The 51,828-nt window shown below is 53.5% G+C and carries 43 protein-coding genes and 2 pseudogenes; 21 read left to right on the top strand and 24 right to left on the bottom strand.

What is annotated here, in order from left to right; translation table 11 throughout:
- The 7 genes from B7G66_RS04535 to B7G66_RS04505 form a co-directional block, all read left to right on the top strand.
- Positions 1–2,137: autotransporter outer membrane beta-barrel domain-containing protein (locus B7G66_RS04535; protein ID WP_048858869.1), on the top strand; the 2,137-nt coding region annotated here is incomplete at its 5' end.
- Between the two features lie 68 nt (positions 2,138–2,205).
- Positions 2,206–2,874, top strand: a complete 669-nt coding sequence (locus B7G66_RS04530) for an invasion associated locus B family protein (protein ID WP_003619652.1) — start codon at positions 2,206–2,208, stop codon at positions 2,872–2,874.
- An 848-nt stretch (positions 2,875–3,722) separates the two neighbouring features.
- Positions 3,723–4,394 carry a Plug domain-containing protein gene (locus B7G66_RS04525; RefSeq protein ID WP_050772111.1) on the top strand — a complete coding sequence of 224 codons (672 nt, stop codon included), beginning with the start codon at positions 3,723–3,725 and terminating at the stop codon, positions 4,392–4,394.
- On the top strand, positions 4,367–6,133 hold the full coding sequence (locus B7G66_RS04520; RefSeq protein WP_050772112.1) for a TonB-dependent receptor: 1,767 nt from the start codon (positions 4,367–4,369) through the stop codon (positions 6,131–6,133). Before B7G66_RS04525 ends, B7G66_RS04520 begins: the two co-directional genes overlap by 28 nt.
- Before the next feature lie 262 nt (positions 6,134–6,395).
- Positions 6,396–7,343 carry an N-carbamoyl-D-amino-acid hydrolase gene (locus B7G66_RS04515; RefSeq protein ID WP_003619655.1) on the top strand — a complete coding sequence of 316 codons (948 nt, stop codon included), beginning with the start codon at positions 6,396–6,398 and terminating at the stop codon, positions 7,341–7,343.
- 164 nt (positions 7,344–7,507) lie between these two features.
- Positions 7,508–8,815 carry a dihydroorotase gene (locus B7G66_RS04510; RefSeq protein ID WP_003619657.1) on the top strand — a complete coding sequence of 436 codons (1,308 nt, stop codon included), beginning with the start codon at positions 7,508–7,510 and terminating at the stop codon, positions 8,813–8,815.
- 82 nt (positions 8,816–8,897) lie between these two features.
- Positions 8,898–9,599: an aspartate/glutamate racemase family protein gene (locus tag B7G66_RS04505; RefSeq protein WP_003619659.1), complete on the top strand. Its 702-nt coding sequence runs from the start codon at positions 8,898–8,900 to the stop codon at positions 9,597–9,599.
- On the opposite strand, the gene B7G66_RS04500 is transcribed toward B7G66_RS04505, so the two are convergent.
- The 6 genes from B7G66_RS04500 to B7G66_RS04475 form a co-directional block, all read right to left on the bottom strand.
- A complete protein-coding gene (locus B7G66_RS04500; protein ID WP_003619661.1) occupies positions 9,587–10,468 on the bottom strand; it encodes a LysR family transcriptional regulator in 882 nt (293 codons plus the stop codon). The two genes, B7G66_RS04505 and B7G66_RS04500, sit on opposite strands and share 13 nt — an antisense overlap.
- A 186-nt stretch (positions 10,469–10,654) precedes the next feature.
- Complete coding sequence (locus tag B7G66_RS04495; RefSeq protein ID WP_237700335.1) at positions 10,655–11,335, bottom strand: class II aldolase/adducin family protein; 681 nt, start codon at positions 11,333–11,335, stop codon at positions 10,655–10,657.
- A 302-nt stretch (positions 11,336–11,637) separates the two neighbouring features.
- Positions 11,638–12,417, bottom strand: a complete 780-nt coding sequence (locus B7G66_RS04490) for an SDR family oxidoreductase (RefSeq protein ID WP_003619669.1) — start codon at positions 12,415–12,417, stop codon at positions 11,638–11,640.
- A gap of 56 nt (positions 12,418–12,473) precedes the next feature.
- Positions 12,474–13,751 (bottom strand): Zn-dependent hydrolase, encoded by a 1,278-nt coding sequence (locus tag B7G66_RS04485; protein WP_003619671.1) that lies wholly within the window; start codon positions 13,749–13,751, stop codon positions 12,474–12,476.
- Between the two features lie 43 nt (positions 13,752–13,794).
- Positions 13,795–14,730, bottom strand: coding sequence for a dihydroorotate dehydrogenase (locus B7G66_RS04480; RefSeq protein WP_003619673.1), 936 nt, complete (start codon positions 14,728–14,730; stop codon positions 13,795–13,797).
- Positions 14,727–15,611, bottom strand: a complete 885-nt coding sequence (locus B7G66_RS04475) for a dihydroorotate dehydrogenase electron transfer subunit (protein WP_003619675.1) — start codon at positions 15,609–15,611, stop codon at positions 14,727–14,729. The genes B7G66_RS04480 and B7G66_RS04475 overlap by 4 nt, the downstream gene beginning before the upstream one ends.
- Positions 15,612–15,837: 226 nt before the next feature.
- On the opposite strand from B7G66_RS04475, the gene B7G66_RS04470 reads away from it, so the two are divergent.
- The gene (locus tag B7G66_RS04470; RefSeq protein ID WP_040511904.1) at positions 15,838–16,785 is read left to right on the top strand and encodes a LysR family transcriptional regulator; all 948 of its coding nucleotides are present in this window, start codon (positions 15,838–15,840) and stop codon (positions 16,783–16,785) included.
- A gap of 19 nt (positions 16,786–16,804) precedes the next feature.
- On the opposite strand, the gene B7G66_RS04465 is transcribed toward B7G66_RS04470, so the two are convergent.
- Complete coding sequence (locus B7G66_RS04465; protein ID WP_003619679.1) at positions 16,805–18,001, bottom strand: MFS transporter; 1,197 nt, start codon at positions 17,999–18,001, stop codon at positions 16,805–16,807.
- Between the two features lie 679 nt (positions 18,002–18,680).
- Here B7G66_RS04465 and B7G66_RS04455 point away from each other — a divergent pair.
- Positions 18,681–20,051, top strand: coding sequence for an NAD-dependent succinate-semialdehyde dehydrogenase (locus B7G66_RS04455; RefSeq protein ID WP_003619683.1), 1,371 nt, complete (start codon positions 18,681–18,683; stop codon positions 20,049–20,051).
- A gap of 188 nt (positions 20,052–20,239) precedes the next feature.
- Here the strand turns inward: B7G66_RS04455 and B7G66_RS04450 are convergent, their stop codons facing one another.
- From B7G66_RS04450 to B7G66_RS04435, 4 genes are all read right to left on the bottom strand, one after another.
- On the bottom strand, positions 20,240–21,631 hold the full coding sequence (locus B7G66_RS04450; protein WP_003619685.1) for an NAD-dependent succinate-semialdehyde dehydrogenase: 1,392 nt from the start codon (positions 21,629–21,631) through the stop codon (positions 20,240–20,242).
- A gap of 78 nt (positions 21,632–21,709) precedes the next feature.
- Positions 21,710–22,867 carry an iron-containing alcohol dehydrogenase gene (locus B7G66_RS04445; protein WP_003619686.1) on the bottom strand — a complete coding sequence of 386 codons (1,158 nt, stop codon included), beginning with the start codon at positions 22,865–22,867 and terminating at the stop codon, positions 21,710–21,712.
- A gap of 85 nt (positions 22,868–22,952) precedes the next feature.
- Positions 22,953–23,546 (bottom strand): TetR/AcrR family transcriptional regulator, encoded by a 594-nt coding sequence (locus tag B7G66_RS04440; protein ID WP_003619687.1) that lies wholly within the window; start codon positions 23,544–23,546, stop codon positions 22,953–22,955.
- Between the two features lie 72 nt (positions 23,547–23,618).
- Positions 23,619–24,524, bottom strand: a complete 906-nt coding sequence (locus tag B7G66_RS04435; protein ID WP_003619689.1) for a LysR family transcriptional regulator — start codon at positions 24,522–24,524, stop codon at positions 23,619–23,621.
- A 182-nt stretch (positions 24,525–24,706) separates the two neighbouring features.
- On the opposite strand from B7G66_RS04435, the gene B7G66_RS04430 reads away from it, so the two are divergent.
- Together B7G66_RS04430 and B7G66_RS04425 are read left to right on the top strand one after the other, a co-directional pair.
- Entirely contained in the window at positions 24,707–25,711 is a 1,005-nt protein-coding gene (locus tag B7G66_RS04430; RefSeq protein ID WP_048858871.1) for an aromatic ring-hydroxylating dioxygenase subunit alpha, read from the top strand.
- Between the two features lie 14 nt (positions 25,712–25,725).
- Entirely contained in the window at positions 25,726–26,673 is a 948-nt protein-coding gene (locus B7G66_RS04425) for a PDR/VanB family oxidoreductase (protein WP_003619694.1), read from the top strand.
- A 142-nt stretch (positions 26,674–26,815) separates the two neighbouring features.
- Here B7G66_RS04425 and B7G66_RS04420 read toward each other — a convergent pair whose 3' ends face one another.
- From B7G66_RS04420 to B7G66_RS04400, 5 genes are all read right to left on the bottom strand, one after another.
- Positions 26,816–29,002, bottom strand: a complete 2,187-nt coding sequence (locus tag B7G66_RS04420; RefSeq protein WP_003619696.1) for a pyrroloquinoline quinone-dependent dehydrogenase — start codon at positions 29,000–29,002, stop codon at positions 26,816–26,818.
- Positions 29,003–29,016: 14 nt separating this feature from the next.
- A complete protein-coding gene (locus B7G66_RS04415; protein WP_003619698.1) occupies positions 29,017–29,403 on the bottom strand; it encodes a hypothetical protein in 387 nt (128 codons plus the stop codon).
- A gap of 1,045 nt (positions 29,404–30,448) precedes the next feature.
- Entirely contained in the window at positions 30,449–31,045 is a 597-nt protein-coding gene (gene wrbA, locus B7G66_RS04410; protein ID WP_003619700.1) for an NAD(P)H:quinone oxidoreductase, read from the bottom strand.
- A gap of 63 nt (positions 31,046–31,108) precedes the next feature.
- The gene (locus B7G66_RS17150) at positions 31,109–31,462 is read right to left on the bottom strand and encodes a hypothetical protein (RefSeq protein ID WP_141312702.1); all 354 of its coding nucleotides are present in this window, start codon (positions 31,460–31,462) and stop codon (positions 31,109–31,111) included.
- Positions 31,463–31,561: 99 nt separating this feature from the next.
- A complete protein-coding gene (locus B7G66_RS04400; RefSeq protein WP_003619702.1) occupies positions 31,562–31,792 on the bottom strand; it encodes a hypothetical protein in 231 nt (76 codons plus the stop codon).
- 216 nt (positions 31,793–32,008) lie between these two features.
- On the opposite strand from B7G66_RS04400, the gene B7G66_RS04395 reads away from it, so the two are divergent.
- Complete coding sequence (locus B7G66_RS04395; RefSeq protein ID WP_003619706.1) at positions 32,009–32,779, top strand: SDR family oxidoreductase; 771 nt, start codon at positions 32,009–32,011, stop codon at positions 32,777–32,779.
- 412 nt (positions 32,780–33,191) lie between these two features.
- On the opposite strand, the gene B7G66_RS04390 is transcribed toward B7G66_RS04395, so the two are convergent.
- From B7G66_RS04390 to B7G66_RS17145, 3 genes are all read right to left on the bottom strand, one after another.
- On the bottom strand, positions 33,192–34,259 hold the full coding sequence (locus B7G66_RS04390) for an L-idonate 5-dehydrogenase (RefSeq protein ID WP_048858870.1): 1,068 nt from the start codon (positions 34,257–34,259) through the stop codon (positions 33,192–33,194).
- Positions 34,260–34,390: 131 nt separating this feature from the next.
- Entirely contained in the window at positions 34,391–35,839 is a 1,449-nt protein-coding gene (locus B7G66_RS04385) for a helix-turn-helix domain-containing protein (protein WP_003619710.1), read from the bottom strand.
- Entirely contained in the window at positions 35,836–36,093 is a 258-nt protein-coding gene (locus tag B7G66_RS17145; RefSeq protein ID WP_141312704.1) for a hypothetical protein, read from the bottom strand. Before B7G66_RS17145 ends, B7G66_RS04385 begins: the two co-directional genes overlap by 4 nt.
- Positions 36,094–36,215: 122 nt before the next feature.
- Between B7G66_RS17145 and B7G66_RS04380 the strand changes: the two genes are divergently transcribed.
- The 6 genes from B7G66_RS04380 to B7G66_RS04355 all read left to right on the top strand — a co-directional run bounded on the left by B7G66_RS04380 (position 36,216) and on the right by B7G66_RS04355 (position 43,377).
- A complete protein-coding gene (locus tag B7G66_RS04380; RefSeq protein ID WP_003619712.1) occupies positions 36,216–37,145 on the top strand; it encodes an AMP-binding protein in 930 nt (309 codons plus the stop codon).
- 282 nt (positions 37,146–37,427) lie between these two features.
- Complete coding sequence (locus tag B7G66_RS04375; RefSeq protein ID WP_003619715.1) at positions 37,428–38,435, top strand: Gfo/Idh/MocA family protein; 1,008 nt, start codon at positions 37,428–37,430, stop codon at positions 38,433–38,435.
- Positions 38,432–39,832: an MFS transporter gene (locus B7G66_RS04370; protein WP_048858867.1), complete on the top strand. Its 1,401-nt coding sequence runs from the start codon at positions 38,432–38,434 to the stop codon at positions 39,830–39,832. Before B7G66_RS04375 ends, B7G66_RS04370 begins: the two co-directional genes overlap by 4 nt.
- 27 nt (positions 39,833–39,859) lie before the next feature.
- Positions 39,860–40,621, top strand: coding sequence for a 2-keto-4-pentenoate hydratase (locus B7G66_RS04365; protein ID WP_003619719.1), 762 nt, complete (start codon positions 39,860–39,862; stop codon positions 40,619–40,621).
- A gap of 18 nt (positions 40,622–40,639) precedes the next feature.
- Entirely contained in the window at positions 40,640–41,569 is a 930-nt protein-coding gene (locus B7G66_RS04360; RefSeq protein WP_003619721.1) for a 2-hydroxyacid dehydrogenase, read from the top strand.
- 317 nt (positions 41,570–41,886) lie between these two features.
- Entirely contained in the window at positions 41,887–43,377 is a 1,491-nt protein-coding gene (locus tag B7G66_RS04355; RefSeq protein WP_048858866.1) for a carbohydrate porin, read from the top strand.
- Between the two features lie 101 nt (positions 43,378–43,478).
- Here B7G66_RS04355 and B7G66_RS04350 read toward each other — a convergent pair.
- Positions 43,479–43,989: pseudogene (locus tag B7G66_RS04350) on the bottom strand (transposase).
- Between the two features lie 551 nt (positions 43,990–44,540).
- Here B7G66_RS04350 and B7G66_RS04340 point away from each other — a divergent pair.
- The 3 genes and pseudogenes from B7G66_RS04340 (at position 44,541) to B7G66_RS04330 (ending at position 48,543) form a co-directional block, all read left to right on the top strand.
- Entirely contained in the window at positions 44,541–46,286 is a 1,746-nt protein-coding gene (locus B7G66_RS04340; protein WP_003619727.1) for an oleate hydratase, read from the top strand.
- A 196-nt stretch (positions 46,287–46,482) separates the two neighbouring features.
- Positions 46,483–47,379 carry a fructose bisphosphate aldolase gene (locus B7G66_RS04335; RefSeq protein ID WP_003619729.1) on the top strand — a complete coding sequence of 299 codons (897 nt, stop codon included), beginning with the start codon at positions 46,483–46,485 and terminating at the stop codon, positions 47,377–47,379.
- Positions 47,380–47,587: 208 nt separating this feature from the next.
- A pseudogene (locus B7G66_RS04330) lies at positions 47,588–48,543 on the top strand (alpha/beta hydrolase).
- A gap of 242 nt (positions 48,544–48,785) precedes the next feature.
- On the opposite strand, the gene B7G66_RS04325 reads toward B7G66_RS04330, so the two are convergent.
- The 4 genes from B7G66_RS04325 to B7G66_RS17785 all read right to left on the bottom strand — a co-directional run.
- The gene (locus tag B7G66_RS04325; protein ID WP_003619731.1) at positions 48,786–49,115 is read right to left on the bottom strand and encodes a hypothetical protein; all 330 of its coding nucleotides are present in this window, start codon (positions 49,113–49,115) and stop codon (positions 48,786–48,788) included.
- Between the two features lie 87 nt (positions 49,116–49,202).
- Positions 49,203–50,036 (bottom strand): family 1 encapsulin nanocompartment shell protein, encoded by an 834-nt coding sequence (locus tag B7G66_RS04320; protein WP_003619733.1) that lies wholly within the window; start codon positions 50,034–50,036, stop codon positions 49,203–49,205.
- A 12-nt stretch (positions 50,037–50,048) separates the two neighbouring features.
- Positions 50,049–51,062 carry a Dyp-type peroxidase gene (locus B7G66_RS04315; RefSeq protein WP_003619735.1) on the bottom strand — a complete coding sequence of 338 codons (1,014 nt, stop codon included), beginning with the start codon at positions 51,060–51,062 and terminating at the stop codon, positions 50,049–50,051.
- Between the two features lie 564 nt (positions 51,063–51,626).
- A partial coding sequence (locus B7G66_RS17785) for a hypothetical protein (protein ID WP_048858865.1) occupies positions 51,627–51,828 on the bottom strand: 202 nt, incomplete at its 5' end.

Below are 51,828 nucleotides of genomic sequence, written 5' to 3'. Positions count from 1 at the left end.
GGGCACCATTGCCGGGACGGGGGGCGTGACGCTGCTTGATGGGCATGAAACGCTGACGGGCAACAATAGCTATACCGGCGGAACCACGATTACCGGCGGTACGCTGACGGGTACGACGGGAAGTTTCGGCACAGGCGAAATTGTCGATAATGGCACCCTGGAACTCCGTCAATCAGCGGACGGTGCGTTGACGAATATGGTTTCGGGCACTGGTGCGCTGGTTATTGACAGCACGGGCAACATGACGTTGTCGGGTGTGAACAGCTACACCGGGGGCACGACGCTTGCTGGGGGGGCACTGACGGTTGCCAGCGCATCAGCCCTCAGCACGGGTGCGCTGAACATGGCACAGGGCACGACCCTCAATTTCGGTGCGGATGGGCTGGTGCTGTCAAATGCGCTGGTCCTGAACGGTGATCCCACCGTCAATGTGGCCAGTGGCCAGGGTACGCTATCTGGTACGCTTTCGGATGGCACATCGCCGGGCGATCTGGTCAAGGTCGGGGCAGGCACACTGATCCTTTCAGGGGACAGTACCTATAGTGGCGGCACCGAAATCGCTGACGGCACACTTGAAGTCGATGGCAGCATCGTCAGTCCAGTTGTCGCGGATGCAGGCACCACCCTGGCGGGCACTGGTACGGTCGGCACCACGACCATTTCTTCGGGAGGGACGCTCTCGCCCGGGAATGATGGTGATCCGATGGGAACCCTGACCGTCCAAGGGAACCTGACGATGGCCGCAGGTTCAAATTACGTGGTCAACCTGTCCGAAGATGGTGGCCATGACCTGGTTTCAGTGCAGGGTAAGGCCACACTGGAAGGTGGTACTGTCCGCAGTATCACGGCAGATGGAAGCTGGAACACGAATGTCCGGTATACGATCCTCAGTGCCACGGATGGCGTGTCGGGGAAATTCGCATCCGTGACGTCGAACCTTGCTTTTCTGAACCCGATCCTGACCTATAGCGCGGATGACGTCTATCTGCTTCTGGGGCGCAATACAGTCAGTTTCGCGTCGGTGGGGGATACACGCAACGAACGTGCCGTTGGTGGCGCAATGGATAGCATTAGCAGCGGATCGTTGTTCAATGCGTTGGTCCAGACGGATGCCAGCACTGCACGTCATGCCCTAAACGGCCTGTCGGGCGAACTGCATGCATCTGCCCGTACCGCGCTGATTCAGGACAGCTATTACATTCGCGATGCGGCAATAGAGCGTCTGCGTGGCGCGGATTGCGAGCGCGGTGCAGCCAGCGGCATGAAAACGGCATCTGCGAATGGACAGCGGACCGACGGGGCCTGCAGGTCTGAACATGCAGCATTGTGGATGCAGGCCTATGGATCGTTCGGGCATAATGCGGGCGACGGGAATGCGTCAGGCATGGGGCATTCTGTTGGTGGGTTCGTGCTGGGGGCGGATGCGCCGGTGTTGGGCTGGCATGTCGGTGGGCTGGTTGGATATGGACATTCCACTTTCGACAGTTCCGGGGTCTCGTCCTATGGGCACAGCAGCAATGTCAGCCTTGGTGGATATGCCGGGACGCATTGGGGACGTCTGGCGCTGCGGATGGGGGCGACCTATACGTGGGATATGCTGTCCATGACCCGTAATGCGCGCTTTACCGGCTTTTCCGATCGGTTGAGCAGCCGTTATAACGGCGGCACAGCGCAGGCGTTTGGGGATATTGGCTATCACCTTGACGCGGGGCCGGTTGGGATCGAACCTTTTGCCGATATCGCCTATGTTAACCTGCATACGGACCGTTTTTCCGAACATGGCGGTGCCGCTGCGCTTGCGGGACGTGCGCTTGATACCGGGGTGACTTATTCCACTTTCGGGGCGCGTTTCTCTTCCAGCTTCAATGCCGGTGGTGTTGTGTTGATGCCCAATGCAATGCTGGGATATCGTCATGCGTTCGGCCTGACCATGCCGACTGCGCGTGAAGCCTTCATGTCCGGCGGTGACACATTCGAGGTTGCCGGTGTGCCGTTGGCCCAGGATACCGCAGTCGTCAAGCTTGGCCTGCGTGCGAAGCTGAGCCGGGTTCTCGATATCGGTCTGTCCTATATCGGTCAGTATGGTCGTCGTTCGGTGGATAGCGGGCTGACGGGGAATATCCGGGTGAAATTCTGATCTTTCCCGGTCCATGGGCACCTTGTGACCCACAGGCAGGATAGGTTGGAGAGGATTAGGGGATAATTATGAAAAAAACGACCTCACTGGTCGTTGTCCTTGCCATGGGTCTTCTTGGCTGGGGTGTGGCGCATGCTGATCGGGCGCGTTCGGGTTCTGCGAAAGGTGCCGGGGCCAGTAGCGTGGCAGCAACGCCGTCTGCATCCCCGACGGCAGTAGGCGCGAAACCCGCGCCGACCGCACCCGCCATGGAAACCCTGTCACAGACATCTGGCCCATGGCTTGCCCGTTGCATGTATCCACATGGGGGTACCAATGGTCCGGCATTATGTACGATACAGCAGCGACTGGTTGTGCAGAATGCACGGAAACAGCCGATTGTGATGGGGGCAGTGACATTCACCCGAGAACGTGTGATGGGGGCCCCTACGCTCGGTCCGTATACGTTGATGGTGGAATTGCCGCAGGGGCTGGCACTGAGCAAACCTGCGACAATTGCAGTGGATGGGGGTGCGGCGATCCCGCTGTCATGGATGACCTGCATGGGGACGGAGTGTATTGCGAACCACCCCATGCTTTCCGATGCGATGTTGGCTGAATTTGCGCATGGAAAAACTGCACATCTGCGGTTCACCGGACTGCGCGGCAGGGATATTACTCTTGATGTGACGCTTAAGGATTTGGATACAGCCATGACGGCGCTTGCTGGATGGGCGGTCAGGAAAAGCACGATGTAGGGTGATTTTCATTTTCATCAATGACAATGGAAGTTTTATAAATGCCACTCTTTAAAGGGTGGCATTTTTTTGAAAGATTTTCTGGCCCCTATCCATATCCCTCTTTGATCAAAGTTCTTTTGTCGTCCCAGCGGCATACAATAAGAGACAAGGGGGAATATAAAGCATCCAAAGACCATTGTTGCGTCCTGATATGAACAGTTGCGTTGCCAGTGTCTGTGAGCGGGATTTATCCCCGACCGTTCGAGGGCGGGGAAGGTATAGCCTGATGGGAAGAGTATGCTTATATTTCCAGATCAGTACGAAATGTCATATGGGAATGATGGCAGCAACAAGAATACAGCATAAGATAAAAGAATATTTACAATAAAATTCGATGTTTATTATAATTAAAAACATTCATGTTCTGTATGTTTTCATAAATAAAATTCATTTATAGTTCATATCGTAAATAACTTATAAATATTTATATATTTTAATTTTTAACACAATATTTTAAATAAAACAAATAAGTTCAATAAATATATGTGTAATATGATTTTTTTGTACATACGACATATGTTTTGTCGCTGCTGTGCATCCATTTTACAAGAGGTGCGAACAGGCATCCTTCAGCTATCATAAAAACATATGGATCATAAAGATCGTTTATATGTATCTGTTGGATATTGGCAGTAAATGACTGTTTATCATGTCATTTTATGCTTCTTTTCTCTCGTCGCGAGTAGTCGTTTTGACTTCATGATTTGTTGGAAATCTGTTCAGCACATCGTTATCGTAAAGGAACAATATGAGGCTTTGAAACCATTCATTGGCCTTCTTTCATTCTGGTGGCGAGGTAAGAAATAATGACCAAGAATACGTATTTTCTTTATACAGCGCTTGTGTCTTTTATCTTGCTCCCGCATATCAGCGAAGCGCAGGCTGCCGGGCAGCTTACACGCGTGAGGGGGGGCGATACACAACACTCATCTACGGCCCGAGCCGCCGCGGCAAAGCAGCCGACAGGGATCACAGCGCAGAAAACGCCCGAAACCATTAATGTCAGCCGCAACCGGCAACCCGCATTGGCCAGTGGGCAGATGTCCTATCATACGGACCCGCGGGCAATCAGCACGGTCTCGCGTTCTTATATTGAAAAGCAGGCAGGCGCACAGAGCGTCATGCAGATGATCCAGAATGCGCCAGGCGTGAATTTCGGGGCATCAGACCCGTTTGGCGTCACAAATCATTCTCTGCTGACAATGCGTGGCCTGAACCAGCAGGAAATTGCCTTTACAGTTGATGGCACACCACAAAATGACATCAATTCCGGGCAGGTTTTTGCATCACAGTTGCTGGACACCGAGAATCTGGCAGAAGCCCATGTATCGCAGGGGTCCTCTGCCATTGATACCCCTGTCTTTTCTGACCTGGGCGGAGAGGTGGCATATAAGTCCATAGATCCCACCGACAAGATGGGGGGTATGCCGAGGCCATGTTTGGCACATGGATGTCTCGTAAGCAGTTTATCCGCCTGAATACCGGGTATATTGGCAATACTGGCATCAAGGGATGGGTATCGTTTTCGAACTTCCACGATCAGCACTGGACGGGACCAGGAACTGATAACCGCAAGCATATTGATCTTAAGTTTACGAAGGAATGGGGCGATGGTAATCGTGTTGCCGCCGTGTTCTCGTGGGCGGATCAGGAACTGTCTCAATATTACGAACCGACATTGGCGCAATGGAATGCCAAGGGGACATCTAATTATTATAACCCGACTTTTGTAAAGGGGGCCTCGGCATCATATAATAAAAACTACTGGCAGTTAAACCATAATCCATGGGACGATATCAATGTTGGCCTCCCTATATCGTTAAAGCTGAACAAGCAGTGGCATTTCAATGCGGAACCCTATCTGTGGCATGGGTGGGGTGGCACGATTGCGGGTCAGACATTGCCATCTGGATATGCCTATTACGGATCTGAAAAGGTCACGGGCATGAGCGCCCTTCCCAATACTGTCGATGGATCGGCAGTGGTGGGCGAGCGCAGCACAGATACGCCGTGGCGCGTCGGATTCAATACCAAATGGACTTACAAGACCGGGATCAATGAACTGATCTTTGGTAACTGGTATGAATATGGTGATTTCAGTTATTGGTCTGATTTTACAGCTGTTGGTTCAAATGGGTTGGCTGCGGCGACATGGGGCAACGAATATGCCATCCGTATGTCCAATGGTAAACCATTGCGTGCAATGGATTATAATGTGGTGGAACAGACCAATGGCCTTTACCTTGCTGATACTGTTTCCCTTCTTAATGACAAGTTGAAAATTTCGGCTGGCCTGAAGGCAATGATGGTTGATCGGCGTGGGACGGACAAGATGCCGAACACGCAGTATGTCGTCAGTGGCAACAGTTTTCAGCCACTTCCGCGTGTTTCCATTCATTATCAGATCAATTCCCATCACCAGATTTATGTAAACGGCACAACCGGGTTCCGGCCACCGTTGAGCATGAGCTTCTTTGACATCTACAACCCCAACACGGGTGCGGCAACGCAGCTTGGCGGTGGCAAGACGAAGGATGAATATTCCATCGAGGAGGAACTTGGCTACCGGTATCGGGACAAGACATTTACGGCATCTGTCGTGTTCTTCAACTATAACTTTACCAATCGGCAGATCGCATCACAGACTTATATCGGGTCGTCACCGGTTTCGACCTTCATCAATGTTGGCGGACAGACATCGCGTGGTGTCGATGTGGAATTTGGTACACGCCCATTCTATCACTTCAGCCCATATGTCTCGTTTGAATATCTGTATACGAGATTGGGCGATAACTTCAAGGTTGGGGATAACTACCTGCCGACCAAGGGCAAGGAAGCTGTGGCCTCCCCACGGTTTCAGGGTTCCGTGGGTATTTCCTACGATGACTCCCACTTCTTCGGGAATTTCGCGCTTAAATATATCGGAACACAATATTCGACCTTCATGAATGATCAGCAGATGCCCTCGCAGGTACATGCCGACATGTCCATTGGCTATCGTTTTCCGTCTTATGGACGACTGCAGAAGCCGACACTGCAGGTAAACTTCATTAATCTGGGTGATAATCATTACCTGTCTGGGATCGGTGGTGTCATGGCATCGGCCAAAAGCCATGAAAATGTCGGTAATACAGCCGTTGTTGGGGCGACTGGCACCCCAACTTACTTCATGGGGGCCGGATTTACGGTTGCGGTACAGATGGGGATCCATTGCTGATTGTATGTCACGCCTATGCCCTATTGTGCCAGCCGATGGGGCAGGGAATATCAATCGGCATATAGTATGAATGGATACGGCGCTTTCCGGTCATAGGGGGAAAGGGAACGTATTCATAAAAGAAAGGGTAGCAATAAGATGCATGAATACGATGGATCTTTTCCTGATTGGCGGCATTCTGGATTCTCTGCTACCCGATGAACTCTGGTTTGTTTCGACACAATGTTGGAATTACATTGTTTTTTGAAGACAGGAGAACGGCATGAGCCGTGTTATACGTGTCGCGGCCGCGCAGATGGGCGGAAACCAGAGCACCGATAGCCGTCAGTCCATTCTGGGCCGCATGATCGGGTTGCTGGAGAAGGCCGCACAGCAGGGAGCGACACTTGTCGTATTTCCTGAACTTGCATTTACGACATTTTTCCCGCGGATGCTGCTTGATGGTAGTGTATTGGCGGAATATTTTGAAGCACATATCCCCTCGGATACAACAGAACGTCTTTTTAAGCGTGCCCGTGAACTGGGGGTTGGCTTTTACGTGGGCTATGCCGAACAGACGCCAGAGGGGCAGCGTTTCAATACGTCCATCCTTGTCGCGCCAACAGGGGAGATCATCGGGAAATACAGAAAAATCCATCTGCCCGGTTCGGTTGAACCCAGGCCAAATTCACGTTTTCAGCAGCTTGAAAAACGCTATTTTGAATATGGTGACACGGGATTTCCCGTCTTTCAGGGACCACAGGCTTGGGAAGATGCCCGTATAGGCATGCTGATCTGTAACGATCGTCGTTGGCCGGAAGCATGGCGTTGCCTTGCGTTGCAGGGAATGGAATTGTTGTGTGTAGGTTATAACTCCGCTGCCTATGACCCTAATGGTGGCAATAGTGAAAGCCCGGAACTGCGCACGTTTCATGCCTTGCTTGCCGTACAGGGTAATGCCTACATGAATGCGTGCTGGGCTGTCGCTGTGGCAAAAGCCGGTGTCGAAGACGGGGCGGCGTTGATCGGTGGGAGTTGTATCGTTGACCCGAACGGGGTCATAGTGGCACAGGCCAGCACATTGGAAGATGAAGTGCTGGTTGCGGATTGTGATCTGGACATGTGCCTGCAGGGACGCACCAAAATGTTCAACTTTGACCTGCATCGCCGTCCACAGTGGTACAGGCGTATCGTGGACCAGATTGGCATCGAACTGCCCAAGGCGGAATAAAAATCGCACCGCTTGGTGCAGCCTTATGACCGGGTTCTCTGGTGCCCTGGCTGTCAGCCACCATTGGACAGGGAACAGTAGACCGGAACTGTTTTTATCTTCGTAAAATTGATAAATCGAAACGAAGATAGAGCCTGACTTTAAAATAAAAAGTGGGAGTTTCCATGACTGAATATGATCTTATACTGAAAAACGGTCACGTTCAGATCGATGGACTTCACCAATGTGATATCGGATGCCGCGATGGCCGTATTGCAGCCATAGGAAATATTTCCCCCTCCATGGGGCGTACGGTCATGGATTGTTCCAATCTTGTCATCCTGCCGGGGCTTATTGATCCTCATGTACATCTGCGTGATCCGGGAAACCCGGCGGTCGAGACGATCCATGATGGCACACGCGGGGCGATCCTTGGGGGGATCACCACGGTGTTCGATATGCCCAACACATTGGAACCTGTGACCTCGCGTGCGGTACTGGATCGCAAACGTGATTTTGTGGCGGATCAGGCATGGTGTGATATCGGGATGTATGTGTGGGGCGTACACGATAATATCCCTGCCTTGTCCCACCTGGAACTGCAACCCAACGTCTGTGCCATCAAGGTATTCATGGCGGGCAACATGATGGTGGACGATGATGCAGGCCTTGAGGCCCTGATGCGCAGCGGCACCCGGCGTGTATGTTATCATTCAGAGGATAATGACCGGCTGCTGGAAAGGCGCAAACTGTTCACCGAAGGACAGCCCCATCGCATGCACAGTGAATGGCGGGATGTGGAATGTGCATTCCTTGGCACGCGCCGGCTGCTGGCTCTGGCGCGCAGGACAGGACGCCCGACCCACATCCTGCATGTTTCCACCATGCAGGAAATTGAATATATTCAGTCTTATCGTGACATCTGTACGGCAGAAGTCCTGGTGAATCACCTGACGCAGATTGGGCCGGAAGTTTATGATACGCACGGAGGATATGCGGTTATGAATCCGCCCATCCGGGGGCGCGAGCATTATGACGCCCTGTGGCGGGCGATCAACGAAGGTCATGTCGATTGTATCGGGTCGGATCATGCCCCCCATGCGCGTGCGGCAAAGGAACGCCCGTGGCCGTCGACTGCGGCCGGTCTGACCGGGGTGCAGACACTGCTACCCATCATGCTTGATCATGTGAATGCCGGGCGACTGTCGCTTGCGCGTATGGTGCAGCTTATGGCGCATGGGCCTGCACGGGTTTATGGCGCAATCAACAAGGGGCGGATTGCCCTGGATTATGATGCTGATTTCACGATTGTCGATATGAAGAAGAAACGCACAATCGAGGAAAGCTGGATTACATCCCCATGTGGTTGGACGCCGTTTCATGGCTATTCCTGCCACGGGTGGCCGCATGCGACCGTTATTCGGGGCCGTATTGTCATGCGTGAGGATCAGGTTCTTGGACAGGCCACAGGAAAGCCGGTGTTTTTTCATTAAAGGTCGGTTGCATAGACCTGTGATCAATAAAATATTTCGGCACGCCGTCCGACGGATGACGGTTTCCTTCAGGAGATAAAACATGAATGGACGTGGGCGTATCCTGATTCTCAATCCCAATTCCTCAGCAAAGGTGACAGATGTAATCGAGGCGGGGATTGCTGGGATGCGTGGCATTGTTGCGCACGACATTGATGTCATTTGCCTGCCCGAAGGACCATTGGGTATTGCAACGCAGGCCGATGCGGACAGGGCGGCAGTGCTTGTTCAGGAAAAAATCCGCACTGAACCCGCCGATGCCTACATCATTTCGTGCTTCAGCGATCCTGGCCTGCTGGGCAGTCGTGAAGAGCATGCCGGGACAGGTCGTATCATTCTGGGATGCGGTGAAAGCGCGATTTTGCATGCCCTGACGCATGGTGATAAATTCGGCATCATTGCGTTATCGCCCCTGTCATGCATAAGGCAGGCACGGATCATACGCATGATGGGGCTGACGCAACGTTATGTTGGTAGCCAGTCGATTGACGCCAGTGCGGAAAGTGCGGCAACCCTTGCTGTCGCGGCGCGCATGATCCAGGCAGGTCGGCAGTTGATGGACAAAGGGACAAACACCGTCATCCTTGGATGTGCGGGTATGGCGCATTTCTGTCCCATCCTTGAATCTGCGTTGGGCATTCCGGTGATGGAACCTACGATCGAGGCATTGGCAATGGCCATGGGGCGTATGGGATTGCGTCAGGCGCGTGCGCCGGAAGAACCGCAACATGCTCAGCGGTCATGAACAATATTTTCCACTTCCCTGATGAACTGTCGGCTTACGCGCGTCAAGGAACGGTTTTCTGCCCACACGACGGATGCCATGACCGAAATTTCAGGAACGAATGGTCGTTGTGCCAGTGAATATTGTGATGAATCCGCCGTCAGGGGATCAACTACAGCCACGCCAACCCCTGCATTGGCAAGCGCGCATGCAGTCAGCCCATAGCGCACTTCCACCGCGAAATGCAGGTCCTGTTTTGACTGTCTGAAGGCATGTCGCAATGCATCGCCCAGTTTCGTTCCGTGTTCCAGCGCGATAAAGCGATGCCTGACAAGATCCTGGGGTGTGACAACCGAAAGTTTCATGAGTGGGTGCTCGGGCGGCATGACGCACACCATATGCCCCTTATAGACGACTTGTGATACAATGCCGGGATGTTCGGCAAATCCCATGACAAAGCCGATTTCTGACCGGTGGCTCAGGATATATTCTATGACATCCTCGTAACGATGCACGTCAAAAAAAGCCTTGAGGTTGGGCTTCTTTTTCTGGATCTGCTGGATTGCCTTTGCAACGACACCATAGCCTAGGGGAGGGGTCGCGACCAGGCGCAATTGCCCGATGCGGTTGTTCTTCAAATCCTCAATGCGCATCTCAATGCGTTTATGGATTTCGAAGATCGTTTCAGCCTCGTTGAGGAGGATTTTCGTTTCCTCGGTGGGGAAGATACGATTATTACTACGTTGGAACAGGGAAAAACCAACCTGTTCTTCCATGGTCTTGAGGGCGTTGCTAATCGCGGGTTGTGACAGCCCCAGCACCCGGCCCGCGGCCACGGTGGTATTGTAGCGCACAATCGCCCTCAGGATTTCCAGCTGCCTCAGGTTCACTTAAATACAACCTTTTGCCATATGTATTGATGCTCAGGAATATTTTGAAAATAACCTGTCAAGAAAAACAATAAAAGTTTCTTGTTCTCGTCTTCCGCAAAAAACACCTGCCGGATCATGTTGACATCACCCATCGGATACAGCCCGATAGGTGATGTCAATATACGATCATGGCCGCATCGTATGTCAGAGGCGATAGTCCGTACCCTCATTTTCAATCAGACGCAGGCAGGCTTCCCATGCCATCTGTTCTATATCAAGCTGGATCTGTGCATCCGCTTGTGCGCCCAGATGAGCCTGTATGGAATGTGCGGGCACCACCAGTGGCGTATTCCCCGACTGTGCTGCAATCTGGATTTCGCAGGCGCGTTCCAGATTATAGATCCGGTTTACAGCTTCCGCCACAGTACGTCCCACGACGATCAGGCCATGATTGCGCAGGATCAGCGCCTTGTTCATCCCAAGGTCACGCGCCAGCGTCGTGCGCTCTTCACGTGACAGCACAAATCCTTCGAAATCATGATAACCCACGGCATCATGGAACATCATTGCCTGCTGACTGATGGGCAACAGGCCTTTGGCCTGCGCGGAAACGGCAGCGCCGGCACGGGTATGGGTATGGATCACGAACTTTACGTCCGGGCGCGCCTTGTGAATGGCGCTGTGAATATTGCAGCCAGCGAAATTCACCCGCAGATGGTCATTGCCGTGTTTGCGCTGCCCCTCTTCATCAATCTCGACCAGGTTGGTGGCCGTGACCTCATGAAACAGCAGGTCATAACGGTTGATGAGTAGCGTATCCGCCGTTTCCTCGATCCGTGCGGAGGAGTGGGTATGAATCAGGTCCGTAAAGCGGAAATGGTTCAGGATGCGAAAAATGGATGCAAGCTGCTGCCGGGTATCAAGTGAGGCGGGAACAGTCGGGAGGTTATTCTATACCATGCGGGCTCTCCATAATGGAAAGTGAGAAGATGTGGGAATGTCTGCTTTTGCCTGTTCATATATAATCAGGCACGACGATTTTACGCGCAATATCGTTGCCGACAACGCGCAAATGGAAGGTGCCCTATAATTTAAAATGACCTATTATCATTCCCTTTTATAGTTATGAATGGGGTAGTTTTTGGAAATTTTTCCAAGAATATTTTATAATCATTAGCTTTCCAAAACTACATGGTCTGGATCAGGCCACCATCGACACGAAGCGTGCTACCGGTGATGTAGGATGCCCTTCTGCTGGCGAGGAAGGCCACGGCATCCGCAAATTCATCTGCACGGCCATAGCGTTGCATGGGAATGGCCTGTTGCGATGCTGCGGCCACATCCTGTGGTGTGCATCCACGGCTGATGGCTGTAACGCGGTCAATCTGGTCCACGCGACGGGTATGGATGCGTCCGGGAATAACGGAATTAACGGTGATCCCGTCTGCCGCGACCTCCATGGACAGGGCCTTGGCCCACCCAATGACCGACATGCGCAATGCACTCGATAGCCCGAGCTGGGGAATGAGCTGGACAACACTCGAAGAGGCGATATTGATGATCCTGCCCCATGTCTGCTGGCGCATATGCGTCAGGGCCGCCTGTGCAATCTGGATGGGAACATTGACCATCGTTTCGAACTGCGCGCGCCAGGCTTGTGCATCCACGGCGGAAATGTCACCGGCTGGTGGACCACCACAATTGGTAATGACGATATCGATACCCAATGTCGGTATAAGGCCCAGCAATGTTTCGACCTGCGTGGGGTCGGAAAAGTCCACGGTATGGATATCTACCTGCGTCCTCGTCGTCTGCACGGACTGTCGCGCCTGTTCAAGACGTGCTGTGGACCGGCCCGTCAGAATGACATCAACGCCTTCGCATGCCAGCGCCTGTGCGGAGGCAAGCCCCAGTCCCTGGCTGGACCCCATGATCAGTGCCCGACGTCCGCTGATATCCAGATCCATGATATGTCTTATCCATCCGTGTGTAAAAACAGCTTCATATCGAATAAATTTTATCGTTACATGAAGTTTATGAGCATGCGGGTCAGTGTTTCGCAACCCGAAATGAAATCATCCATCCGCATGGCTTCTCGCGGATTGTGGGAACCATTCTGATTGCGCACGAAAATCATGGCTGAAGGAACTCCCATAGCTGCAAAAACTGCCGCATCGTGCCCCGCCCCACTGGGTAATTGCATGAAGCCAACGCCCTGTGCCTTCATGATTGTGCAAAGCCGTGCTTCCCATTGCGGGTCCATCTGCACCGGGGGCGTCGTGTCCTTGTGTCCCATTTGGAACCGGACGCCACGCTGCGCAGAAATTCGGGCGCACTGGGCAAGGAATTCCGACTGGAAGCGTTCCAGCATCCCAGATGATGTGCTGCGGGCTTCAAAGGAAAATGACACTGTATCCGCGATCTTGGCGATGGCGTGTGTTCGTGCATCGGTGCCGATACAGCCACTTGTCATGACCAGGTCTTCCCCATTGCGCAGATGTGCCTGCCAGTGTTTTTCCATGGTCGAGAGCAAGTCCGCTGCCGCCAGAACGGGATCGTGTCGCAGGGCAGGGGGGGTAGAGCCTGAATGCCCGCTTTCACCCATGCAGGTAATGGAGGGATAGCGGAAATTGCCCCGGATGGCGCTGACCACGCCTAACGGGATGTCACATGTGTCCAGAACGGGGCCCTGTTCGATGTGCAGTTCAATCCAACCAGCCAGTGTGTGCGGATCAAGCAGGCATCTCCCATCCGCGATTGCGGTTGTATTAATCCCGCAGGCGCGCATGCACTCCCCCAACGGGCGGCCGCTACCATGCTGGCGCAATGCCAGGTCTGCCGATCCCAGTCGTCCGAGCAGAGCTGACGACCCGAGGTAAGGTTTGCCAAAGGCCGCGCTTTCCTCTCCCCGCAGAGCATAGACCCTAAGGTTGCGATGTGGCCGCGCGCCCCGTGCATGGAGGGATGCAAGCGCGATAATGCCCGCGATGACACCGGCCGCGCCATCGTAATTGCCGCCCTGTGGCACGGAATCCATGTGCGAACCGCAGGCAAGGGCAGGCAGGGACGTATCTTTCCCCCGAAGGGAGATGACAAGGTTTCCTGCCGCGTCAGAAGCAGTGTCCAGTCCCATCTGACGTGCATGGCGCGCAATGATCCCAAGTGCCGCATTTTCCTGTTCTGTATAGGCCAGTCGGGTGATGCCGATGCCATCAGTCCCCTGCAGGCGCAGTTCTTCGAACATGTTCTGCGCAAGTTTCAGGCTGTCGGGGAGCAGGATGGACGGCGTAAGGCTGGTCATGTGCGATGGGAGTGTCTTTATTATCGGGTGGTCATGCATTGCATTATGCGTCCATATCGCAGCAGCGGGGGCTGGTCGCGTCGCGCAGGGCACCTGTCAATGCTGCCACCCGTGTGATGCTGCGGGCGTGGCAGAACCGGTCCAGCCCATCAAGGATATCGGTCATGGCCAGACTGTTAATAAAAGAGGCCGTGCCCACCTGTACGGCCACAGCGCCAGCCAGCATGTATTCCACCGCATCGTCTGCGGTTGTAATGCCACCGCATCCAATGACCGGAATGGCCACGCTGCGGGCACATTGATATGTCTGGCGCAGTATGATCGGCTTTATCGCCGCGCCCGACAGGCCGCCCATAACATTGCCCAGACGCGGGCGGAATGTGCGGGTGTCGATGGACATGCCAAGGATGGTGTTCGCAACGACCACCGCATCGGCGCCCGCCGCCTCCGCCGCGCGGGCAATCACGCTCATGTCATGGCAGTTCGGGGTCAGTTTTACCCACAGGGGCAGGTCTGTGGCTGCACGCAACGCCGCAACCACCTTTGTGGTGGCGTTGGCCTCCATGGCGAAAGCCTTGCCGTCAGCCTCGATATTGGGGCAGGAGATATTGGCCTCTATTGCATCGACGCCTGCAATACTGACGGCGCGGGCCAGTGTTGCAAACCCCGCCGCGTCGGGGGCAGATATGGAAACGATCAGTGGCGTACCCCATTGGGTGTAATGTGGCAGCGTCCGGTTGATGAAATCCTCGACGCCACATGAAGGAATCCCGATGGCGTTCAGCATGCCCCCCGTGGTTTCAGCGACACGGGGCAGGGGATTGCCGGCACGTCTTTCACGGGTGATGGTTTTGGTGACGATGGCCCCCAACCTGCGGATATCCATGACCTGGCCCAGCCCGTCGCCAAATGTGCCCGAAGCCGGCATCACGGGGCTGTCAAGGCGCAGGTTGCCGATCATGACCGACATGTCCGTCATGCCAGTGTCTCCCTGATGTCAAAGACCGGACCGTCAAGGCAGACACGCCTTGTCACAGTCCCATGGGCCGACGCAAAATCGCGGACGCAGCAAAAACACATTCCCAACCCACATGCCATCTGCTGTTCCAGCGCGACCTGTCCCGGAAGGTCGAATTCAACCGCAAGTGCCCGTAGCATGCGCAGGAGGCGTGAAGACCCACAGGTGAAAAGCGCATCGCACCGATCCGCCGAGATCAGCCCGCGTAATGCCTGTTCGATCCAGGCCGGATCGCTGTTGCCCTGCGTATCCGTAACCGGGATGACGGACATGCCTTTCATGTTAAATCGGTCTGCCGATACAATAAGTTCAGGACTGCGGGCCGACAGAATGGCGGTGACGCCAATGCCAGCCATGTGCGCAGCCTCGGCCAGCGGTGCGAGTGTGGCAAGCCCGACGCCGCGCCCGATTACGACGATATGGCGCAGGTGTCCGGCAAGATCGTATCCTTTTCCCAGCGGTCCCAGAATCCTGATGGTATCGGATGGGACCAGCGTGCTCAGGCCCCGTGTGCCGCTGCCTGTCACTTTATACAGAAACTGGATCTGTCCCGTCGCCGTGTCCGTGCCGTACAGGCTCATCGGGCGGCGCAGGTAGGGTATTGCCCCATGGGCAGGTGGGCACTGCAACTGATAGAACTGACCCGGGGATGCGGCCGCAGCAAGGGGGGATGCCTGTATCACCAGATGCCAGTACTGTGCATTGACCGCCATGTTGGACAGGACCGTGGCGTCCTCTTCTGCGACTGTCGGGTGAAAGGGGGGGACGGGGACGCCTGTTGCATGTTCCTGACCCGGTTCAGGATACAGATCATGGGAAAGGTGCTGTATGGTATGCGCCATGGCGGATCTGCTTTCCCATTTTGTTCATGATGCCCGTTCTGGATATCGGGAACCTGCGCGTCATTACTTGCCGACATGAAAATCATTACGGAAAAGGGATATTATCTCTGGTGAGGATGTGCGCGATAGATCATAATATAGAGCATCATGATGCTGTAATGGCATCACCTCCAATACGCAGTATCAGGTAGGGTTTCCCTTTGCCGGATGTGGAATGGAAAACGCCATGAAACGGAATCGCCTTAGGATACATGCGGCTTCCTTGCATTATTTCGATGCGGTCTGCCGGGCCGGCACGATACGCGAGGCTGCACGGCGATTGAATATCGCGTCATCTGCGGTAAACCGACAGATTTTACGTCTTGAGGAGGAAATTGGCGCTCCTGTTTTCCTGCGCCTCTCATCAGGATTGCGCCTGACGGAGGCAGGACAATTGCTGGCTGCACATATCCGTACGGTTCTGCGTGATGCGGAACAGGTTGCGTCGCGACTTGATGAATTACGTGGGTTGCGTGCGGGGCATGTGGAAATCGCCACTGTTGCGGGAACCTGTGCCTGCCTGTTGTCGGATACGATCACGCAGATGGCACAGGATTATCCGAAAATTACCGTGGGGGTAAGGATCATTGATACTCATGCCATTGCGGAAGCCATCGTCAATGGGGATGTGCATCTGGGACTGGCGTTTGAAGTGCCCCGCCAGCCGGAGATACATGCAATGCATGTCGCGCAATTTCCGCTTGGGGCCGTCATCCTGCCACAAAGTCCCATGGTCCAGAAAAAAATCGTAGATATAAGTGAGTTTTCAGAACACCCAATCATCCTTCCCAAAGAAAATTTTGCCAACCGCAAACAGGTTCATTCTCTTTTGTTCAAGGCAGGAATGGAGGATTGGGGACAATATGAATCCGGTTCGATCGACCTGATGAAACAACTTGTGTTACGTGGTCTGGGCGTTGCATTCATGACGCGGATTGGTATCGAGCCTGAACTTCGTCAGGGTCTTCTGGCGCATGTGCCGCTGATGCAGGGGGATATGCCGATACGCAGTGAACTTGGATTGTTTGTCCATGCATCTTCACCATTACCGGTGGCGGCAGGTCTGTTCGCGGACAGGCTGATGGCCATAATCGACCGCGAGTATGAGGCCACGCACACCAGCGCAAAGGAATGAATATACCCCCGACCGAATGTCAGTCGGGATCAGCATTCTGTGCGTCGCTGTTACGGGGGATAAGGAAGATGGTGGTGATGAGGTCGATGATATAGATGCCAGATAGTACCTTAAGCGCAGTATCAAACGACATGTAAACCAGTAATGCCCCAAAAAACATCGGCCCAAAACCACCCAGCGCCCGACCCACGCTCCAGATCACGTTTTGTGCAGTACTGCGGGCATAGGTTGGAAACAGGTCGGTAATCAGGGCACCATATCCCCCCATCATGCCGTTAATGAAAATGCCGGATACAAATCCCCCCACCAGAAGTTCGGTTGGGGTACGCAGCATTGTATAAAGCAGGACGGTAACAATGGCCCCGACCTGATAGATCAGGAAGGTTGGTTTACGCCCGATCCGGTCGGCAATTTCGCCAAAGGCCCAGACACCAAGGATCATGCCGCATACTGAAACGGCCGTCCAGATCCCTGATACATTCAGTGTGAAGTGATAGACTTTCATCAGATAGGACGGCACCCAGATGATAATGCCGTAATATCCGAAATTCTGTACTGTACTCAGGATCAGTATGGCCAGGCTGCGTTTGGTGCTTTCCATCGTATGGAACAGCGCCTTCAGCGGAAAATGCGGTATGCCCGTTTCCTTGACTTCGGCAAAGGCCTGGGATTCAGGGACTGTGCGCCGGATCATGAACGACGCCACCGCAGGCAGGCCCCCAATGATGAACATGCCGCGCCATCCTACATAAGGCAGCAGGAAAGGGGTAAGCAGGGCAGCAAATAAAACCCCGAATTGCCAACTCATCCCCACATAGGACGCGATCCGTGCGCGTTTTTCACGTGGATAGGCCTCGGTCGCGAGCGTCATGCCCACACCGAATTCACATCCCAGCCCGATCCCAGCGCAGAAACGATAGATGAAAAGATCCTTGAACCCCACCGAGAACGCACACAGGAAGGTGAAGAAGGAAAAGACCAGTATGGAAATGCTCAGAACCCGGGCACGACCGAAATAATCCCCGGCGATCCCAAAGACCGATCCCCCCAGCGCCCCGCCAATCAGCGTCCATGTTACAAGAGATCCGCTTTGCGCGGTCGTCAGGTGCAGCGCCGTTGCAAGCGGCGTGAGAATGAACCCCAGCATCAGCAGATCGAAACCATCAAGCGCATAGCCGGACATGGCGGCGAACAGGGCACGTTTCTGGTTGGTCATGCGATACGTCCTTGGCAGGTGGAATGGTCGGCCCATCATAACTTTGTCGCAACAAAAACGTGGGTGTAACCAGACGATGGAGTTCGTGCAAACACGGGGAGGGGAGGTAGATCAGGTTCGCATGTCAGCAAAGTAGATGAAAATATGTTAGATTTCATAGAAGTATAAAAATGTCGATATGATTTGTAAATAAACTGCATGCCCATAACCTATGATAATGCGCGTGTGCCTATTAATCATTGTGATGGAGGGGATATGTTGCGTATCGGCCACGTCTATCCCCCCGATCGTGGTTGTTGGCTGATACTGCCTTCGTGCCCTGCCGGGCGCCATGATCCTGTGTGCCTGTATGATCAAGATGACAGTCCAGCATCTCATGATCCGCCATGGGCCGCAGGTAGTCCCGGCAGACGGACAAGGGCCGAAGCCTATATCATATAGTGTGAAAAGGTTTACCAACAGCGCATAACACCCTGCGTCAAAAGGACTTTTCACGCGATATTGAGCACGAAAGACTTTGTCTGGTGAGAGTGTCTATATACATTAGTATATAGACAAGCGCGGCAAATAGTCTGCCATCCGGCAAAAGCGGCTTATACACCTGACGTGATCTGCGCTTGGTTGTCAGGATGGCCTGCTATATGGCCGATAAAATATATCCGGAGGTCACGGTATAACCATGCTTTACCAGACAATAAATCCGTATACGGAAGAAATTCTCAAGACATTCGATTTACATTCGGATGCGCAGCTTGCAAATATTATCACAAATGCTGATGCAACATATACTAATATCTGGCGCAAGAAGAGCTATGCAGAGCGCAGCGCCGTTCTGCACCGGGCTGCGGAACTCATGCGGCATAATCGCGATGCGTTCGCGACCCCCATTACCGTGGAAATGGGCAAGCTGTTCCGTGAAGCCCAGGCGGAAGTGGATCTTAGCGCGGATATCCTTGATTATTATGCCGATAATGCTGAAAAATTCCTGGCTCCCGTCAACTTGCAGGTTGATGATGGCGAGGCGACGATCCTGAATCAGCCGATTGGCATCATCTTTTGTATTGAACCGTGGAATTTCCCTTATTATCAGCTTGCGCGCGTTGTCGGGCCAAACCTGATGGCGGGGAATGTGCTGATCGTGAAACATGCGCCTGGCGTGCCGCAATGTGCTGTCATGTTTGAAGACCTGCTGGCCGATGCTGGTGCACCCGCCGGGGCCTATACCAATGTCTTTATCACCAATGAGCAATCGGCAACGGTTGTGGCGGACCCGCATGTGCGTGGCGTTGCCCTGACCGGAAGCGAGCGTGCAGGCAAGGCCGTTGCCGCCGAAGCAGGTAGCGCATTGAAAAAGAACACGATGGAACTTGGTGGAAGCGATGCTTTCATCGTATTGGATGATGCAGACCTTGATATCGCGATCAAATGGGCGGTATGGGGCCGGATGAACAATACGGGGCAGTGCTGTGTCGCGGCCAAGCGTTTCATCGTTCATGAAAAGGTTGCGGACACCTTTACTGCCCGTTTCAAGGCAGAGCTTGAAAAGCTGGTGGCTGGTGATCCCATGGATGAAAAGACGACACTCGGGCCGCTTTGCAGTGAAAGTGCGTTGAAACTTGTGCTGGGGCAGATTGAAAGCGCAGTCGCGCACGGAGCCCGCATTGTTACTGGTGGCAAGCGTATCGCGCGTTCGGGCTATTTCATACAGCCCACAATCCTGGAAAACATCAACAAGGATAATCCGGCCTTTCATCAGGAATTTTTTGCACCGGTAGCCATGATTTTTCGCGTACCTGATGAACAGGCCGCTATTGATCTTGCCAATGACTCCCCCTATGGGCTTGGTGGTTCTGTCATTACGACGGATATAGAACGCGGCAGGCATGTGGCCGCCCAGATTGAAACGGGAATGGTTTTTATCAACCGTTCGACGTGGACGGCTCCGGGTCTTCCGTTCGGCGGGGTCAAGAATTCCGGTTATGGTCGTGAATTGTCCTCACTGGGTATCGAGGAATTTATTAACAAAAAACTGGTGCACACCCCGGCATAAGCGCGCATTCAACCTTTCTGTCATGGCTGTGAATGACGCAGCAATCTTGGGTAAGGTTTTTCCAAACCTTTGCAAGGTGGGGCGTTTTCAAAAGACAATATTTGGTGCCCCCCAAAAAAAACTCCCGCGGCAATCACCGCGGGAGGTCCGATTTTTTGCAATGCCGACGCAATGACCGGCCATGCGCATCAGAAGGGGGCGTCAATGTCCACAATGTTGATCAGCTTGTGGTTGACAAACTCCTTGATGCCCAATCCGACGAGTTCACGTCCATAACCAGAGCGGGCGATACCGCCAAATGGCAGGTCTGCCTTGGGCACGAGGGGATGATTGATGAACACCATGCCGGTACGGATGGCGTGGGCCACCCGTGTTCCACGGGCTTCGTCACGGGTAAAGACCGATCCGCCCAGCCCGTAAGGAGAGTCATTGGCGATGCGGATGGCATCGGCATCGTCCTTTGCCCGGTAAATCTGGGTGACGGGACCAAAGAATTCCCAATGACGGGCGGCATTCTTTTCATCAAGGTTCGACATGAGCAGCGGTTGGAAAAATGCGCCCTTTTCAGGCACCGGTGCCCCGATGACTTCGACCTTTGCACCGTGATCCATCGCCCGCGTCACCTGATCGCGCAGGTCATCTGCTGCGGCCTGAGAGGACAGGGGCGCAAGCGTGGTGGCAGGATCCATCGGGTCGCCTGCCTTCAGGGCTGCAACGCCTTCCTTGTAAAGTGCAAGGAACTGGTCATAAATTGCGTCGGCCACGATCAGGCGTTTGGCTGAAACGCAGACCTGTCCAGCGTTCCAGTGACGACCGATAACGGCCCAGTGGGCTGCCTTTTCCACGTCGGCATCGTCAAGCACCACAAAGGCGTCTGCCCCGCCGAGTTCCATGGTCGCCTTCTTCAGTGCCTTGCCCGCAATCCCTGCGATGACGGTGCCTGCACCTTCTGACCCCGTCAGGGCAACACCGCATACGCGTGGATCGTTCAGGATCATGGCGGTATGGGGACGTGCCGCGTACAGGTTGCGGAACAGGCCCTTGGGCAGGCCGGCTTCGACCATCAGCGTGTCGAATGCCGCCGCACACTGCGGCAGGTTGGACGCATGCTTGAGCAGGACGGCATTCCCGGCCGAAAGCTGCGGCGCAATGATACGCACGACCTGATAGAAGGGAAAGTTCCAAGGCTCGATCGCCAGCACAATGCCCAGCGGTTCATGGACCAGGACGGCCTTGCCTTCGGCGGGATCGGCAACGGGCAGTATCTCGGGCTTCAGCAGTTCTTCGGCATATTTTGCATAATATTCAAAGATTTCCGCCGAAAGGATGACTTCCTTCTTGGCCTCTTCAAACAGCTTGCCCATCTCCAGCGTGCCAAGGCGGGCATATTTGTCAATGTCGCGACGCAGGATGGCGGCGGCAGCGTTCATGACCTTTGCGCGTTCGGCAAATGAGGTGTTGCGCCAGGATTCAAATGCGGCATGTGCTTCCGACAGGGCGGCCTGCACTTCGGCATCTGTGGCGTCGGGGAAGGTCGCGACGACCTCGTTGGTATAGGGATTGGTTGTTGCGTAAGCCATTTTCAGTCCTCGTATCTGTCAATTCGTTGCGTCCGGCATGTGATGCCGGACTGTATCCCGATGGTCCCTGCCAACAGGTCAGGCGGCGGCTTCGAGTATCTGACGGCTGACGTCAAGGGTAATATCGCCGTTTTCACCCAGATGGGTCATGCCGTGGTCCTCCAACTGCTGCACCAGGTCGGTAATGCCTTGCGCACCGATGTCATAGGCGGACAGGCGGGTCGGCACACCAAGGTTTTCAAAGAATTCCTCCGTCTTGCGGATAACCGCATTGATCCGCTCATCTTCCGTTCCATCGGTCAGGTTCCATACCCGTACTGCATACTGAAGCAGTTTGGCACGCTTTTCCTCGCGACGCACCTTCAGCAGGGCAGGAAATACCATGGCCAGCGTCCGGGCGTGGTCAATGTGGTATTTTGCCGTGATTTCGTGGCCGATCATATGCGTGCTCCAGTCATGTGGCACCCCTGCGCCGATCAGGCCATTAAGCGCCAATGTCGCCACCCACATGAGGTTGGAGCGCAGGTCATAATCATCGGGTGCCGCCATGATACGTGGCCCGATTTCCACAAGGCTGGAGAGCAGCCCTTCGGAAAAGCGATCCTGCGCCATTCCGTCCACAGGATAGGTCATGTACTGTTCCATCACATGGACGAAGGAGTCCACAACACCGTTGATAACCTGCTTCATCGGCAGGCTCATGGTGCGTGTCGGGTCAAGCACGGAAAAGCGTGGATAGACCAGGGGATTGGAAAACAGGAGCTTATCCCCAGTGGACTGCCGTGAAATCACGCTCATGCAGTTCATTTCAGACCCCGTGGCAGGCAGGGTGACCACCGTGCCCAGTGGCAGGGCCTTGGTCGCGGCTGTGCCTTTGCTGGTCAGGATGTCCCATGCCTCACCTTCATATGGGACAGCGGCAGCGACGAACTTGGTCCCATCCATGACAGAGCCCCCACCCACGGCAAGCAGGAAGTCGAGCCCTTCTTCACGCACCATGGTTACGGCCTTCATCAGGGTTTCATAGGTGGGATTGGCCTCGATGCCACCGAATTCCCGAAAGGTCCGGCTACCGAGGGCGGCGCGTACCTCGGCAAGCGTCCCGCTGCGCTCGGCGCTTGAACCGCCATACAGGACGAGGACACGGGCCTGGGGTGACAACTGATCATCTAGACGGCCAATCATGCCTTTGCCGAACAGGACACGTGTTGGGTTATAGAATTCGAAATTCTGCATCATGCACCTATTAGACCGGTCGTATTTAGTAGACCGGTCATCTATTAAAATCCTGTTACAGGACCTTTTGCCCCATGCACCAGGATCAGATTTCCAGAAGTCGCCTGCTGGCCTGCCACGCATGGTCAAAAGGCGGGGAACTGTGTGTGATCTTGACCATCAGCGTTGATCCCAGCCAAAGCTGGTACAACGATGACGCCAGCATTCCGGCAGGTTGCGTGCTGCCGATGGAGCCTTCTTCCTGCCCGATGGCGATGACCGTGCTGATCCGCTCGATAACGGTGGCAGTACCAATTTCAAGGATGGCACGCATACGTTCGGACAGGTCAGACACTTCTGCCGCCAGTTTTACAATCAGGCATTTGTTCCCGACCTGTCCGTCGATATGGGTATCACGCCAGAACTGACAGTATCGGGTAATCCGCTGTGCGGCATTGCCGTCGCGGTTCCTGAGGATATCGTCTATCCTGATCAGGTATTCTTCCACATAGGTCCGCAGGAGTTCTTCGCCAAAGGCTTCCTTTGATTCAAAGTAATGATAAAATGACCCTTTGGGAATGTCCGCGACATCAAGGATCTGCGCCAGGCCGACGGCCGAGAAACCACGCTGGCCGATCAGTGGTTTTGCTGCCTGCAATATGTGCTGCCGGGCAGCGCGATGTTTCTCTGCGATCTTCATGTCAGCTTATATAAAAGAGGATATATGCCCTGTCCACAAAAAATTAGACCAGTCGTCTTTTTGTGGGCGGGTTCAGATCGCATGCCGGGCCATGATATCCCCCATGAGAGTGCCGACCAGATGTGTAAGACGTGAGAGCTGCCGGGTGCGGTCATGTACCAGGGCCAGCGTCAGGTGCGGCATGTCGGTGCCGACAAGCGGTACAAAGGCCAGATCCCCGCGTGCCACTTCGGACATCACGTCAAGGGAACTCAGAAAACAGATCCCGATACCTGTGGTGACAAGGGAAATGATCATCTGCACATTGTTTGCCCGGGCGGCCACAGCTGGAACGATCCGGCCTGCCTCCATAAGACATGTGAACATGGCGGCCAGTGCCAGCGGCTGTTCCGGCGCAATCATGGGATAGGTTGCGCATTGCGCCAGTGTGACGGCGCCATGTCGTGCCAGTGCGTGATCGGGCCGACAGGCAAAGCCAAGGGGAAAGGACATGCGTCGGATTATGACAAGGTCGCGTGTTTCTTCAGGGTCCAGCACAAGGGCGAGATCCCCTTCGCCAGACAGCAGGGTCGGACAGATCTGTCTGTTGTCGCGGATGTTCATGTCCAGAATCACGCCTGGATGGCTGTGTTTCATGCGGTTAACCAGTTCGGGCAGGAAGGTGCGTGACAGCGCCTCTGGCGCCAGCAGGTCAACCTGTCCACGCCGTATGCCCTTCAGGTCATCTATCTGGCGGTTGAGGTCGTCAAGATCCTTTCCCCATCGTCTGGCGCATCCGTACAGCAGCTCTCCTGCCGCCGTCAGGCGCATGCCGCTGGGCAGGCGTTCAAAAAGTGGCGTCTGGAGCTGTTTTTCCCCCAACAGGATATGCCGGTTGATGGCGGAGCCGGCGATGCGGAGTTCCTCTGCCGCCTTACGTATGGATTTATGGCGCGCAACCGCCAGGAAATAGACAAGGAAGCGGGAGAACGGTTGCATGTGTGCTTATTTTGAGAATGGGAAATGATCAATTATGATATATCCGAGATTACATTGGTTGTGAAATGATCTTTCTCCAGATCCGCTGGACACAGTCCGGCGACCCTTCAGGAGGACCCGCCGTGACCACGACCACCCGCCCATGCCCGCCCAACAGCCCTGCCAATATCCTGCCACGGAACATGACGTTCGATGTGGATGACTGGAATATCCTTGCCAGATGCTGGTATCCGGTGGCCCTTGTGCGGGATCTGGGGGCGCAGCCGCTGTCCATGACATTGCTGGATGCCCCACTGGTTATCTATCGTGCGGGGGAAGGTGATATTGTGATTGCCGATGACCTGTGTCCCCATCGGGGCGTTCCACTCAGCATGGGGAAAGGGGATGGCCAGACGGTGGCGTGCGCGTATCATGGTTTCCGTTTTGGTGCGCAGGGGCGGTGTGTAAGGGTGCCGGCGCACCCCGACAGTGCCATTCCGTCGAAGCTGAACCTGCGTACCTATCCTGTGGTCGAACGTTATGGTCTGATCTGGACATGCCTGCGGCCGGAAGGCGAAATGCCAGAAATCCCGCCCATGCCACACTGGGACGATCCTTCCTATCAGCAGATCAACTGTCCCTGGATCGATATCGCCGGTTTTGCCGGACGGCAGGTCGAGGGGTTTATTGACGTGGCCCATTTTGCCTTTGTCCATACCGATACGTTTGCCGACCCGGAAAATCCGGTCGTGCCCCCATACAGGACAAGGCTGACCCCTGACGGGTTTGAGGCGGAATACCGTAGCAACGTGGGGAATTACCCCATTGGCGTGACCGACAGGGGACGACCGGGTTTTGAATGGTTACGGCATTTCCGGGTCCATGTACCATTTACGGCAACATTGGAAATCCATTTCCCCGATAATGGGCGCCTTGTAATCATGAATGCGGCATCCCCTGTATCTGCGCGCAAGACGCGGATGTTTGCACCGATGTGTCGTAATTTCGACAAGGAATTGCCGCTGCAGGATGTCTACGATTTTAACCTGAGGGTTTTCGAAGAAGATCGTGCCCTGGTGGAGGCGCAGAGGCCCGAGAACCTGCCGCTTGATGTCACGCTGGAGGCCCATGTGATGGCGGACCGCAGTTCTATTGCCTATCGCCGTGCCCTGCGCACGATGGGGCTAAGCCAGTTTTTCACGGCGTGAAGGTAGCTGTGGCGATGTCTTCCCTGTTTCCTGTCCTTGTTGAAAGTGTCACGTCAGAAGGGGCCAGGTGCGTGCGCCTGCGTCTGGTGGCGCGCGCGGATGATGAAAACCTGCCAGGGTTTGAGCCTGGGGCGCATGTGGATATCATGACGCCGTCTGGCCTGATCCGGCAATATTCGCTGTGTGGTTCAGCGGATGATACTTCTGCTTATGAAGTGTGTATCAAGCATGACAATGCCACATCACGTGGTGGGTCAGCATCATTATGCACCCAAGTCAGCCCCGGCATGGAATTGCAGATATCCAGCCCGCGCAATGCGTTCACGTTGCCTGAGGCACGACGATATTCGCTTGTGGCGGGTGGGATCGGCATTACGCCGCTATTGCCGATGCTGCTGCGCCTTCAGCGTAACAATGCAGAATGGGAATTGCACTATTACACACGGGAACCGGAACAGGCCCCGTTTGCAGATATGCTCCGCAACAGTTCGTATCAGGAACATGTCCATTTCAGACGAAGCCTGCGGGAGGGATATCCCGATTGCCTGAACATACCTTCACCCGATACGGCAATCATGCTGTGTGGGCCAGATGGGTTCATGAATGCCGTTTCTTCTCATGCTGTTGCTGCGGGCTGGCGCGCAGAGCAGATCCATACTGAATATTTCCGTCCCGCAGAGTCCTCCCATAGCCTTATGGACCAGCCATTTGAGGTTGTGTTGGCCCGATCCGGGCAAACCATCCGGGTCCAGGCAGGACAGAGTATCGCATCCGCCCTGCTGGCTGCGGGGATAGAAATCGATCTGGCATGTGAGCAGGGCATGTGTGGTGCATGTATCGTCCCGCTTCTGGCCGGGGTGGGCGATCATCGTGACGTGGTGCTGACACAAGAAGAGCAGGGTGGTCACATTGCCCTATGCTGTTCACGTAGTCGCACCCCTTCGTTGACTCTTGATCTGTGAGCGCACGAGCCTGTCCGACAGAGTGTAGATTTCAAAAACATTCTTATAATATATATCTTTTATAAATTATATATTCCTGTCGTAAAAAAACGGGACCGCATTGCGCGGTCCCGTTTCGCTGTGTCTGCAAGAGACCAGACGATCAGTTCGTATTATCCAGTGCATAGACCACGAGGTCATCCGTCACCGGTGTCATCATGAAGTGGTGCCCACCCGCCATGATGGCAACATACTGCTTGCCTTTATATTCATACGTCATGGGTGTGGCCTGCCCACCACCGGGCAAGACGTCATTCCATACTTCCTTACCTGTATGGATATCAAAGGCATGGATCATGTTGTCGGTTGTTGCCGCCACAAAGATCAGGCCACCGGCTGTGATGACCGGTCCACCATTGTTGGGCGTCCCGATATTCAGCGGCAGGTGCGTCGGCAGGCCAAATGGTCCGTTGGCACGCGCACTGCCCAACGGGCGCTGCCACAGTACTTTTTGGGTGTGCATGTCGATGGCTGTAATCATGCCATAGGGCGGGCGATTACACATCATGCCGGTATATTCATCCCAGAAGGGTGAAACCACGATACCATACGGGGTTTCGGCCATGGCGCCTGCGCCCTCTGCCCCACCGCCACCGGGTTTATAGTTGGGGTCGTCCACCGGCATCAGGCCCAACTTATCGGCCTTCTTGCGGCTGACTAACTGGTCATACATCGGTGTATTGTTCCAGTTGGCGATCAGGATTCCGCTCTTTTCGTCATATGCCACACTGCCCCAGTCGGATCCCCCATTATAGCCTGGATATTCCAGCCACGGCTTATCGATGCTTGGGGGCGTGAATTCGCCCACATAATGGGCACGACGGTATTTCAGGCGGCAGTAAAGCTGATCAATGGGGGACATACCCCACATATCGGTTTCCTTGAGAGGGGCGAAGCCAAGGCGTGGCATCCCCACCGACCAGGGCTGTGTGGGGGCACGCGTATCATCCGGGACCATGCCAGGAGAGGGCGCAGGGCGTTCTTCCACCGGCAGCACCGGATCACCTGTACGGCGGTCGAGTACAAAGGTCTGTCCGCGCTTGGTGGGCATAATCAATGCCGGAACCGTGGAGCCGTCAGGTCTGGTGAAATCCATCAGTGTGGGCTGCGACCCGATGTCGTAGTCCCATACGTCCTTATGCACAGTCTGGAACACCCAGCGTGGCTCGCCCGTTTTGACATCGATCGCGACAACGGCGGAGGAAACCTTGTTTTCCTCCGGGCTGCGCATGGCGCTGTAATAATCGGCCGCCGAATTTCCGGTGGGCACATAAACCAGCCCCAGTGCATTGTCGCCGATCATGGCTGCCCACGAATTGGGGGTGCCACGACTGTAATGTTCGCCTTCCTTTGGTTCACCATGTTCATGCGGGCGATTGACATCCCATGCCCACAGGAAGCGCCCGGTTTCGGCATCATATCCACGGATCACCCCAGAGGGGGCCCAGCGGCGCTGACCGTCAAGGATTTCCTGATTGGTGATGATCGCACCGTTGACGATGGGCGGCGGCGCAGTTTCAGCCACGAAACCGGGCACCGACTCACCCATGCCTTTCATCAGGTTGACCATGCCGTGCCAGCCAAACCCTTCACACACTTTGCCATCCTCGCTATCTACCTCGATCAGGCGTTCATCCAGCGTGGCTTCAAGGATACGGTGATGGCAATGCTCGCCTTCGGGCACGGTCGAGGACGTGTAGTACACAACTGCCTTGCATGCCGCCGTATAGGGAATGCTTTCATATTTCTCGTTGGCATGGAAGTGCCAGATTTCCTTGCCTGTGGCCGGGTCGATGCGCATCATGTCATTCAGTGCGGAACACATGTACAGCCCGTCTCCCACCTTGATGGGGGTGGTCTCGGCGGCCCATTTGTTCACCTGCCCCGGACCAGGCTTGCTGCCGGTGTGATAGATGAAGGCACGCTTCAGATGGCCGATATTTTGTGGCGTGATCTGGTTGAGCGGGGAAAAACGGGTCGCCCTGTCATCACGGCCATAGCCGGGCCAGTCATCATGCGCCGGATTTGCCGTGACCTGTTCCACCATCGGGGTGGCTTCGCTGGGCTCGGCAGGTGGTCCGTCTGGAATGTTTGCGGCATTGACACCCGGCCCCTGCGGCGCGTTGGGGGATGGTGCGGAAAATGCATCAGCCAAGGGGGCTGGTTCCGTGGGCGGGACCGTGGCGTTGTCCTTGCCGGGGGGCTGCTCGGCAGGGGGAACCTGCGCCAGGGCGACCGTACAGGACATGCCTGCGATGATTGTGGCGCCCAGCAGAAAGGAACGCAGCATCGGGGGGGTAGACATCATGCAATCTCCCGCACGGTAAGGGTACGCGCGTTTTGTATACGACGCAGGACCGGCAGGCTTAGCAATACGCCAATAGCCAGCAGGGTGGGGCCGAATACACGCGGCAACAGGCCCCAGCCGTCAAAACCGACTTCCCACAATGCCCACAGCCACGTGAACGCGACCGCCGCGAGGTAAAGCATACCCCCAGCAACCCGGCCCATGGCCATGAGAATGCCTGCCACCGTTACGGCAAGGCCAACAATGATGTAGTACCAAGACCCACCAAGGAACGCGAGTTCCGCACCCATATAAACAAGTGGCAGGCCCAGTAAGGTGATAATGATCGCAAGCCCAAGCGTCGCCCATCCACCGGCGGTTTGGGGGACTGTGAAAGCGGACATGATGGATGTTCCTCCAGTATTGGTGATGCGGAGGCTAATCCCACCTTTACTGAACGTGAAAAAACGAAGTCGTGAAAATGGTCACGAGTTTATGAGTATTGTTACCGCGTGAACTGTATTCCGCCAAAAAACCACGTATTTCATTCCATTTTTAACAGACAGACCTGCGGTTTTCGCACGGTTCCAAGATTGTTATTATTTTTTTATCTATGGAAGGAACTATTTTGAATTCAGAATAATATAGGAGACGTTAACCTTTTGGTCTTGGTCGGTATCATAAAGACCAATTAGTCTATTCCCTGACGGGGGTCACAGGAAATCAATAACCTGTAGTCTATTTTTTCCTGTCATCGCATTGGCGGCTGCCACAGTCCATGCAGGGACAGTATATTCATTCCCCGATCTGGAAAAATGAAAATTATTTTGTATATTTTATTTATACGTTGTGAAATTTAAAATAAATATGTATATTATAAATAAAAATGGAAGAAATTTCTGGTATATGTCATCAGGTAATGATGGGTGATATATAACCATAATATCACAAGACCGTTTCATGGATGGCTGTGAAACTACGAATCATTTTCTAAAATATAATAAATATGGGTATGATATCGCCCGACAGTAAGAAAAATAAAGTTTTCTCAAAGTCGCTCTATCAAAGATAGGCGGTTCTTTTGAAACTTCACTCGGGAGTTTTCTGCGTCATTATCATTCACCCAACCAGGTTTGCATCTGAACTGGCGATTTCCTGCTGGATAATACCAACAGTTTGGTGGGGGGCGTGCAGAAACCGAAGCAAGCGGTGGTGTGCAATCATACATGATTGCAATCACGCGTAAGGCATGGATTTTTCTGGAATCCACGGCTTGCAACGGTCTGTTTTCAGGTCGATCAGGAACATTATTCCCGCACTGATCCGTGCCCTTATGACCTTGTATGTAGTCAATGTGTTTGAGCCAGTAGCATGGCTACATGAAAACTCTTGTGCAGGAAAGGCGCCAACCCTCTGGCCCATTATCTGGGCAAGAGGGCGTCCTGTCCTTTATGCAAGCTTTTTTGTGATTTCAGCGACATGCTGGCCAAGGAATGTTGCACCGTCACGTTCATTCGCACTTGGCTGCCGGGAGCCGTCGCCTGCGGCAATCGTTGTGGCGCCATAAGGAGAACCGCCGGTCACTTCATCAAGCTTGAGCTGGCCTTGGAAACTGTAGGGAAGGCCAGTAATAACCATGCCATGGTGGATCAGGTTCGACATCAGCGAATAAAGAGTGGTTTCCTGCCCACCATGCTGGGACGCGGTGGAGGTGAATACCGCACCTACCTTGCCGATCAGGGCCCCACGCAACCACAGGCCACCGGTCTGGTCCCAAAAATTGGCCATCTGTGCTGGCAGGCGACCAAAGCGGGTGGGCGCACCGAGGATGATCGCGTCGTAATCCGCCAGTTCATCAATCGTCGCGATGGGGGCATCCTGTTCAACCTTGAAATGATGCGCACTGGCTACCTCTGGCGGAACAAGTTCAGGAACCCGCTTTACATTGGCTTCCAACCCTGCAGAGCGGACACCGTCTGCCACTGCATTGGCCATTGTTTCAATGTGACCATAGGATGAATAATAAAGCACAAGAACTTTGGGCATGGTTGAGACCTCTTGAGGATAGCATATGAACAGGATTTGCAGGCAACGTGCAAAGCCCCCCGATCATATATCCTTGCTTGCATCAGAACAGGCTAAATCCGGAAATGATGTGTTTCCATAAATTATTCCATTCCTTATTGAAGAATGACATGTAAATTCTATACCAGTTTTTGGAATGATTTTTACAGGCATTAAAAAATCGTGGTTGTTAAAAATCAATATAAAATAAAGATATTCATCAAAAAATTTTATGTTTTTGACAGCGGTATTTCCAAACGACCTTTTAGCCTCCAACCATAAACTACTTGGCAAAAGTTTTGTTTGCCCGGTTCCGCTGGGCAGTGCACTTATGCGTAAGGAAAGCGAGCAGAGTTTGCACGGCAGGCAATCGCCCGTGGCATGTGGGGAATACGGCATGAATGATCCCCGCTGTTGGGCTCCAGTCGGGCAGAACTGGTGCCAGATGCCAGGTCTCTATATCGCGTCAGATCATCATGATGGGAAACTGCACAATTCCTACCCCAGCAGAGGGGATTCACGCAGGATGGTCATGTCATCCGTGCCAACCAGGGAAGGGGAATGGTGGCGGTCTGTCACGGCAGCTTTTCCAATAGCAATGAATGCATTCCCCGGATCGGTTTGAAAATCGAGAGAGGGGTATCCGTTCAGGTCTGCGGTGGCAAGAAGACCATAGTACCTGTGCCGGGTTGCGACAGGGCATTGTATGCTGGTGTCAAGCGTGTGCATCACAAGATAAGGGAATGCCTGTGGGGGAGGGGACAGTACACGGTATGGTAGATCTTTTGAAAAAGATCTATTTGAATGAAAGCGGATCGAAAAAACTTTCCCCAGGATAGCTGCCATGCAGGACAAAATCCGGTGCCACGCGCATAGACGTGTGCAGCACAGGACCGATAATCCTGTTAGGGTAGTGAGACCTTAATAATGAAAGCAGGAATTACCATGCGGGATAATACGCTTTTCTCACTTGCGGGCAAACGGGCGCTTGTTACCGGCGCTTCGCGTGGTATCGGGCTGGCACTGGCCCGGGGGCTTGGGCAATACGGTGCGAAAATCGTGTTGAATGGTCGCACGCGTGAACCGTTGGAGGCAGCGCGCATGGTGTTGGATGGGGACGGGATTGAGGCTGTTACAGCCCGGTTCGATGTGACGGACCAAGATGCCGTCATCGCCGGGGTTGAGGCGATCGAACGTGATCATGGTCCCATTGATATCCTGATCAATAATGCTGGAATCCAGCGTCGCGCACCGCTGGAACAGTTCAGCCGTAAGGATTGGGATGCGCTGATTGCGACCAATCTCAATGCGGTCTTTTTCGTAGGGCAGGCCGTGGCGCAACATATGTTGCCGCGCAAGCAGGGTAAGATCGTCAATATCTGCTCAGTCCAAAGTGAACTCGCACGTCCTGGGATCGCGCCGTATACGGCAACCAAGGGGGCGGTAAAGAACCTGACCAAGGGAATGGCCACAGATTGGGCGCGGCACGGGTTGCAGGTCAATGGGCTGGCGCCTGGGTATTTTCAGACGGAAATGAATGAAAATCTTGTTGCTGATAAGGATTTTACGAAATGGTTATGTCAGCGTACCCCTGCGGGGCGGTGGGGACGGGTGGATGAACTTGTCGGGGCGGCAGTGTTTCTCTCCTCAGAGGCATCAAGTTTCGTAAATGGACATATTCTGATGGTCGACGGTGGTCTTACGTCATCAGTATGAGGTAAATACTTAGTATAAAATTGTGGATATTTTGTAAATATCCACGAAATATCGTATTTTTATGAATTCATGGATTGTGGCATTCAAAGAGATTTCAAACCCATCGGACATAAGGGGATGTTTGAAAACAAACCTTTGATAAAAAATAGAAAAATATTTCTGGAGTTGCCTTTTGATCTAAAAAGGGGGGGCTTTCGAAGATTTTTGAAAAATATTCACCAAAAACTTTTATTATCTCAAGATTTTATCGGACTTATCTTTTCAAACAGTCTCCAAGCGTATCCGTTGGGGTCAAGCGGCTTTGAACGCCAAAATGAGCTTGACCACAACAGATACTTTAAGATTCTTCAATATTTTCCTGGTTGGATATTCTTTGAATTCTCTGCGCCTGATCGTAATCAAAGCAGGAGATTTACTCGTCTTGCAGTGAAAGTAATATTTTTGCAGCCTGCCTGCGATCCGGGGCAAGGGCAAAAGCTGAGGAAAAATCACTTAACGGGAATTTCTGCGTCACGAGGATATCGGCAATTTCCGGTTTTTCGGACAGCAGGGCAAGGGCAGCATCGAATTCCACATCAAATCGAAAGGTGCCACGGACATCTATTTCCCTGTTGATAATCAGGGCCATCGGCGCTGCAATATCACCCGGCGGGAACATACCAACCTGCACCAGTATGCCGCCGCGCCGTGTGTGGGTAATCGCATGTGACAGGGCTGCCGGCACGCCAGTAGCTTCGAACAGGATGTCGAATTCGTCTCTAACCTCGACATTGCTGGTATTGTAACATGCATCGGCCCCAAGCAGTCGCGCGCGTTGCAGGGGAAAATCCACCAGATCGGTGACGACAATATGTCCGGCCCCATGATGGGCAAGGGCGGCCACCAGCAGCAGCCCAATCGGTCCAGCCCCCTGTACCATTACGGTGCGTCCCCGGACGTCACCCGCGCGTGCAACCGCATGTAACGCGACGGACAGGGGTTCCGCAAGGCAGGCACGGCATGTATCCAGTCCTGGTGGCAGGTGACGCAGTTGCGTTGCCGCCAGCACCATCGTGCGACGAAAGCCGCCATCGGTGTGGGGATCACGCGCTGCACTCCCCAGAAAACGTGTGTTGCGGCACAGGTTGCGTCGCCTCGCCATGCATTCGGGACAGGTGCCACAGGGACGGGCGGGATGAATCGCCACCGCATCGCCTGGCGCAAATCCCCTGACCTCGCTTCCTATACGCGCAATAATGCCGCTGACCTCATGTCCCAGAACCATGGGGCCGTGTAATACCGATGCCCCCACGCCGCCATGGGCAAGATAATGCAGGTCAGAACCGCATATGCCACCCCATGCCATGTCCACCCAGACCTCATCGGGTGCGGGTTGGGGCAGGGGAACCGGCTCCAGCCTCAGGTCATGTGCGGCATGAATGACCAGTGATTCGGTCATGCTGGGGAAGGTTTTGTTGTCGTCGAAAGGATACATGTCCATGACATCGCCCGCATTTGACAAAATGCAGCATACTGATGGTATATTTACACCATCAGGTGTATGACACACGCGCCGCGTGTCATGAACGCAGCCATGCAGGCAGGTTTCCATCATGCTCCATCACAGGTTGCCTATAATGCAGTGCGATATGGTGCGATGCCACGTCCTTCGTTATCGACATCAACACGATGACCCATCATCGGCAGGGCACGATGGTGGCAGTGTTCGCGGGTGCATGCGCGACAGCCAGGACCAATGGGAATGATCATGCGCGGATCTTTCAGGTCCAGCCCCGCAGAATAGACGATCTGGGGCGCATCGGTGATGGAGCAGCCAAGGACCACAGCCGTCAGGCGTGGCCGGTCAAGATAAGAGATGCTGTTGCGCCCGACCGTCCGCGCGATATTGAGATAGACCGCGCCGTCGGTCGTCTGGGATAGCTGGACCTGCACCTGCTGGGGGGTGCTGAAGGCGCGGAAAATGTTCCATAACGGACACGGACCGCCAAAGCGGGACTGTGTAAAGCGGTTCGCGCTGAAACTTTTGAGAATGTTTCCCGCGATATCCGTCTTCAGGAAATAAAAGGGGATCCCCTCATGCCCTGGGCGTTGCATGGTGCTCAGCCGGTGGCAGGCCTGCTCGAAACTGACACCGAAATGGCGTTGCAGCAGTTCCAGGTCATGGCGCACTTCATGTGCCGTAACACGAAACCGCTCATAAGGCAGAAGCAATGCGCCCGCGAAATAGTTGGTAAGGTACACGCGTGCCAATCCCCGCGCCTCACTTTCCTTCAGGCGTGAACGGCGGACTACGCGTGCGAACAGGCTTTGATGTTCAATCTGGCCCAATGCCTGTGCCATCCAGAACGTGCTACTTTCCGAAGGGGCAAGGCGTGACAGGAACAGGATGCGCTGGCGACGGTCGATGTGCCACATCAGGCCCTTCTGGCTCAGGTTGAGGTCGATTTCGGTGCGGATGCCATGGCGGTCAAGCAGGTAGCGGGCAAGCTGCTCACCAGGACTGCCTTCATCAAGGCGCATCATCTCGAATTGCTGTTCCGCACAGCGATCAATCTCGTCAAAATAGTTACGTTGCGCCTGAACCCAGTCATTCACGGCTTCATAAGGTTCAACCCGATCGGGGCCGTCATGCTGCATTGCGCGTGATGATGCAGATCCTCCCCCGATCAGTGCCGCTTCGGCATGTTCTTGCCGCAGGAGATAGGCGCGATAAAGCCGCACGAACTGCGCACACAGGTCTGGGGCCACACGCATGGCGGCGTGAATACTGTCAAGCCGTATGGCATCCATGTCGAATACGGGATCAGCCAGAATTTCCCGCACGGCCTGCATACCGCGGGTTTCTTCGGTATCGCTGAAATAATCCGCACCAACGGAGAAGAGAGTGCACAGCGCGCCAAGCAATGTAATGGGAAGCGGTCGTGTATCATGTTCAATCTGGTTCAGGTAACTGGCGGAAATACCCAGTCGCTGCGCCAGTGCGCTTTGTGTCATTCCGACGCGGTGTCGCTGATGACGGATACGTGATCCGGTAAAGGTTTTGGTGGCGGCTTTTTTCATCTTCGCAATCTTTGCAATTCGCGGCGCGGCATTCGCCCCTTTAAACGGCAAAACATCTTTCGTCCACAATCAGGATTTGCCAAAGTCTGGGTAACAAAAAAAACAAGAGCAGAAAACATGAAGCGCCATGACGGAACAAAAACAATTATAAAATAAACATGTTCCGCAAAACATAACGTGCGGATTGTGCTTTCTGGCACGGCCTGCCGGACATGAAACATCGTTTGCGCCATGTCCGGCAGGCTGCATGCCATACTGCATCCCTGCTTTTGCCTGTTGTGATGCACTTCGTACGCAATCTTTCCCGCCGGTCTATTCGTCGCGGTTTCCTGGGCGGTGGATGCGGGCGCAACCCGATGGATTAAGGAACAGGACCATGATCAGCATGAATTATGAAAATTCCGCCCTTCGGTCAGTTCCCCGTACGGGGGCTGCCCTCCCGCAACAGCCCCCTACGGCCGGAAAGCATCGTTTCCGCCCGCAGCCTGATCATGGTCGCAGGGCATTGAATGTGTCCGCCCTGTGTGTTGACCGCCACCTGGGTGATTGTCCAGACCGGGCGGCCGTGATTATCCGCACCAATGCAGGCGCGGAGGCGGTATGTTATCGCGAACTGCACGAACGTGTCTGCCGCCTTGCGAATGCACTGAAGGATCAGGGCGTGCAGCGTGGTGACAGGGTCGCAATTCACCTGCCCCTGATGGTTGAAAGCATCGTGGCGCTGCTGGCCTGTGCCCGTATTGGTGCGGTGCATGTCGTGCTGGACACGGAACTTGATGCACATTCAATGGCGGAACGTCTGATGGAATGTGGCGCGGTTGCCGTCCTGACGGGGGATGGTATTGGTGGCGCGTCCGGTCCCGTTCCGCTGAAGGCTACGTTGGATGGTGCGCTGGAAATTGCGGGGACGGGGACGCGGACGCGGGTGCATCTGGTTCTGGTTACTGCCATCAACGGTGCGGAAATTACGATGACGGCCGGTCGTGACCATTATTATGATGCCATGGTGGACTGGTATGAACCTGATTTCCCGCCAGAAGCCATGTACCGCGACGATCCGTTATTCGTGCTCTATTCCTCTGGTGGTCGCAATGGTGCCTGCGCTGTAACCCATACGGTGGGGGATTATAGGCGCATGGCGTCCGATGCCATGGAAATGGCATATCCATACACCGACGCCGATGTTCCCTCTGGCCTGCTCAGCATGGCGTGGAATGCGGGACAGACGCCCCTTTTGGTGGGGCTTCTGGCGCATGGTGGTACCATCATAACCACGACGGAGGCGCTGATGACCCTGCCGAGCTGAGACAAGTATTCCCACTTGCGCAAAAAGACAGGCAGGGCGACGAAGGATCGGGTGTAGGGCCAGAAACCTGATCCTTTTTCACGATATTGTTTTTATCGTTGGAAAACCTGCCTGTCAGGGTGGCGTTAAAGTTCATGATTGCCAAAATCAGAACTTCCACCAACAGGTTAATAAAAACCATCGTTACATACGTAACATTCCCAAACTGAATATAAAAATAATACAGACCTGCACGAAGCCGTGCCAGAGACGGGGAGGGCACGTGATGCCCGTGGCTATTCAATGAATGAACATATCGGCTGGGCCCTGATCGGCGCAAGTAACGTCGCCAGGCAATGGATTGTGGATGCCATTCGTGTACAGAATGACAGCAGCATTGTAACCGTCCTGAGTTCCAGTGAAGAACGTGGGGCGAAGTTCGCAAATGAAAACGCCATTCCTGCACATGTGACAGATATTGGCGCAATCCTTGCCGATGACAGGGTGAATGCCGTTTATATCAGCACTGCCAATCAGTTTCACCATGCGCAGACCATGGCTGCTGCGGCGGCAGGTAAACACGTGCTCTGCGAGAAGCCGCTCGCCCTTCGTGTCACCGACGCGCATGACATGATTGCCGCGTGTCGTACGGCAGGGGTGGTGCTGGGGATCAATCATCACCTGCGCTGCAACGCCATGCACCAGGAACTGCGTCGGCTTCTGGCGGAAGGTGCCATCGGGCGGCTTAACGCCGTACGTGTGTTCCACGCCAATTTCCTGGCCCAGGCCCTGCATGGATGGCGGATCAATGATGCGGGTGGTGGCGGGCTGATCCTTGACAGCACGATCCATGATATTGACACGCTCCGCTTCTTGATCGGCAGCAACCCGACCCACGTCATGGCCATGACGCAAAGCGGTCGTTTGGCTCATGACGGGGTGGAAGATGGCATCATGGTCATTATGCGTTTTCCCGGTGACGTGCTGGTGCAGATCCATGGATCCTATACCGTGCCATTTTCAGAAGGCGGCGTGGAATTTTATGGCAGCGATGGTGTCCTTGTCGGTCGCGATTGCATGAGCCAACGGCCTGCGGGTCGGCTGTTTATCCGTAATGCCGATGGGGAGCGTGAAATACCCATCCATCACCACAATCTCTATCACTATGCACTTGCCACCTTCAGCGGTGCGGTGCGGGGCAGGAGACAGCCTGCCGCCACTGGTGAAGATGGACTAGCCGCGCTTGCCATAGCGCTGGCCATTCGTGAATCGGCCCTGACGGGCCGTCAGATCGAAGTGGACATTCCATGACACAGGCAGCATTCGGGGCCGTCGGTGCGGACGGTCGGATAATACGGGGCGCGGGCGCAACACGAATGGCCCTGAGCGTAAGCGAACTTCGACGTGCGGCATGGACGTGCTCGCTGGGCAGTGCGCTCGAATATTACGATTTCGCGCTCTACAGCCTTGCATCCGCACTGGTGTTCGGACCGCTCTTCTTTCCGTCGGTTTCCCCTGTGACGAGCCTCATCGCCAGCTTTGCAACCTATTTCGTCGGGTTTGCAGTAAGGCCTGTCGGTGGCATTATTTTTGGCACGTTGGGTGATACTATCGGGCGCAAGAAAGTCCTGCTCATCACGGTGACGCTGATGGGTCTTGCAAGCACGGGCATCGGTCTGATCCCCACGTACCAGACAATAGGGGTATGGGCCCCTGTCCTGCTGGTCACAGCGCGGGTGCTGCAGGGACTTGGCGCCGGGGCAGAGCAGGCAGGCGCGGCCGTGATGATGACGGAATATGCCCCGGCAGGACATCGTGGATTCTATGCCTCGCTGCCGTTCCTTGGCATCCAGATCGGCACCATCATTGCCGCCATTGTCTATTGCGGCCTGTTGTTTGGCGTGACGGACATTACGCATTCATGGGTCTGGCGTGTTCCGTTCCTGGTCAGCGCCGTGATCCTGGTGGTTGCCCTCTACATGCGTCTCAAGCTGAAGGAATCGCCGACGTTCGAGAAAATCCAGCGTAAGACGCAAGAAGAGCATGAAGCCCTGGCTGTGGTCATCCGTACCTCATGGCGGACCATCATTGCGGGGATTGGCGTCAGGATGGCGGAAAATGGCGGCTCATCCATCTATCAGGTGCTGGCGATCAGCTATATCGTCAATACGATGGGCCTGCCGGGCCTGTGGGGCACGTCGGCCCTGATAACGGCTGCCGTGGTGGGCGGATTTACCGTGCCCATCGCCGGGTTGCTGAGCGATCGGTTCGGACGCATAAAAGTCTATCGCAGTTTTGCGATCCTGCAGGGCGTCACGGCGTTTCCCGTATGGTATGCTTTCAGCACGGGTCGCCCGCTGCTGGCCGTGCTTGCGCTGTCGATGGGACTGGGGATAACGACATGGGGCATGTTTGGGACACAGGCGGCGATGCTGCCGGAAATGTTCGGCGCACGTCATCGCTACATGGCGGTATCCATGTCACGCGAAGTATCGGCCGTAATAGCCGGTGGCGTGACGCCTTTGGTGGGGTCATTCATCATTCGCTGGGTCGCGGCATTCCATCCCGATGCGGTTCATCCCGGACAGATGGCATGGCTGCCGATCGCTGGATATGTCGTCCTTCTTTCGATGACCACAATTGCAACCACGTTCTTTATTCCGGAATGCCGCAACCGCGACCTGCTTGAGCAGAACGATATTCTGTAAATTTTATGATTAGACGGAAATGTAACAATGACTGATGTTGTCTCGACCGACGTGGTACATCTGCTGTTATCGGTGCGAAATGGCAAAACACCACCACCGGCACATGTGGATGATAATCTTGTGCCTTTGTCGATTGAAGATGCCTATCGTATCCAGGACGAGGTTGCGCAGCATCTTGGGCCGATTGTGGGGTGGAAGGTCGGGGCGCAGACGCCATCATCTGAACCGTTCTGTGCCCCCATCCATGCATCAACTCTCTTCAATGATGGTGCGACAGTCCCGCATGGACTGTGTCGCCATCTGGGCGTTGAGGCGGAAATAGCCTATCGCTTTGCCCAGGCTCTGCCCCCGCGTGAGCGGGATTGGACACGTGATGAGGTCATGGACAGGATCGGTACTATCCATCCTGTTATCGAGATTCTGGACACACGTTTCGAAACACCGGGATCACAGCATAAATTTCTGCACACTGCCGACCAGCAGAGTCATGGCGCACTGATCGTTGGGCCAGGGGTCGCCGAGTGGCGAAAATATAACCCTGTCGTGGAGCATGTGCGCCTTAGCATCAATGACGAGACTGTTGCCGAGCATGTGGGGGGAAACTCCGCCGGTGACCCGCTTCGTCTTCTGGTATGGCTTGCCAACCACGCCTCGCGCCGCAATCTGGGTATTGATGCAGGAAGTATCGTTACAACTGGTTCCACCACCGGGACTATCTTTGTGGATCATGGTGCAAGGGTCAGCGCAAGCTTCCCTGCCATTGGGTCCGTACATACCATTCTTGCCTGAAACAGGAGACAATACATCATGAAGCCTGAAATCCTGTTAATTGAACCGATGATGCCTGAAGTTGAAAAGCAGCTTGATGCGGCTTATACCGTTCATCGCTTTACCTCTGTGGAGCAATTGGAGGCGATTGCCCCCAACATACGCGCGATTGCAACGGGCGGGGCGACAGGTGTGCCCGCGCCGGTCATGAACAGCCTGCCCGCACTTGAAATCATTGCCATAAATGGTATTGGCACCGATGCCGTGGACCTGAAGGAAGCCCGGCGGCGGCATATTCATGTCACGACGACGCCAGGTGTCCTGACCGATGATGTGGCAGACATGGCGCTGGGTCTGATTCTGTCCCTGCTGCGTGGATTGCCAGAAAGTGATCGGTATGTGCGTGATGGTGCGTGGGGTCATTCACCCGCACCGGCCCTTGGTCATAAGGTCACAGGAAAAAAGCTGGGCATTATCGGAATGGGGCAGGTCGGTCGAGCGATTGCCCGGCGCGCCCAAGCTTTCTCAATGCCCATATCCTACACCGACCTGAAGGATTTCGGGCTGGATGAATATCATTTTGTTCCTGACCTGAAGGCATTGGCGCTGGAGAGTGAGATCCTTGTGATTGCTGCATCCGGTGGGCCTGGGTCGCGGCATCTGGTGAATCGCGATATTCTTGACGCGGTAGGAACGCATGGGGTCGTTGTGAATGTCGCCCGTGGTTCAGTCGTGGACGAGCAGGCATTGGTGCAGGCGTTGGAAGAAGGAACATTGGGGGGCGCAGCCCTTGATGTGTTCGAACATGAACCCAATGTGCCAACTGCCCTGATGCATTCCAATCGCACCGTGCTGCAGCCCCATCGCGCAAGCGCTACGGTGGAGACGCGCCTGGAAATGGGTAATCTGGTTGTGCGCAACCTTGCGGCTCATTTTGCAGGGCAGGCATTGCTGACGGCCGTTATCTGATTGTAACGGCTTTGCGACCGTATGATTCTCAACGCGAGAAACAGCGGCTGCTTAAAATAGATTATTAATGAGAGTAATAATATTCCCTAGATGTCGCCTGTTTATACAGGCGACATCCTATCGGGAATTTTTGGTAACGGACTCAGCAGATTTTGTGTGAGTCAGATTTTTTCAGGGTTTTCTGAAGAAATAACAAATATCAGAAAGAAAATGTTTCTAGAATTATGACCTGTCAGAGCGGGTCTGTGACCAGGAACTTATTTTTCTCATTGTGTATTCTGATAGTGACCAAGTAAAATTATATCGGGGCCAGATGGATGATTGCATTTTTTGCAATGCGTAAAAACACATGTTGTCATGGATGGTCTTTTGTCAAAACGACCCTGATATTCGGTGCCCTCGTCACTATATCATCAGTACAGGCGCTGGCGCAGACTTTTCAGGACAATTCAAACAGTGATGCCAGATTGCGTGTCGCGACACCGCTGATGGCCAATCCCTCCAGCAAGCCTGTAGTCCCCCCCTTTTCACGGCCAGAAGCCCTGTTTACCAACCCGTTTGGCATGACGTCATGGCTACGGTCGCGGGGGGTTGCCCTGACCATGGACAATACCAATGAATATACAGATGCTCTTTCCCCCCCTACAGCCGGTCATCCGAATTACCGGCAGGGATCAAGTAATGCAGGTCAGGTCAATACTGCCCTGCATATTAACTGGGATAAGATACTGGGTCTAAAGGGCTTTGCCACGCATACGCTTTTTACCAGCAGGTATGGCACAACGGCCAATCGCATGATGGGAGACTGGCTGGCGCATTCGTCGGAAATATATGGGGGCGGAGGTAATGTCGTCGTCCACCTGGTTACGGCTTATGGAGAAGAAAACCTGCTTGGGGGGCGCGTTAGTATTGCTGGAGGACGTTTAACGGAAATGAGCGAGTTCAGCGCCAGTTCCCTTTTTTGCAATTTCCAGAATAACAGTTTTTGTGGACGGCCAAAGGCTGCGATTGATAACCAGTACATCACCTCCTATCCCGCTGGGGAATGGGGATTTCGTGTCCGCGGACGTCCATCACGTTATACCTACATACAGGCAGGTGTTTATTTCGCTGAACGCGGAATATATGCCAACAGCCAACATAGGACCGGATTTCATTTTAATTCATCGAATATTGTTGGTCAGTTGGCCCCCATTGAACTTGGGTGGGAGCCTGTATTGGGAAGCAAACATGAATTGCCTGGACATTACAAGATTGGTGGACAGCTTATTTCAGCCCCCAACCCCGATAATTACTATGACGTAAATGGACAACCTTATGCCCTGTCGGGAAGGACAGCCCGTAATCACCAACAGACATGGAGTACATGGCTGGAAGTAGATCAAAAAATTCTCCATCATCCCTATTCCAACTCTGAAGGTGGACTGACGGTCATGGGGGGAGTGATCTATAATGATCCTCGTACATCCTTGCGCAATTACGAAACATATGTAGCATTTGTAGATCGCGGTTTTATTAAAAGCAGACCGTACGATGCTTTTGGCATGGTCATGACATATGTGAAGATTGCTCCGGGAGTTTCGGATACGGATATACTTGATCTCTCCATGATGCCGGCAAGGACTGCCCCCAATCATGCAACCGGCGTGCAGGGACATGCAACGATATTCGAGACGAATTACCAGATCCATGTCATGCGTGGTGTCGTACTGGCGCCAGATTTTCAGATATATTTTCATCCCAATGCACAAAGAAACCTGAAAAATGTTGAATTTATAGGGTTTAAGTCCCAGATACAGATAATGTAATGTATAATTTACAGAGTGTTTTCAGTAATATTTGAAAATTATCATTCCATGAATGATGGGATGTATCGTATTATTATTGGCATAAATACGATTTTAAAATTTCATAATTTATATGAATGAACGACCATCAACCAGACGTGGGATAACGATATTGTTGCCTCGACATCCTTCGTGAGGCGACGACAACGTCATGAGCCATGTAAAGTTCGCGCCACGATCCAGCGTTTGGGCAGGACGGCGAAGCCTTCGGCCTGATCGCTGCGTTTGACGCCCTCGATCATCCATCGACCGGGTTCAACCAGCGCACCACGCAATTTCTATCCCCTGTCACTGATCAGATGGCGAAACCAGGGCAACAAAGACCTGATTTAGGCCGCTAGGAGCGGAACGCCGTCGCAAGCCTGTATGTCGGCAGGATGCACTACGGCCGCGACGATATAGAGGATCGCCTCCTCCATGACCCGGCGCAAAATCCGTAAGTCGTGGTCTGCCCGGTCGTTTCTTCCTGGACATCAGCGGCGCAATCAGTGCCCACTGCGCATCGCGCAGGTCGCTTGCATAGTTTAGGTCGTCCCTTTGATACTGCGCTCGGGTGATTTCAGTCCAGGTCATCTTGATCTCATCAGGTTCTCGCAACCCCATGAATCATAACCGGTTCAAATCGCTAAACTTATTTTCGGTTAGGTACTATGGCAAGTGGGTATCCGTTATCTGATATTTCTATAGTGTCATATAACACATATGCGGATCAGTCAGGCGAAGAGAATTATCATGGCAAAATGTGAAACCTGTGGGGCCGAATTTTCCTGTCAACCAAATGGAGCATGCTGGTGCATGGAACGTCTGCCTGTCCTGCCTGTACCCATAGATGCGCCATCGGGATGCTTTTGCCCAACATGTCTGGATAAGATGTCAATGTCTCATAAAAAGAATAGTAATTAATGATTTTATAAATATTCACATATAAAATATTATTATAAATAAAGTAAATTGCACAGGGAATTTTTGTGATCCCTGTATTATTAAAACATATGATATGCATCGTTTGACCCTGCGCAATTGATTTATATCAACGACAGGCGAAGCTAAAGAAGCACGCTATGGCTATAAAGGGTTTGAAATGGATGGGCCATGCAATGGCCCCAACAGAGGCATAATATCCCATGAGATACGCCCACAGCAATTATGAAGCCTTTGTAAGGCCGGAAAAACCTGCCGGGATCGAGACACGTTCCGCATGGATTGTGGGTAGTGGCCTTGGGGGGATGGCAGCAGCAGCCTTTCTGGTTCGTGATGCGCAGATGCCCCCGTCACGTATCACCATATTGGAATCTTCAGATGCTGATGGCGGTGCGCTTGATGGTGCAGGCAATGCACAGACCGGTTGGCTTATTCGCGGCGGTCGGGAAATGGAGGAACAGTTTCAGTGCCTGTGGGATCTGTACCGGTCCATTCCTTCTCTGGAGGTTGCCGGGGCGTCCGTATTGGATGAATTCCATCGTTTGAATCGGACGGACCCAAGCAGTAGCCCAATACGGGCCATGTGTGGGCGTGGCCGGCCCCTGCCTGATCGGGGCAGCCTGAAACTGACAGGTGGGGCGCGACGGGAAATTATCTCACTGATCCTGACGGATGAAGAAAAGCTGGCGGATAGAACAATTGAAGATGTTCTGTCAGAAGAGTTCATGCAATCGAACTTCTGGTTATTCTGGCGTTCCATGTTCGCATTCGAAACATGGCATAGCGCAATAGAAATGAAGCGTTATCTTGGGCGTTTTGTCCATCAGATCCTTGGCCTCAAGGATCTGCATACGCTGAAATTTACCCGTTTCAATCAGCAGGAGTCCCTCAGTCGACCGCTTGCTACGTGGCTTGCTGGACAGGGTGTTGTATTCCGACACGATGTGTGTGTAACCAATGTGCAGGTTGAGATATCGGGGGAAGCGAAGGCCGCAACCCGTATCGAATGGCTGGAGAAAGGGCAGGCAGGGGGCACCGATCTTGGTGGTGGAGACCTTGTTTTCGTTACCAATGGGTCGATGGTGGAAAATTCCCGCTGGGGTGATCATCATACGCCTGCACCGGTGGATGTGACCATTGCACAAGGCGGGACATGGCAGCTATGGCGTAATATCGCGCAACAGGATCCGGCATTTGGTCGGCCAGACGTATTTTGTGGAGATACCATGAAATCCCGGTGGGAGTCCGCAACCGTTACGACGCTGGATGCGCGTATTCCTGCCCTTGTGTACAAAATCACGGGTCGTGACCCTTTTTCCGGTCGCACCGTGACAGGGGGGCCAGTTACCATCGCAGATTCCGCATGGCTTATGAGCTGGGTCGTCAGCCGCCAGCCACATTTCAAAGGCCAGCCAGAAGGGCAGATGGTTGCGTGGCTTTATGGCCTGTTCAGCGATGTACCTGGGAATTACGTAAAGAAGCCGATGCAGGAATGCACGGGGGAGGAGATTACCCGCGAATGGCTGTTTCACATGGGCGTGCCGGATGAAGAGATTGATGACATGGCGGCAACAGGCGCCCTGACACGTCCATGCATGATGCCATTCATTACGGCGCAGTTTATGCCGCGTTCCAGTGGGGATCGACCGCAGGTGGTGCCGCAAGGCAGTGTCAACCTTGCCTTTTTGGGACAGTTTGCAGAAACACCACGTGATACTGTATTTACCACGGAATATTCTGTTCGTACCGCGATGGAGGCGGTTTATACGCTCCTCGATATTGATCGCGCCGTACCGGAAGTTTTTAGTAGCATTTATGATGTGCGCATGCTGCTTCAGGCGGCAGCGGAATTGCGCGATGGCAGAAAAGTCCCGGCATCGGGTGTGGTACGCCATCTGGTCACAGGAACAGAAATTGGCGATTTATTGGAACGCTATGGACTGATTTGAAAGACAGGACCGACCCGGAAAGGCGGTCCCGTCTGTGGTTTATGCTGGACAGGGTATTTTGGGGATATGGGAAAGAGGCCAAGTTGTAATCGCATCTCTGGGACTGAAAGATGCGGACAGGAAGACAATTATATATGACATTCAAAATATCATCCCGATGGTATATGAATATTGAAAACAGGAGGTACAGATAGCTATGTCAATCGCCCAGATGCGTAAAAACATGTCTGAAAATGCGGGTTTCATCGCGGCCCTGGACCAGAGCGGCGGCTCCACGCCGGGTGCGTTACGCCATTATGGCATTGCCGACAGCGCCTATAGCACTGACGCCCAAATGTTTGCCCTCATGCATGAAATGCGGGTCAGGGTCGTGACGGCTCCGTCTTTCACGGGAAAAAAAATCCTTGCTGCCATTCTCTTTGAACAGACAATGAATGGGTTGGTAAAGGATACACCGGTTCCGGCCTTCTTGTGGAAGGACCGCGGTGTCGTGCCATTTCTGAAGGTGGACAAGGGGCTGGAAGCCGAAGCCGGCGGCGTGCAGTTGATGAAGCCGATCCCGGATCTTGACGCACTCCTTGAGCAAGCAACAAAGAAGGGCATATACGGCACCAAAGCCCGTTCTGTCATTCACCTTGCCGAACGCCGCGGGGTGGAGGCGATTGTGAAACAACAGTTTGCCTTGGCGCAGCAAATCGCGGAACGAGGGCTTGTTCCCATTCTGGAGCCCGAAGTCCTGATCAAGAGCCCGGATAAGGCTGGGGCCGAAACACTGTTGCATAATGAACTACATCGTGGTCTTGATGCCCTGCCGGGCGATTATCAGGTCATGATCAAGGTTTCAATTCCGGAAAAACCCGACCTTTACCTTGATCTGGTGAAACATCCCCGTGTGCAGCGTGTTGTGGCCCTGTCCGGTGGATACTCACGCGATGAAGCCTGTCAGCGTTTGGCGGAAAACCATGGCATGATTGCAAGCTTCTCCCGCGCGTTGCTTGAGGAATTGCGCTATACCATGACAGACGCACAGTTCGATGCGGCTCTTTCAACGGCTATCAACCAGATTTATGCCGCATCCACGCAAAAGTCCTGAAGTAGGGCACTGCGTCATGTAGTATACCCCATTTCCATACGGGGAAATTGATGAATAGCGGCTTCTGAAATGTGGAAGCCGCTATTTCTGTATGTCGCTGGCATGGCGGAAAAATACATAAACAACTTCTGTTCAATCAGTGGCTTGTGATGATGTCGGTGTGGGAAGTGCGTTTTATCGTAGCGATAGATAACGGAGGAAAATCCCCATGCCCCACAATCCCGTCGCCCCTGAATTCCGTGCTGCCCTGAAAGTTCTGCCGTCGTTTGACGGGCTGTGTGACCAGACCCTTTTGCAGACAAGAGAGGCATTCATTGCCGCCATCCGTACGGTTGAGGTGCCTTCATATACGGATGTAGATGTTGAAACGCGCACTGTGCCTGGACCTGTGGGGGCACCACAGGTTCCCGTGGTTATCTATACCCCACGGGAAAGGGACGAAAATATCCCTGTGCTGGTTTATATTCACAGTGGCGGTATCGTCAGCGGCACGCCCGAGTGGATGATGCGCGATGCCGGAACCTTGTAAATGAACTGGGTATTGTCATTGTTTCCGTGGACTATCGCCTTGCCCCTGAAGCACCGTATCCTGCTGCCATAGAAGACTGTTATGCTGTATTAAAATGGACGCATGCAAATGCCGACAAACTGTCGGTTGATCGGGCTCGCATCGCGATCGGGGGAGACAGCGCGGGTGGGGGACTGACGGCATGCCTTGCCCTGATGGCACGGGATCGTGCTGAGGTGCCTGTGTGTTTTCAGTTGTTGATTTATCCGATGCTTGATGACCGGACGGGTACGACTGTCATGTCATCCCCTGAACTGGGTAAATATATCTGGACTCGTTCTGCCAACCATTATGCCTGGAATGCCTATCTGGGTCAGGCACCAGGTAGTGCCGGTGTTTCGGAATATGCTGCGGCATTCCGTGCGGCAGATCTGCATGGCCTGCCACCAGCGTATATTGGTGTTGGATCTCTGGACCTGTTCCTTGACGAAGATCTTGAATATGCAAAACGCCTTATGGCAGTAGGTGTCCCAACGGAAGTTTGTGTCATTCCTGGTGCCTATCATGTGTTTGACGTTTTTATTCCGGAAGCACCATTGAGTAAAATATTCAAAAATTCATATTTTTCCGCGCTGAAACGTGCGTTTGCAAAATAAAAATAATTCCTGATAATATTGCAATAATATATGGATATATTCACGTATCTTTTGAAATTCATGGAGTTTGAATTTTTAAAAATAAACCAGACATAATGCCGGAGTTAAAATTTCAAACACTCACTTCTATAATTAGAACTGTATGAATCTAAAAACGCCGCCTTTTAAAAGGGCGGCGTCAGAATTTTTATTGCTCTATAATTTCTGGAATTCCCCGATGCCCTCACATTTGGGAAATAATATTAATTGTTCAGGGCGTCTTTCTCTTCTTTGCGCGTCGCAAATGGGACTTCCTGTTTATCATCAAGTTCATTCATGCTTCCCCCGGGATTACCCAGGTTTTCTTCTATCCATGCTGGCTCTATCGGCTGTCCATTGGCATCAAGCGGGACGGAAGAGGCCACCGGAATCTGTCCTGCATCAGGGTTATTTTCCATCCCGATCAGTTCAGAGGCGTTTTCCCTATAGGCTTCGGGCCCACATCCGGGCTTGCCATCAGCAATCCACAGTTCCTTTGCCTTGGCGAGGATCCGGGCTTCCTTTTGCGGGGAATCTTGAAGTGGATTGTCCATCTTTATGTCCTTTATCCATGGTTCTGGCCTGTCTGTCAGGTTTACGAACCTGTGCCTGACAGACGTAATATCATGCTGCCGCAGAAATCAGGCAGGTTCTTTTGCCAGGTCTGTCTCATTGGTGGTGGGGTCAAGGACGACAGTTGCCTCACTGGTAAGTGCACGGAACACAAAGCTTTCCTGCAGGTAGAGGTCAACTGTCTGCGCCGTATGCGCCAGATAACCGATTGAAAAATCCTGTCCGATATCAAGGGCCAGATCACCGCCACGTGTAGAGACCACAAAAGCACCCTCGATAGCTGGGGCCCATATCAACTTCCCATCAATCAGGCTTTCAATATGCTTGCGGACAGGATAGCCCTCGTCGTCGCCGCTACTGATGACTTCATAGGCTTTTGTGCCAAGGACAATCGAATAAGGCCCATTTACCCCAGCCAGACGTAATGCACCAAGGGCATCGGCAATAACACGGGGATAATCCTTTGCGGATACCGGTAGCTTGAGATGGGTATTGGACGTGCTTTGACGGATTCCCTGCATTGCGGCGGCGGCATATCCATCGAAAATGGCGCGGTCTTCAGCGAACGCGATTTTGCGTGCGGCGTCCTTGACCGGCTGCCAGTCGGAATCAAGAGAGCCGCGCTCCACGGCATCAATTTCAGTGCGTGACAGGGTAAAGGGGACGCGCAATTCTACCAGTGGCAGGACTTCACGCTGCGTGACTTCTATACCTTCGCCAGGGGAGGTGATCTGACGCGTGCGTCCCGTCCCGACGCCAGAGAAAGCCTCGCCTTTCGGCTCTGACGTATCAACAATGCGACGTCCTGCCAGATGCCGCCGGATAGTGCGGGCTGCCTCTTCCTCAATCTGTGCCCATGCGCTGCTGGAGATGGGGGCAAGGTGCCGATGAAGATTATTCATGTCAGGAATTCCTTATTTTAATGATCCGATACCAAGAGAGCCGGGCCTTGGCTCCGTAAGGGGAGGAGTGGCAGGAGAGGCGGCAGATATATTGTCTGCCGGGATATTTGGCGCATTGTCGAGGAAATCGCCTGTCGGGATGAAGAACAGGCTTCCTGTCACCGCCGTACTGACATCAAGCAACCTGTCATAATTACCCGGTGGTTTTCCGATGAACATGTTTTGCAGCATCTGTTCTGTCCGTGCGGGCGAACACGCATAACCGATGAAGTAAGTGCCAAACTCTCCCTTGCCAACTTCGCCAAAAGGCATGTTGTCACGCACGATCTGAAGCTGCTGCCCGTTTTCCTCGATATTGGTGAGGACATTGTGGGCATAGCTGGGTTTGGCGGCATCGGGCAGTTCGATATCCGACACCTTTCGACGACCGATGATATGTTCCTGAACCTCTGTGGGAATGGCATCCCATTTTTTCAGATCATGCAGGTATTTCTGGACAATCACATAACTACCACCAGCGAATTCAGGGTCCTCATCACCAATCAGCGTGGATTCAAGCGCTGCCTGCCCCGAAGGATTTTCCGTTCCATCGACAAAGCCAAGCAGGTCACGCTCATCGAAATATTTGAAACCATGCACTTCATCCACAACACCTGCGGCACCATCCAGCCTACTGACGATTGCTGTCGCAAGTTCAAAGCAAAGGTCCATGCGTGTTGCACGGATATGGAATAGCAGGTCCCCGACGGTGGCGGGCGCATGATGCACGCCACGGATTTCCTGAAACGGGTGCAGTTCCCTTGGGCGGGGTAGGCCGAAAAGGCGATCCCAGGCATCAGACCCAACACCTGTGATGCAGCTTAACCTGCTGTCAGGCACCCGGAAACCGACACCACGTACCAAGGAGGAAATATCCCCAAGCAGATCTCGCACCTGATTGTTGACAGATATGTCATCATTCAGGCGGACAACAAGAAATACAGCCGCTTGGGTCAGTTTGGTATCAATAGGTTGAGGTGTTGCCAACTGTCTGAAACTCCCTTGCAGGTTGTATTCGCATGATCATGCATGTCCTGCCAGCATAGGCAGGTGGTGGATGATGACAAGATACGGAATGCAGGCAGATAAACAAAACCATCAAAAATCGTTCACATTCATAATCCCTGTTTATGATAAAATAACAGGAATAATTATACGTTCGAAACATTAATTATAAATTGTGCAAATTTCCAATTTCATAGGGAATATTTTGAATCATGAAAAAATTGTTCGCTAATGGCTCTTTTTCTGTTTCCATGCCAAATTTACTTTTAATAATAATTTAACACCAATAAATATCAAATATATTTTATGTATTTTATAAATATATTATAAATCCTGGGAGATTTATCCATATATAATACATGTTACATTTTGTATTATTATTGTGGTTCACCATATGAAGGACATATCCTTCTTCTTCTCCTTGATTCTATTTGTAACATTGTTGGGGCTTACATTTGAAAGCATGCGGGACAATCTCTTGATGGTCAGATTATAGGAGACATTATGAAACGCTCGATTTTATTCGCATTGGCTCTTGGTGCCTCTTTACCGATGGTTGCCCATGCCGAGGACGGGCGCCATGGTCATCATCATGGTAGTGAAAACCAGAATGGTGGCGGTCAGGATGGCGACAACCAGAACGGCGGCTGGGGCGGTCGTGGTGGTCACGGTAATGGTGAGAACCAGAATAGTGGCGGCCAGAATAACGGCAACCAGAACGGCGGCTGGGGCGGTCGCGGTGGCCACG

The sequence above is a fragment of the Novacetimonas hansenii JCM 7643 genome, from assembly GCF_000964405.1.
Taxonomy (GTDB): domain Bacteria; phylum Pseudomonadota; class Alphaproteobacteria; order Acetobacterales; family Acetobacteraceae; genus Novacetimonas; species Novacetimonas hansenii.
The sequence above is the reverse complement of the archived record's forward strand: the minus strand, read 5'-3'. Positions and strand labels throughout refer to the sequence as shown.

Bases quoted from the DNA above. Each gene is read 5' to 3' on its own strand.
- B7G66_RS04530 (WP_003619652.1), top strand. From the start codon at position 2,206: ATGAAAAAAACGACCTCACTGGTCGTTGTCCTTGCCATGGGTCTTCTT.
- B7G66_RS04525 (WP_050772111.1), top strand. From the start codon at position 3,723: ATGACCAAGAATACGTATTTTCTTTATACAGCGCTTGTGTCTTTTATC.
- B7G66_RS04520 (WP_050772112.1), top strand. From the start codon at position 4,367: ATGTCTCGTAAGCAGTTTATCCGCCTGAATACCGGGTATATTGGCAAT.
- B7G66_RS04515 (WP_003619655.1), top strand. From the start codon at position 6,396: ATGAGCCGTGTTATACGTGTCGCGGCCGCGCAGATGGGCGGAAACCAG.
- B7G66_RS04510 (WP_003619657.1), top strand. From the start codon at position 7,508: ATGACTGAATATGATCTTATACTGAAAAACGGTCACGTTCAGATCGAT.
- B7G66_RS04505 (WP_003619659.1), top strand. From the start codon at position 8,898: ATGAATGGACGTGGGCGTATCCTGATTCTCAATCCCAATTCCTCAGCA.
- B7G66_RS04490 (WP_003619669.1), bottom strand. From the start codon at position 12,417: ATGGATCTGGATATCAGCGGACGTCGGGCACTGATCATGGGGTCCAGC.
- B7G66_RS04485 (WP_003619671.1), bottom strand. From the start codon at position 13,751: ATGACCAGCCTTACGCCGTCCATCCTGCTCCCCGACAGCCTGAAACTT.
- B7G66_RS04480 (WP_003619673.1), bottom strand. From the start codon at position 14,730: ATGACGGACATGTCGGTCATGATCGGCAACCTGCGCCTTGACAGCCCC.
- B7G66_RS04475 (WP_003619675.1), bottom strand. From the start codon at position 15,611: ATGGCGCATACCATACAGCACCTTTCCCATGATCTGTATCCTGAACCG.
- B7G66_RS04470 (WP_040511904.1), top strand. From the start codon at position 15,838: ATGAAACGGAATCGCCTTAGGATACATGCGGCTTCCTTGCATTATTTC.
- B7G66_RS04465 (WP_003619679.1), bottom strand. From the start codon at position 18,001: ATGACCAACCAGAAACGTGCCCTGTTCGCCGCCATGTCCGGCTATGCG.
- B7G66_RS04455 (WP_003619683.1), top strand. From the start codon at position 18,681: ATGCTTTACCAGACAATAAATCCGTATACGGAAGAAATTCTCAAGACA.
- B7G66_RS04450 (WP_003619685.1), bottom strand. From the start codon at position 21,631: ATGGCTTACGCAACAACCAATCCCTATACCAACGAGGTCGTCGCGACC.
- B7G66_RS04445 (WP_003619686.1), bottom strand. From the start codon at position 22,867: ATGCAGAATTTCGAATTCTATAACCCAACACGTGTCCTGTTCGGCAAA.
- B7G66_RS04440 (WP_003619687.1), bottom strand. From the start codon at position 23,546: ATGAAGATCGCAGAGAAACATCGCGCTGCCCGGCAGCACATATTGCAG.
- B7G66_RS04435 (WP_003619689.1), bottom strand. From the start codon at position 24,524: ATGCAACCGTTCTCCCGCTTCCTTGTCTATTTCCTGGCGGTTGCGCGC.
- B7G66_RS04430 (WP_048858871.1), top strand. From the start codon at position 24,707: ATGACGTTCGATGTGGATGACTGGAATATCCTTGCCAGATGCTGGTAT.
- B7G66_RS04425 (WP_003619694.1), top strand. From the start codon at position 25,726: ATGTCTTCCCTGTTTCCTGTCCTTGTTGAAAGTGTCACGTCAGAAGGG.
- B7G66_RS04420 (WP_003619696.1), bottom strand. From the start codon at position 29,002: ATGCTGCGTTCCTTTCTGCTGGGCGCCACAATCATCGCAGGCATGTCC.
- B7G66_RS04415 (WP_003619698.1), bottom strand. From the start codon at position 29,403: ATGTCCGCTTTCACAGTCCCCCAAACCGCCGGTGGATGGGCGACGCTT.
- wrbA (WP_003619700.1), bottom strand. From the start codon at position 31,045: ATGCCCAAAGTTCTTGTGCTTTATTATTCATCCTATGGTCACATTGAA.
- B7G66_RS17150 (WP_141312702.1), bottom strand. From the start codon at position 31,462: ATGCCGTATTCCCCACATGCCACGGGCGATTGCCTGCCGTGCAAACTC.
- B7G66_RS04400 (WP_003619702.1), bottom strand. From the start codon at position 31,792: ATGCACACGCTTGACACCAGCATACAATGCCCTGTCGCAACCCGGCAC.
- B7G66_RS04395 (WP_003619706.1), top strand. From the start codon at position 32,009: ATGCGGGATAATACGCTTTTCTCACTTGCGGGCAAACGGGCGCTTGTT.
- B7G66_RS04390 (WP_048858870.1), bottom strand. From the start codon at position 34,259: ATGGACATGTATCCTTTCGACGACAACAAAACCTTCCCCAGCATGACC.
- B7G66_RS04385 (WP_003619710.1), bottom strand. From the start codon at position 35,839: ATGAAAAAAGCCGCCACCAAAACCTTTACCGGATCACGTATCCGTCAT.
- B7G66_RS17145 (WP_141312704.1), bottom strand. From the start codon at position 36,093: ATGGCATGCAGCCTGCCGGACATGGCGCAAACGATGTTTCATGTCCGG.
- B7G66_RS04380 (WP_003619712.1), top strand. From the start codon at position 36,216: ATGATCAGCATGAATTATGAAAATTCCGCCCTTCGGTCAGTTCCCCGT.
- B7G66_RS04375 (WP_003619715.1), top strand. From the start codon at position 37,428: ATGAATGAACATATCGGCTGGGCCCTGATCGGCGCAAGTAACGTCGCC.
- B7G66_RS04370 (WP_048858867.1), top strand. From the start codon at position 38,432: ATGACACAGGCAGCATTCGGGGCCGTCGGTGCGGACGGTCGGATAATA.
- B7G66_RS04365 (WP_003619719.1), top strand. From the start codon at position 39,860: ATGACTGATGTTGTCTCGACCGACGTGGTACATCTGCTGTTATCGGTG.
- B7G66_RS04360 (WP_003619721.1), top strand. From the start codon at position 40,640: ATGAAGCCTGAAATCCTGTTAATTGAACCGATGATGCCTGAAGTTGAA.
- B7G66_RS04355 (WP_048858866.1), top strand. From the start codon at position 41,887: ATGATTGCATTTTTTGCAATGCGTAAAAACACATGTTGTCATGGATGG.
- B7G66_RS04340 (WP_003619727.1), top strand. From the start codon at position 44,541: ATGAGATACGCCCACAGCAATTATGAAGCCTTTGTAAGGCCGGAAAAA.
- B7G66_RS04335 (WP_003619729.1), top strand. From the start codon at position 46,483: ATGTCAATCGCCCAGATGCGTAAAAACATGTCTGAAAATGCGGGTTTC.
- B7G66_RS04325 (WP_003619731.1), bottom strand. From the start codon at position 49,115: ATGGACAATCCACTTCAAGATTCCCCGCAAAAGGAAGCCCGGATCCTC.
- B7G66_RS04320 (WP_003619733.1), bottom strand. From the start codon at position 50,036: ATGAATAATCTTCATCGGCACCTTGCCCCCATCTCCAGCAGCGCATGG.